This window comes from Lederbergia wuyishanensis (assembly GCF_022900255.1).
GTDB lineage: Bacteria > Bacillota > Bacilli > Bacillales > Bacillaceae_C > Lederbergia > Lederbergia wuyishanensis.
Map to the genome: position 1 here is coordinate 115343 of NZ_JALIRM010000002.1, position 57671 is coordinate 173013.

Annotated in this window: 61 protein-coding genes, 1 pseudogene and 1 riboswitch (1 of these 63 cut by a window edge); of the genes and pseudogenes, 12 read left to right on the forward strand and 50 right to left on the reverse strand. The window is 36.8% G+C overall.

Going from position 1 to position 57671, the window contains the following annotated elements:
* Positions 1 to 309: 309 nt before the first annotated feature.
* Both MT489_RS06675 and MT489_RS06680 read left to right on the forward strand, forming a co-directional pair.
* The gene (locus tag MT489_RS06675; RefSeq protein ID WP_244680761.1) at positions 310 to 897 is read left to right on the forward strand and encodes a TetR/AcrR family transcriptional regulator; all 588 of its coding nucleotides are present in this window, start codon (positions 310 to 312) and stop codon (positions 895 to 897) included.
* A gap of 22 nt (positions 898 to 919) precedes the next feature.
* Positions 920 to 1867, forward strand: a complete 948-nt coding sequence (locus MT489_RS06680; protein WP_244680762.1) for an SDR family NAD(P)-dependent oxidoreductase — start codon at positions 920 to 922, stop codon at positions 1865 to 1867.
* 110 nt (positions 1868 to 1977) lie between these two features.
* On the opposite strand, the gene MT489_RS06685 is transcribed toward MT489_RS06680, so the two are convergent.
* The 5 genes from MT489_RS06685 to MT489_RS06705 form a co-directional block, all read right to left on the reverse strand.
* The gene (locus MT489_RS06685; protein WP_244680763.1) at positions 1978 to 2610 is read right to left on the reverse strand and encodes an HAD family hydrolase; all 633 of its coding nucleotides are present in this window, start codon (positions 2608 to 2610) and stop codon (positions 1978 to 1980) included.
* Positions 2611 to 2678: 68 nt separating this feature from the next.
* Positions 2679 to 3512 carry a hypothetical protein gene (locus MT489_RS06690; RefSeq protein ID WP_244680764.1) on the reverse strand — a complete coding sequence of 278 codons (834 nt, stop codon included), beginning with the start codon at positions 3510 to 3512 and terminating at the stop codon, positions 2679 to 2681.
* Positions 3513 to 3642: 130 nt separating this feature from the next.
* Positions 3643 to 4746: a hypothetical protein gene (locus MT489_RS06695; protein WP_244680765.1), complete on the reverse strand. Its 1104-nt coding sequence runs from the start codon at positions 4744 to 4746 to the stop codon at positions 3643 to 3645.
* Between the two features lie 225 nt (positions 4747 to 4971).
* On the reverse strand, positions 4972 to 6477 hold the full coding sequence (locus MT489_RS06700) for a malate:quinone oxidoreductase (RefSeq protein WP_244680766.1): 1506 nt from the start codon (positions 6475 to 6477) through the stop codon (positions 4972 to 4974).
* Positions 6478 to 6881: 404 nt separating this feature from the next.
* Complete coding sequence (locus MT489_RS06705) at positions 6882 to 7301, reverse strand: hypothetical protein (protein ID WP_244680767.1); 420 nt, start codon at positions 7299 to 7301, stop codon at positions 6882 to 6884.
* A gap of 110 nt (positions 7302 to 7411) precedes the next feature.
* On the opposite strand from MT489_RS06705, the gene MT489_RS06710 reads away from it, so the two are divergent.
* Positions 7412 to 8167 (forward strand): DUF3888 domain-containing protein, encoded by a 756-nt coding sequence (locus MT489_RS06710; RefSeq protein WP_244680768.1) that lies wholly within the window; start codon positions 7412 to 7414, stop codon positions 8165 to 8167.
* A 79-nt stretch (positions 8168 to 8246) separates the two neighbouring features.
* On the opposite strand, the gene arsC is transcribed toward MT489_RS06710, so the two are convergent.
* The 8 genes from arsC to MT489_RS06750 all read right to left on the reverse strand — a co-directional run bounded on the left by arsC (position 8247) and on the right by MT489_RS06750 (position 14449).
* On the reverse strand, positions 8247 to 8666 hold the full coding sequence (gene arsC, locus MT489_RS06715; protein WP_244680769.1) for an arsenate reductase (thioredoxin): 420 nt from the start codon (positions 8664 to 8666) through the stop codon (positions 8247 to 8249).
* 24 nt (positions 8667 to 8690) lie between these two features.
* Positions 8691 to 9989: an arsenic transporter gene (locus MT489_RS06720; protein ID WP_280518534.1), complete on the reverse strand. Its 1299-nt coding sequence runs from the start codon at positions 9987 to 9989 to the stop codon at positions 8691 to 8693.
* Between the two features lie 16 nt (positions 9990 to 10005).
* Complete coding sequence (locus MT489_RS06725) at positions 10006 to 10350, reverse strand: ArsR/SmtB family transcription factor (protein ID WP_244680770.1); 345 nt, start codon at positions 10348 to 10350, stop codon at positions 10006 to 10008.
* A gap of 314 nt (positions 10351 to 10664) precedes the next feature.
* The gene (locus MT489_RS06730; RefSeq protein WP_244680771.1) at positions 10665 to 11279 is read right to left on the reverse strand and encodes a uridine kinase family protein; all 615 of its coding nucleotides are present in this window, start codon (positions 11277 to 11279) and stop codon (positions 10665 to 10667) included.
* 463 nt (positions 11280 to 11742) lie between these two features.
* Complete coding sequence (locus tag MT489_RS06735) at positions 11743 to 12240, reverse strand: arsinothricin resistance N-acetyltransferase ArsN1 family A (protein ID WP_244680772.1); 498 nt, start codon at positions 12238 to 12240, stop codon at positions 11743 to 11745.
* The gene (locus tag MT489_RS06740; protein ID WP_244680773.1) at positions 12241 to 12465 is read right to left on the reverse strand and encodes a hypothetical protein; all 225 of its coding nucleotides are present in this window, start codon (positions 12463 to 12465) and stop codon (positions 12241 to 12243) included.
* A 63-nt stretch (positions 12466 to 12528) separates the two neighbouring features.
* Positions 12529 to 13914: an FAD-dependent oxidoreductase gene (locus tag MT489_RS06745; RefSeq protein ID WP_244680774.1), complete on the reverse strand. Its 1386-nt coding sequence runs from the start codon at positions 13912 to 13914 to the stop codon at positions 12529 to 12531.
* A gap of 85 nt (positions 13915 to 13999) precedes the next feature.
* A complete protein-coding gene (locus MT489_RS06750; RefSeq protein ID WP_244680775.1) occupies positions 14000 to 14449 on the reverse strand; it encodes a MarR family winged helix-turn-helix transcriptional regulator in 450 nt (149 codons plus the stop codon).
* A gap of 499 nt (positions 14450 to 14948) precedes the next feature.
* Here MT489_RS06750 and MT489_RS06755 point away from each other — a divergent pair, with 499 nt between their 5' ends.
* Both MT489_RS06755 and MT489_RS06760 read left to right on the forward strand, forming a co-directional pair.
* Positions 14949 to 15890, forward strand: coding sequence for a phosphotransferase enzyme family protein (locus MT489_RS06755; protein ID WP_244680776.1), 942 nt, complete (start codon positions 14949 to 14951; stop codon positions 15888 to 15890).
* Between the two features lie 406 nt (positions 15891 to 16296).
* Positions 16297 to 17700, forward strand: coding sequence for a purine-cytosine permease family protein (locus MT489_RS06760; protein ID WP_370876374.1), 1404 nt, complete (start codon positions 16297 to 16299; stop codon positions 17698 to 17700).
* A gap of 172 nt (positions 17701 to 17872) precedes the next feature.
* Here MT489_RS06760 and MT489_RS06765 read toward each other — a convergent pair whose 3' ends face one another.
* From MT489_RS06765 to MT489_RS06800, 8 genes are all read right to left on the reverse strand, one after another.
* Positions 17873 to 19048: a sugar ABC transporter permease gene (locus MT489_RS06765; protein WP_244680777.1), complete on the reverse strand. Its 1176-nt coding sequence runs from the start codon at positions 19046 to 19048 to the stop codon at positions 17873 to 17875.
* A 12-nt stretch (positions 19049 to 19060) separates the two neighbouring features.
* Positions 19061 to 20581 carry a sugar ABC transporter ATP-binding protein gene (locus MT489_RS06770; protein ID WP_244680778.1) on the reverse strand — a complete coding sequence of 507 codons (1521 nt, stop codon included), beginning with the start codon at positions 20579 to 20581 and terminating at the stop codon, positions 19061 to 19063.
* A gap of 96 nt (positions 20582 to 20677) precedes the next feature.
* A complete protein-coding gene (locus tag MT489_RS06775; RefSeq protein ID WP_244680779.1) occupies positions 20678 to 21811 on the reverse strand; it encodes a sugar ABC transporter substrate-binding protein in 1134 nt (377 codons plus the stop codon).
* Positions 21812 to 21997: 186 nt separating this feature from the next.
* Entirely contained in the window at positions 21998 to 22144 is a 147-nt protein-coding gene (locus tag MT489_RS06780; RefSeq protein ID WP_244680780.1) for a hypothetical protein, read from the reverse strand.
* Positions 22145 to 22234: 90 nt separating this feature from the next.
* Positions 22235 to 23293 (reverse strand): sugar ABC transporter substrate-binding protein, encoded by a 1059-nt coding sequence (locus MT489_RS06785; protein WP_244681005.1) that lies wholly within the window; start codon positions 23291 to 23293, stop codon positions 22235 to 22237.
* 63 nt (positions 23294 to 23356) lie between these two features.
* Positions 23357 to 24898, reverse strand: coding sequence for a response regulator (locus tag MT489_RS06790; protein ID WP_244680781.1), 1542 nt, complete (start codon positions 24896 to 24898; stop codon positions 23357 to 23359).
* On the reverse strand, positions 24873 to 26339 hold the full coding sequence (locus tag MT489_RS06795) for a sensor histidine kinase (RefSeq protein WP_244680782.1): 1467 nt from the start codon (positions 26337 to 26339) through the stop codon (positions 24873 to 24875). The genes MT489_RS06790 and MT489_RS06795 overlap by 26 nt, the downstream gene beginning before the upstream one ends.
* The gene (locus MT489_RS06800; protein ID WP_244680783.1) at positions 26336 to 27313 is read right to left on the reverse strand and encodes a sugar ABC transporter substrate-binding protein; all 978 of its coding nucleotides are present in this window, start codon (positions 27311 to 27313) and stop codon (positions 26336 to 26338) included. Before MT489_RS06800 ends, MT489_RS06795 begins: the two co-directional genes overlap by 4 nt.
* A gap of 187 nt (positions 27314 to 27500) precedes the next feature.
* Between MT489_RS06800 and MT489_RS06805 the strand changes: the two genes are divergently transcribed.
* Positions 27501 to 27665, forward strand: coding sequence for a hypothetical protein (locus tag MT489_RS06805; RefSeq protein WP_244680784.1), 165 nt, complete (start codon positions 27501 to 27503; stop codon positions 27663 to 27665).
* A gap of 238 nt (positions 27666 to 27903) precedes the next feature.
* On the opposite strand, the gene MT489_RS06810 is transcribed toward MT489_RS06805, so the two are convergent.
* The 4 genes from MT489_RS06810 to MT489_RS06825 all read right to left on the reverse strand — a co-directional run bounded on the left by MT489_RS06810 (position 27904) and on the right by MT489_RS06825 (position 32282).
* On the reverse strand, positions 27904 to 29703 hold the full coding sequence (locus MT489_RS06810) for a sialidase family protein (RefSeq protein WP_244680785.1): 1800 nt from the start codon (positions 29701 to 29703) through the stop codon (positions 27904 to 27906).
* 99 nt (positions 29704 to 29802) lie between these two features.
* Positions 29803 to 30513, reverse strand: a complete 711-nt coding sequence (locus tag MT489_RS06815) for a DUF421 domain-containing protein (protein WP_244680786.1) — start codon at positions 30511 to 30513, stop codon at positions 29803 to 29805.
* Between the two features lie 67 nt (positions 30514 to 30580).
* The gene (locus MT489_RS06820) at positions 30581 to 31207 is read right to left on the reverse strand and encodes an NUDIX hydrolase (RefSeq protein WP_244680787.1); all 627 of its coding nucleotides are present in this window, start codon (positions 31205 to 31207) and stop codon (positions 30581 to 30583) included.
* A 187-nt stretch (positions 31208 to 31394) separates the two neighbouring features.
* Positions 31395 to 32282, reverse strand: a complete 888-nt coding sequence (locus MT489_RS06825; protein ID WP_244680788.1) for a VOC family protein — start codon at positions 32280 to 32282, stop codon at positions 31395 to 31397.
* Between the two features lie 725 nt (positions 32283 to 33007).
* Here MT489_RS06825 and brnQ point away from each other — a divergent pair.
* Positions 33008 to 34354: a branched-chain amino acid transport system II carrier protein gene (gene brnQ, locus MT489_RS06830; RefSeq protein WP_244681006.1), complete on the forward strand. Its 1347-nt coding sequence runs from the start codon at positions 33008 to 33010 to the stop codon at positions 34352 to 34354.
* 97 nt (positions 34355 to 34451) lie between these two features.
* On the opposite strand, the gene MT489_RS06835 is transcribed toward brnQ, so the two are convergent.
* Entirely contained in the window at positions 34452 to 34883 is a 432-nt protein-coding gene (locus MT489_RS06835) for a pentapeptide repeat-containing protein (RefSeq protein ID WP_244680789.1), read from the reverse strand.
* A 362-nt stretch (positions 34884 to 35245) separates the two neighbouring features.
* Here MT489_RS06835 and MT489_RS06840 point away from each other — a divergent pair, with 362 nt between their 5' ends.
* Positions 35246 to 35632 (forward strand): hypothetical protein, encoded by a 387-nt coding sequence (locus MT489_RS06840; RefSeq protein WP_244680790.1) that lies wholly within the window; start codon positions 35246 to 35248, stop codon positions 35630 to 35632.
* Positions 35633 to 35886: 254 nt separating this feature from the next.
* On the opposite strand, the gene MT489_RS06845 is transcribed toward MT489_RS06840, so the two are convergent.
* From MT489_RS06845 to MT489_RS06885, 9 genes are all read right to left on the reverse strand, one after another.
* A complete protein-coding gene (locus MT489_RS06845; protein WP_244680791.1) occupies positions 35887 to 36855 on the reverse strand; it encodes an NAD(P)-dependent alcohol dehydrogenase in 969 nt (322 codons plus the stop codon).
* A gap of 195 nt (positions 36856 to 37050) precedes the next feature.
* The gene (locus MT489_RS06850; protein WP_244680792.1) at positions 37051 to 37773 is read right to left on the reverse strand and encodes a DUF4386 domain-containing protein; all 723 of its coding nucleotides are present in this window, start codon (positions 37771 to 37773) and stop codon (positions 37051 to 37053) included.
* Between the two features lie 59 nt (positions 37774 to 37832).
* Positions 37833 to 38057, reverse strand: coding sequence for a helix-turn-helix transcriptional regulator (locus tag MT489_RS06855; protein ID WP_213111837.1), 225 nt, complete (start codon positions 38055 to 38057; stop codon positions 37833 to 37835).
* A gap of 2 nt (positions 38058 to 38059) precedes the next feature.
* Entirely contained in the window at positions 38060 to 38506 is a 447-nt protein-coding gene (locus tag MT489_RS06860) for a hypothetical protein (protein WP_244680793.1), read from the reverse strand.
* 252 nt (positions 38507 to 38758) lie between these two features.
* Positions 38759 to 38974 carry a hypothetical protein gene (locus MT489_RS06865; RefSeq protein ID WP_244680794.1) on the reverse strand — a complete coding sequence of 72 codons (216 nt, stop codon included), beginning with the start codon at positions 38972 to 38974 and terminating at the stop codon, positions 38759 to 38761.
* A gap of 67 nt (positions 38975 to 39041) precedes the next feature.
* Positions 39042 to 39944, reverse strand: a complete 903-nt coding sequence (locus tag MT489_RS06870; RefSeq protein WP_244680795.1) for an endonuclease/exonuclease/phosphatase family protein — start codon at positions 39942 to 39944, stop codon at positions 39042 to 39044.
* A gap of 304 nt (positions 39945 to 40248) precedes the next feature.
* Entirely contained in the window at positions 40249 to 40848 is a 600-nt protein-coding gene (locus MT489_RS06875) for a hypothetical protein (RefSeq protein WP_244681007.1), read from the reverse strand.
* Between the two features lie 43 nt (positions 40849 to 40891).
* Positions 40892 to 42064 (reverse strand): ParM/StbA family protein, encoded by a 1173-nt coding sequence (locus MT489_RS06880; RefSeq protein WP_244680796.1) that lies wholly within the window; start codon positions 42062 to 42064, stop codon positions 40892 to 40894.
* 529 nt (positions 42065 to 42593) lie between these two features.
* Positions 42594 to 43811, reverse strand: a complete 1218-nt coding sequence (locus tag MT489_RS06885; RefSeq protein WP_244680797.1) for a sensor histidine kinase — start codon at positions 43809 to 43811, stop codon at positions 42594 to 42596.
* A 372-nt stretch (positions 43812 to 44183) separates the two neighbouring features.
* Between MT489_RS06885 and MT489_RS06890 the strand changes: the two genes are divergently transcribed.
* Entirely contained in the window at positions 44184 to 44627 is a 444-nt protein-coding gene (locus MT489_RS06890; RefSeq protein ID WP_244680798.1) for an SRPBCC family protein, read from the forward strand.
* Positions 44624 to 44779, forward strand: coding sequence for a hypothetical protein (locus tag MT489_RS06895; RefSeq protein ID WP_244680799.1), 156 nt, complete (start codon positions 44624 to 44626; stop codon positions 44777 to 44779). Before MT489_RS06890 ends, MT489_RS06895 begins: the two co-directional genes overlap by 4 nt.
* A gap of 236 nt (positions 44780 to 45015) precedes the next feature.
* Here MT489_RS06895 and MT489_RS06900 read toward each other — a convergent pair whose 3' ends face one another.
* The 3 genes from MT489_RS06900 to MT489_RS06910 form a co-directional block, all read right to left on the reverse strand.
* Positions 45016 to 45621, reverse strand: a complete 606-nt coding sequence (locus MT489_RS06900; protein WP_244680800.1) for a lysozyme inhibitor LprI family protein — start codon at positions 45619 to 45621, stop codon at positions 45016 to 45018.
* Between the two features lie 598 nt (positions 45622 to 46219).
* Positions 46220 to 46390, reverse strand: coding sequence for a hypothetical protein (locus MT489_RS06905; RefSeq protein WP_244680801.1), 171 nt, complete (start codon positions 46388 to 46390; stop codon positions 46220 to 46222).
* A gap of 52 nt (positions 46391 to 46442) precedes the next feature.
* Positions 46443 to 48404, reverse strand: a complete 1962-nt coding sequence (locus tag MT489_RS06910) for an aconitate hydratase (RefSeq protein ID WP_244680802.1) — start codon at positions 48402 to 48404, stop codon at positions 46443 to 46445.
* Between the two features lie 209 nt (positions 48405 to 48613).
* Positions 48614 to 48695, forward strand: a riboswitch (ZMP/ZTP riboswitch).
* Positions 48696 to 48742: 47 nt separating this feature from the next.
* Between MT489_RS06910 and MT489_RS06915 the strand changes: the two genes are divergently transcribed.
* On the forward strand, positions 48743 to 49339 hold the full coding sequence (locus tag MT489_RS06915; protein WP_244680803.1) for a DJ-1/PfpI family protein: 597 nt from the start codon (positions 48743 to 48745) through the stop codon (positions 49337 to 49339).
* A 141-nt stretch (positions 49340 to 49480) separates the two neighbouring features.
* Here MT489_RS06915 and MT489_RS06920 read toward each other — a convergent pair whose 3' ends face one another.
* From MT489_RS06920 to MT489_RS06975, 12 genes and pseudogenes are all read right to left on the reverse strand, one after another.
* Positions 49481 to 49696, reverse strand: a complete 216-nt coding sequence (locus tag MT489_RS06920) for a GNAT family N-acetyltransferase (RefSeq protein WP_244680804.1) — start codon at positions 49694 to 49696, stop codon at positions 49481 to 49483.
* 212 nt (positions 49697 to 49908) lie between these two features.
* On the reverse strand, positions 49909 to 50418 hold the full coding sequence (locus MT489_RS06925) for a DinB family protein (protein ID WP_244680805.1): 510 nt from the start codon (positions 50416 to 50418) through the stop codon (positions 49909 to 49911).
* 319 nt (positions 50419 to 50737) lie between these two features.
* Complete coding sequence (locus tag MT489_RS06930; RefSeq protein ID WP_244680806.1) at positions 50738 to 50947, reverse strand: hypothetical protein; 210 nt, start codon at positions 50945 to 50947, stop codon at positions 50738 to 50740.
* A 347-nt stretch (positions 50948 to 51294) separates the two neighbouring features.
* Positions 51295 to 52248: an NAD(P)-dependent alcohol dehydrogenase gene (locus MT489_RS06935; RefSeq protein ID WP_244680807.1), complete on the reverse strand. Its 954-nt coding sequence runs from the start codon at positions 52246 to 52248 to the stop codon at positions 51295 to 51297.
* A gap of 359 nt (positions 52249 to 52607) precedes the next feature.
* Positions 52608 to 52832 (reverse strand): helix-turn-helix transcriptional regulator, encoded by a 225-nt coding sequence (locus MT489_RS06940; protein ID WP_244680808.1) that lies wholly within the window; start codon positions 52830 to 52832, stop codon positions 52608 to 52610.
* A 1-nt stretch (position 52833) separates the two neighbouring features.
* A complete protein-coding gene (locus MT489_RS06945; protein ID WP_244680809.1) occupies positions 52834 to 53280 on the reverse strand; it encodes a hypothetical protein in 447 nt (148 codons plus the stop codon).
* Positions 53281 to 54114: 834 nt separating this feature from the next.
* Positions 54115 to 54690 (reverse strand): dihydrofolate reductase family protein, encoded by a 576-nt coding sequence (locus tag MT489_RS06950; RefSeq protein ID WP_244680810.1) that lies wholly within the window; start codon positions 54688 to 54690, stop codon positions 54115 to 54117.
* A gap of 208 nt (positions 54691 to 54898) precedes the next feature.
* Positions 54899 to 55120: pseudogene (locus MT489_RS06955) on the reverse strand (NUDIX domain-containing protein).
* A 238-nt stretch (positions 55121 to 55358) separates the two neighbouring features.
* A complete protein-coding gene (locus tag MT489_RS06960) occupies positions 55359 to 55535 on the reverse strand; it encodes an acylphosphatase (protein ID WP_244680811.1) in 177 nt (58 codons plus the stop codon).
* 14 nt (positions 55536 to 55549) lie between these two features.
* Positions 55550 to 55717, reverse strand: coding sequence for an acylphosphatase (locus tag MT489_RS06965; protein WP_244680812.1), 168 nt, complete (start codon positions 55715 to 55717; stop codon positions 55550 to 55552).
* Positions 55718 to 55988: 271 nt separating this feature from the next.
* Positions 55989 to 56606 carry a GNAT family N-acetyltransferase gene (locus MT489_RS06970; protein WP_244680813.1) on the reverse strand — a complete coding sequence of 206 codons (618 nt, stop codon included), beginning with the start codon at positions 56604 to 56606 and terminating at the stop codon, positions 55989 to 55991.
* Between the two features lie 151 nt (positions 56607 to 56757).
* Positions 56758 to 57153: a VOC family protein gene (locus tag MT489_RS06975; RefSeq protein ID WP_244680814.1), complete on the reverse strand. Its 396-nt coding sequence runs from the start codon at positions 57151 to 57153 to the stop codon at positions 56758 to 56760.
* A 365-nt stretch (positions 57154 to 57518) separates the two neighbouring features.
* Between MT489_RS06975 and MT489_RS06980 the strand changes: the two genes are divergently transcribed.
* Positions 57519 to 57671, forward strand: partial view of a cytochrome P450 family protein gene (locus MT489_RS06980; protein ID WP_244680815.1) — the start only. It continues 1035 nt past the right edge of the window; the window shows 153 of its 1188 coding nt (coding positions 1-153); the start codon lies at positions 57519 to 57521; its stop codon lies off the right edge, out of view.

Sequence of the window (57671 nt, forward strand, 5' to 3'; positions counted from 1 at the left end):
GTGCACAATAAAGGTTAACACTCATCTAAATAACAAAGGTACTTAAATCGTTCAGTCATTAATTTCCTCCGACGAATAAAAAAGTGTTTTCTATTCCGGGAATCGACATTATTTACTTTCCATTCATGGTAATATTTTCACATTACTTATTACCTATCTATTATTCTCAGGTAGATATGAGCTTTTTACAGATAACTCAAAACAAATTTTATAAAAAATGGTTGCATAACAAAAATAGTTAAGATAATATAATCAATATATAACATACGATATATATCAAATGAATTACATTGGTGAAAGGAGTACAACATGGCACCTAAGACAAAGTTTAACAAGGATCAGATCATCGATGCCGCATTTGATATCGCAAAAACAGAAGGAATTGATAGTATTACAATTCGAAAGGTGGCGAATAAGCTAGGGAGTTCCATCGCTCCGATTTATGTGAATTTTAAAGAAGTAGATGAATTAATCGAAGAGGTTATTAAAAAGACTTACGCAATTAGCAAACAACTGTTGATTGAGCAAAATACAGGCAACCCATTTCGAGATATAGGAATCGCTAGTTTGCGGTTCGCTAAGGAATATAGCGTCCTATTTCGAGACCTTGTTATGAAAAATTATAATCACACGCATAATCAGGATGAGGATATGGGGATTCTTGTGGGAATGATGAAACAAGATCATCTCCTTAAAGGAATTCCTGAAGAAGAACTGATGAATATTTTATTAAAAATGAAAATTTTTCAAACAGGTCTTTGTATTATGGTGGCCAATGGATTACTACCAGAAGATTTTGACGAAGAAAAGATGATTCACATTTTAGATAGCACAGCTATGGATATCGTAACCGCTGCACAATTGCGAAACACAGAGAATGAGGAAAAATCAATATAAACAAAAAAACAGGGGGTTCGTGATGAAAAACAAGATTGTTATTATTACAGGAGCAAATTCTGGGATTGGTAAAGCTGCTGCCCTAAAATTTGCAACAGAAGGATATCGTGTGGTTATGGCTTGCCGCAATATGGATATTAGCGCAGCCGCACAAAAAGAGATTATTGAAATCACAAAAAATAAGAATGTAGACCTAATGAAGCTTGATGTATCATCTTTTGATTCGATTCGTACATTTTGCACAGCTTTTAAATCCAAATATCCACAGTTGGACATCCTGATACATAACGCTGCCTACTTAAATCACGGTTTAAAAGAATATCAACTAAGTTCCGAGAATATCGAATTGTCTTTCGCTACAAATACATTCGGTCCTTTTTTAATGACTCGCCTATTGGCAGATCATCTTGCAAAATCGTCAGACCCAAGAGTCCTTAATGCTTGTACGACAAACATTAAAAATTTCTTCGACCCGAAAAGGAAGATAGAGTTCGACAATTTGCGTGGTGAACTGAAGGGCACGCGACCTTATAGCACTTATAAGATGTATGGAGACTCAAAAATGGGGTTATTGATGCTAACCTTCAAAATGGCAGAAGAATTGAAAAGCAAGGGAATCAAAGTCAATGCTCTTATGATTAATCGAGTAAAACTATCAAAAGAAACAATCCATAAAATGAATTCCGTTTGGAAAGTATTTGCACGATTACAAAATCTTACGAATCCTTTGCCATCCGACATGGCTGATAACTATTTCCACATTTGCACATCGGATGAATTTAAAAATGTTACCGGCCAATTGATTAATCATAAACGAGAAATTGTTAATCCATCAATATCCGAAGTAGGATTTACCCAATTGAAGAACGTATTCGGATCTAGCAGCTATCCTAAATACGCAACAGATCCTGAGAATGTTGAACAAATATGGAATTTGAGCAACACGCTTATTGAAAACAAGATCTCATAGCATTTTACCGTTCTAGTTCCAGACTCAGTTATTAGGGAAGAAGATATTTTTTATATAAATCAACCTTCTTCTCTAAAAAACGGAATCATGTCGAGAACTCTCTAAAAAAATCATTTTAATGAATCAATAAACTCTGTAACACTTTTAAACAGGGCATTAGGTTCTATTGAAAATTGTTCAGATTGATAATCAGGAAGCCATTGAACACCTACAGTAAAGACTTTTGCCCCGACGCCCGCCTCTATGTCAGCATCACTATCTCCAATAAACATAGCTTCATTATTTTTAACATTTAAAAGGGAACGCGCCTTATGGACTCCTTCCGGATGAGGCTTTGGATTTACCACATCATCTCCTGTTATCAAAACATCAAATAAACCTTCCATTTGAAGAACTTTTAAGGAAATATCTAAACTCCTCCTTGCTTTCCCAGTCACAATTCCTAATTTGATCCCTTTGCCTTTTACATATTCTATTAATTCATGAATCTCTTTATTTTGTTCAACTAATTCATTATGTTGCTCAGTATATGTCTTATAGAATAATTCGATAGCCTGTTCTTTGTTTGAATGCATTAAGTTTTCTCTTATAATCCCTGTTTCAGAAGGTCCAAACATCGCTTTGATTTCCTTAGATGAAAGATCTTTATTATCAAACTCTTTAAACACCTTCTGAAAAGCATAGTAACAAATGGGTAGCGTATTTGCTAACGTTCCATCGAAATCAAAAATGATAGCTTTCATCACAAACCCTCCTTAAAATCAGTCAGATTGATTTTCTCCATCTTTCTAATATGTATGACCATCCGAACTTATTCCACATCAAAACGAATATAAGTCCGATCATCAAAAGACAGATTGCCTTTTTGCAGTCCTTTAGATGCGATGTATTCTCTGAAGCAGAGTGGATCCTTTTCTAGCAAGGTTTTTAGCTCTTTTTCGGATTCTTCAAGGGTAGGATAGAGCACCGGATAACCATCAGATGATAAGATAATTGTTTTTGCTTGATCAGGGACAGGAATGATTTGAATTTTTGATTCATCCACTGGAAAGCCATTGATCACTTCGTATCCAAATTGATTGTCGGGGGCATTTTGTAACTGATATTGCTGCTTAATCAGTGGTCTAATGAATTCCCAGCCGGTATCGTGTTCTAATAAATCATCTATCGTTTTCCCTTTTTTGATTTCAGCTTCTAAATATAAAGCACGTGCCTTCCCTGTAATATCATCAATGATTTTATCGTTTTTATAAAGTGTGCCGTCTATCATACATTGAGAATCGCCAATCTGCCAGATTTCACGATAAAAATGACTATAGCAAATCAGACAAGCCGAGGGTGCCATCCATGCATTCTCTTGAATTTCTGCCAAAAGATTGAGCCTCTCATAGACAACGAGTAGATTATGGTTAATTTTTTCTAATAATTGAGAGAGCGTAATATCCTCGTCTGCCTCCAGTAGGCTTGTTTGAATCACTTCTGCAGCCAATCTACCAGGTGTTTTTCCGTCCATAAGTTGACCTGTTACATTGGTTGCCCCATCAATAACTGCAACAAAATGTTTATTGGCGACGTATAAATCCTCACACAAATCGGGGGTTCCTCTTTTTCCTTCGTTCCATAACTCAATGATTGAAATGCTCATCCTTCTTCATCACCTACTCTTGATATTCACTTGCAACCATTATTTATTAGATGAGTAGTGCTTTTTTACAATCACAAAACACTTCTCTCCCTTGTTCATTCCTTTAACAAAACATCTCACAGCAAATAGGTTATCGAATTTTTCTTATTACCCGAAAGACGATAAAGATAATTCCATTGAAGAGTGCAAGTACGATTCCATCAACAATAATTGCATCCAACATACCAGTTGTTACAGGGCCAGATAAACTTAAAAAAATCCAACCAATGAGCTGTGCAAATAAGATAAGCCCAACATTTCTTAAAGAGCGATACCACTTCACCTTTGCTCGCCAGTAAGCTCCTACGATCAATAGAAGCATAAAATTTATGCTATTGACCATAAAAGAAGGAGAGTTTTCTCCGAACATGCCATCATCCACCTGCCAGGACGGCATCCATAAAATTGCAATCAAAAAATTACCTAGCAACATCGCTAGCAATAGAGGATTGAGCACCTTCTTATCGTGCCTCAATTCCTTATTTTGTTTTTTCTCTTTCATCTCTGAACTGCGCCATGTCTTTAAGTTTCTATACTGAATCGTTCCTATTCTTGGTGAACTTGTATCATTATCATAGGGCATCTTCGGCAACTCTTCATAAGCTGTCTGATAATCTTCTAGCTGTAAAGCACTAACATTGGAACCTGAGCTATAGACCGTAATATCATTTTCTTTGAACCTTTGAATCCATTCATCCAAATTATTTTGATTTTCCAAACCGAACAAGGAATAGTTTGGCTCACCATTCTCGTTCGTCCATTTCATGATGATTTTAACTCCAACAATATAATAACCGAGGGTATTCGCCCCTCTAGATTGGTAACGGGTTGTCCTGGCGATCAACACTTCCTGCATATGTTCAAAAGGAACGAATTGCTCCCATTCCTCTCCTGTTTTTTTGTTTTGGAGATATGAATAAAAGCCACCCTCCTGCAACTCACTTTTCACAACCATGTCCGTATACATCTTGTTGGACTTGTAAATGATTCGAAGCATCCAAGCAAAAAGTGCACTCATTGCAAAAAAGGCGATCACACCAAACCATGCTTGCCAAAAGATCATAAAGATTCCAAGGATAAATATGGCCAACCCAATTAAACATAAAAACAAAAATAAAATCTTATGAAACATTTTTGCCCAACCAGGAATATCATTTGAGTACTTTAAATGTTGGTTTTCACGCATTTCAATCAAAATGCATTCCTCCCATCTTGCCTTTAAATCAGGCGAATAAGTGGTGATTCATTTGACATCTTTTTTGTTTATTGAAAATAAAAATTGGTACCATTCTATACGTTCGAGCTTTTATAAAGTGTCGTTTTCTTTAATGAATCATCCTTTTTACCTATGAAGTGCTTAGAAATCAAAAAGCCCCACGCTTATACATGGGGCAATCAAAAATATTATTTACAATACGCCTTAGCCAACGACTTGTAATTCTCTTCCTTCACTTAAACCGAGAGCCTTTGCTGTTGACACATTAATTTCTTGGAATAGCTCGGGGTTTTCAGTCAGAGATACACCGTAGGAAGGAATCATTTCCTTAATTTTTGGTTCCCACTCACTCATATGTTGAGGGAAGCATTTTTCCAATACTTCGAGCATAACGTGAACGGCGGTTGAAGCACCTGGTGAAGCACCGAGTAACGCAGCGACTGAGCCATCGCCAGCCGTAACAACTTCCGTACCAAATTGAAGCGTTCCTTTGCCCGCATCTGTATCTTTGATTACTTGTACACGTTGGCCCGCTACGACGATATCCCACTCTTCACTTTTGGCGTTTGGAATAAACTCACGAAGCTCATCCATGCGTTTTTCATGCGATAACAACACTTGTTGAATTAAGTATTTTGTCAACGCCATTTCCTTTATGCCTGCCGCCAACATCGTAAGAATATTATATGGTTTTATGGAACCAATTAAATCAAAGTAAGAACCTGTTTTCAAGAACTTTGGCGTGAAGCCCGCAAAAGGTCCAAAGAGCAATGATTTTTGATTATTAATATATCTTGTATCAAGGTGCGGAACAGACATAGGAGGCGCGCCAACTTTTGCCTTTCCGTATACCTTTGCATGGTGCTGTTCTGCAATTTCTGGATTGTTACATACCAAAAACAAACCACTTACCGGGAAGCCACCAATATGTTTAGACTCAGGAATGCCTGTTTTTTGCAGTAAAGGCAGACTTCCGCCACCTGCGCCAATAAAGACGAATTTTGCGGTATGGTATTCGATTTGTCCGCTTTCGAGGTCTTGGACTTTCAATTCCCACAAGCCATCTTCGGTACGTTTAATATTTTTAATATTATGCTTATAATTGACCTCTACGTTTTGATTCTTTAAGTGCTTAATCAACATACGCGTTAAAGCACCAAAGTTAACATCCGTGCCAGAGTCAATCTTAGTCGCCGCAATCGGTTCATTTGACCCGCGACCTTCCATAATAAGCGGGATCCATTCTTTTAGCTTTTCCGGATTATCGGAATATTCCATTCCTTGAAACAGAGGATTGTTTGACAATGCATCAAAACGTTTTTTCAAAAACGATACATTCTCTTCCCCTTCAACTAGACTCATATGAGGGATTGGCATGATAAAGTCATGCGGATTGCTGATTAGGTTGCTGTTTACAAGATAAGACCAAAACTGTCTTGAAAGCTGGAATTGTTCGTTCACTTTAATTGCTTTGGTGATATCTATAGATCCGTCCGATTTTTGAGGTGTATAGTTAAGCTCGCAAAGTGCAGCGTGGCCTGTACCCGCATTGTTCCATTCGTTAGAGCTTTCTTCTCCTGGATTTTCGAGCTTTTCAAACACCTTGATGTCCCAGTCAGGTACTAACTCTTTTAAAAGTGTTCCCAACGTCGCACTCATAATCCCAGCACCAATTAAGATAACGTCAGTTTTTGTTTGTCTGCTACTCATTTTTATCTTCCTTACTAGCCTATTATTTTTTCAGAAAGGTTATTTCCTACCTTTTCTGTATGATTTATATTCTTATATTATTATAGTTTACCACTATTACTTATAGAATTAAATATTTCCATTATATAATAGTTAGAAAATCTATGGCGAAGTTGGTAAAAGGTGGGGAGTACGTCTATTAAGGTTTTATGAACATACTAAAAACAAGGTTATCGCTTGAATAACAAATATTATCTAATATTTATAAGGACATAAAACGATAACATGCTAAAAATATCAATGATTATCGAGGAGGATTTATATATTCTCACTATGACACCTGCTCATATATCACCTTACATTGCAAAATTTAGATAAAAACAAAAAAGAGGTAAAATACCTCTCCCTTTTGATTTGTTCAATTTTTAATGATATTGAAACCAAGAAAACCATTTATTATTTTTCTCTTTAACAATATACAACTCCCCAAGTGATGCACTCTGAGCTGGAAGTAATCTAGGGAACCTTAACCTAACAAACCAAGAATGGTCTGCTACTCTCTTTCCACAGAAGTTAATAGCCATTTTATAGTAATTCTCCTCAAACCCAGTTAGACGAGGCATGGGTTTTATCACCTCAATTCTCCATTCCTTATAATCAGGACTTGATCCATATACTTTCGGAATGATCTCATTCAAGGCTTTAACAAGCTCATCTTTGTCTTTCTCATTAGTTTTCAACAATATTTCAGTATTTGGACATTCTGAGCCATAAAGTTTTGCACCTAAGGATACCGTTGGAAAGATAAAGAGCAGTAATAAAATGGGCGTTAGGATTTTTCTCATGTTCTCACCTCAGGATAGTTTTACCCCATTTCATTTAAAAACTTTAGATAATTTGCTTTTATTGGCACAAGTTATATATGAAGAAATATTTTAGAGAGGCATAATACCCTATGAAAAAAATAGCTTATATTTTAATTGCTACAATAACGTTTTTGGTTATCCCAAATAATACTTATGTTCATAGTAAGAAACCCGATTACAAACTCCTTTATGATACATTAATTACTACACTTGAACCCTCTATTGAAAAGGAAATTATTAATTATTATGGCTATCATAAGCAATATGGTTTATATGATGCTAAGATTTTGAGAATTATCAGAGAGCATGAGGGTGGGTTTAGCTTTATTGCAAAAGTCCAAGTCAAAACATTTGAACATGCACATGACCCTCCTTATGGTAAGGAAACAATGACTTTTAACATTAGTCCTTTTGGAGTTAAAACAATTAGTTTTAAACATGTGGGAGATAAAGTAGAAAAAGAAATATATGAATTTTATAAAGCAACACTTTCAGATATAAAACAGTCTTTTAATTTAAATTTAGAGGCTTATTCTTCTTATACATACAATCAGTTGCAATACAAAGCAGAAATAAATAGTGAATTTAAATCCCTTTTTAATATTGCAGAAGAAATAGTAACCAACATTTTGCTTCCTGAGAGAAAGATACCCTACAAAAATGTTATAGACCCTGTAACCTTTTTAAAAGGAGACACAGGTTATATGCTCTTTAAAAAGTCTGATGGTACAAATGTAATTTATCAAGTACAAAAGCAAGATGGTAATTGGATAGTAACAGATAAAAATAGTAAACAAGGTAAGAAAATGAATTATAAATTACTATGGTATGCATGGGACCTATAGGTCTAGTGTCGCGAATAATAAAATGCTTTTATTTATGTAAAATGAAGAAAGCCAAGAGAGTTTTCTCTTGGCAATTAATTTACTTTCCAGTTTCAGCGAATGTCTTGATGCGTTCACCAATTTCATCACGCACACGCTGAAAGAACGCCCATTTTTCTTCTTCTGTTCCTTCTGCTTTGGCAGGGTCATCGAATCCCCAGTGAACACGTTTGATATGTGGAGGTGTTACCGGGCAATTATCCGCTGCATGACCACAAAGGGTTACGACCAATTCTGTATTATTTAATATTTCGGGATCTATCACATCAGATGTTTGATTTGAAATATCGATACCTGCCTCTTTCATTGCTTTCACTGCATTCGGATTTAATCCGTGTGCTTCAAGTCCAGCACTTTTCACTACCCACTCGTCACCTAAATATTTTTTTGCCCATCCTTCTGCCATCTGGCTGCGGCAAGAGTTACCTGTACATAGAAAGTAGATTGTTTTTTTAGACATGTTGAGATTCTCCTATTAAGTAATTTATGAAATGATAAGTAGCCAAATATATAGACCCACCAATGTAATGAACAAGGTTGGAATGGTTAAAACAATTCCCGTCTTGAAATACGTTCCCCAGGAGATTTTAACTCCTTTAAGAGACAATACATGCAGCCAAAGTAAAGTTGCAAGGGAACCAATCGGCGTAATCTTTGGCCCTAGATCAGAACCTATGACATTAGCATAAATTAGTCCTTCTCGAATAACGCCACTTGTATCCGTATCTGCAATAGCAAGCGCGTCAATCATAACAGTTGGCATATTGTTCATTACAGAAGAAAGGATTGCAGCGATGAATCCCATACCGATTGTTGCTGAAAATAGTCCCTGGTCTGCCGTCTGCTGGATTAAATCAGCTAAAACATTTGTAAGCCCTACGTTTCTTAGACCGTAAACTACTACGTACATTCCGATAGAAAAGAAAACGATTGCCCACGGTGCGCCTTTGATAACAGTACGCGTATAAACAGCTGAGCTTCTTTTTGCCATGAACAAGAAAAATATAGCGACTATCCCAGCTATGAAAGAAACAGGCACCCCAATAAATTCACTTGCAAAATAGCCTATCAATAATATTCCTAAAACAACCCATGATAGTGTAAACATTTTATTGTCACGAATCGCTTCAACTGGGGCTTTCAAATGCGATAAATTATAATTCTTTGGAATACTTTTTCCGAAATATAGATATAAGACAATAATACTAGCAGCCAAAGAAAAGAAATTCGGAATCATCATTCTTGAGGCAAACTCTACGAAACCTACTCCAAAAAAGTCAGCAGATACGATATTAACTAAGTTACTTACAACTAATGGCAGTGATGTTGTATCCGCAATAAATCCACTCGCAATGATAAAAGGAAAAACCATTTTTTCATTAAAATTAAGGTTTCTCACCATGGCAAGAACAATCGGTGTTAAGATCAGTGCTGCCCCATCATTCGCGAAAAATGCAGCGACTATCGCTCCCAGAATGGAAACATAGACGAACATTTTTACTCCATTACCCTTTGCCGCTCTTGCCATATGTAAGGCTGCCCATTCAAAAAATCCAATCTCATCTAAGATGAGAGAAATAATAATGATTGCTATGAAAGTCAAAGTGGCATTCCAAACGATCGATGTTACATCTATGACATCTTTAAAATCTACAACACCTACGATAAGAGCTAAAATTGCTCCACCACATGCAGACCATCCAATTGATAGTCCTTTTGGCTGCCATATAACAAGTGTAAGTGTGAGCAAAAAGATTACTGATGCCAAAACAATTGATGTCATTTTTTATATCCTCCATCTAGTCACACGAAATACGTAAACCCTGTTCTTCTAGTTCTTTTAGTTTATAATCTTGGCTTGGTAGATGGGCCAGCAGGTCTTGTACGATTGGATAATACTCACTGTCCTTATTTAAGGAATAAATAATCCATTGTCCTTTCCTGGTTTCACTTACCATACCCGAATCTTTTAATTTTCGAATATGCTGGCTTATTGCAGGCTGACTCATTTTAAAAATCGCCACAAACTCACACACACAACAATCATTTGTATATAACATTGCCACCATAGTTAATCGTGTTTTGTCGCCTAATAATTTTAAAATGGCTGCTGCTTTATCAATTTCGACTATGGATGTTTTCATCCTGCGTTCACCTCCGCCTCAACGAACATTAATATATAATAATATCCTTATATAAGTAAATACTTTTATCCTTATTTACAAAATCTTTATATATAGGATACTCATTTTAGAATTTCTAATTAATTAATGATGATAAATGACAATACGGTTATATAATTTTAACCTCAACCACGGAAAACCCCATGCTAACATCAGCATGGGGTTAAAATAAAATGGTTATTTTTGATATGGATTACTTTACTGCACTTAAAAATATAGTCGTTTAGATATAAAAGTTATTCTGTAATGGCGCCCGTTAACTGAATATTGTCATGTCATTCATTCACAACCACCAAATCAAATGAATCTGGAGAACGTAGAACAGAAAAATAATAGTCCTCTACTGGGTCCCATCGCAAATGCCATTCTCTATCTTCAGTTCCCTCCCTAAGATTATGCCTATTACGCCGAATATCAGGAGCTACATCTACTAAAATAGTAAGATTAGTCAAATCGGATAACCAATGTGAACTGTATATTCCATCTAAAATGATTACCTTTGAAGGTTCCAATACAACCACGTCAGATGATAAACCATTCATAGTTGAAAATGAAAAAGGATGATATTCTGCTTTTTCGCCCCCAAGTAAAGGTAGCAATGCTTCAGCACGTACCCTTTCCCAGTCAATACATAGACGACACTTCTTTTCAACTGAGTAAATATCCCATTCATAATCAGGTATTTCTACTGCGAAGAAATCATCGCAGTGAATAATTGTTGCTTCTACAGATGAAGCTACTTCAGATGCTAACGTCGATTTTCCTGAACCACTCCCACCATCGAAAGACACCACCAAAGGACTTTTACGATTTTTTAAGCCTTGGTTAATTGTAAGTACGATAGATTGAGCAGATTCCTTTAAGTTGTAAAATGAACGATTGTTTTTCAAATTAGCCCCTCCAAATGAAGGACGCATAAATAAGGTCCACAGGAGATATGATTGTTCCCTTCAAAAGAGAAAGACGCACAAAAAGCACCCATCCTCTAGCTAGGATTTTTGAGCCAAAAATGCAGTCCTTGAATGATTATAAATAGTCAAATAAACTCTCTTGAAGAGAGTAAAAAATAGCTTATTCAATTTCTAATCATTACAAGCTCTTCCACATCTCGAATCTTTATCCCCTTTCAATATCCCCAATCTATTTATTTTAACAAGGGAGGGGTATTTTTACAAAAAATTAACTTTTTAACTAGCTCGTTCCCCTTGTTCGATTAAAATGCCCGTTTGTTGAAAAGCAGAACGGGAATTTTTAATCACTTTATTGGAAATTAAACGACTGTATTTGTAATTAATCTTTATTGTCATTTTACAAAGGTGGCTAGATATTAGGAGTACTTTAATTAGAAATAAGTTATAGAACTTTCTCCATTGCCATGACATCAACAAATTCCCCGTCTAAAATACCCTGGTTTTCAAAAATGCCCACTTCACGAAAACCCATTTTTTTATATAGTCCTTGCCCTAAACGATTAAATGGAAAAGTAAATAAAACCAGCTTATAAAAGTTATTTTCTTTTGCTGTGATTTCGATAGTAGAAAGCAGTTTACCACCTACTCCTTTCCCTCTTGATTTCCTAGAAATATAAACTGAAATATCTGCCACCCCATCATAAGCACAACGGCTATTATATGGATTTAAAGAAGCCCATCCAATTATTTTATTTCCTTCTTCTGCAACCACTACACTATATCTGTTCTGATGCTGCTTGAACCATTCTGCCATATATGAAATATCTTTAGCCTCTGTTTCTAACGTGGCTATCCGATCTTCTATCCCTTGGTTATAAATTTCCATAATAGATTCTAAGTCTGTCTCTCTGGCTCCACGAACGATTGCTTCTCTTATCATTTAATTTCCTCCACAACAATAAGTATAATTGTTCTTTATTTCTTGATATGCCAGGAGAAACTGATTGTACGTTTGCTGACCCATTTCATTTTCCTGAAAACGAAACAGCCGTTCAAAGGTTTTATCTTTAGCTTCCTCAACTGTACAACCAAAAGCATTCATGATTAATTTCATATAAGAAATGAAATATTCCTTTTTGAGCGATCCACCATGATTAATAACCATTTTACACTCACCTTTTAATAAAAATTTTAAGGAAGCACGCGCTCCCCTTTTTTGGAAGGTGTTTTAATAATTGCAACAAGCAGATGCAGGTCCATCACATGAGCTTTTACTAGTTAAATTGACGCTACAGACACCCGTTTCTGGCAAGTCTAACTCTACTTTCTTAGCGGCATTCAAATCACCACTTAAATATGCAGCTACAGACCTAACCTGTTCATATCCTGTTGCCATTAAGAAGGTTGGGGCTCTGCCATAACTTTTGGCACCTACGATATAAAAATCCTTCTCTGGCTGTCTTATTTCCTTTTCACCGTGAGGACGAACAGTGCCGCAACTATGAATGTTAGGGTCAATCAATGGCGCTAACGCTTTTACACTTTCAGTAGCAGAATCAATAGAAGTACGAAGTTCACTTATTATTGAAAAATCGGGACGGCTTCCTGTATTTACAATCATTTCATCTATTCCATCCAGTCTAAATTGCTTGTCGTTTTGGTTGCCTATTAATTCAATACCCTCTTCTGATTTCCGAACTAATTGGATATGAAATGGCGTAATTACTTTAACTTGTCGGCTATCTACCATATGGTGAATTCTACTGCCGAGAAGGCCACGAGCTTCAAGCGCATCCTTTTCCTCCCCGCCATATGCATCTTCAACTCTCTGTCTTCTCATAATCCATAATATTTCAGTTTCAGGGTAGGACTCTTTCAATTTAGCCAAATCTAATAAGGTATTTATAGCTGAATGGCCGCCTCCAACAACAGCTATACGTTTGTTTGCATAACGTTGTTGTTCCTTCCCTAAAATATCGGGAATTCCATAGTATATTTTTTCTTGGAGGGATTTCTCATCAGCAAGCCAAACCCCACTTGAAATAGCAGGGTTAGGATTTCCCCATGTACCTGTAGCGTCTATTACTGCCCTAGCTTCAAATGATCTGTACTCTCCATTATTTTCAGAATGGATAACAAAAGGAACATTTTCTCTATTTGCAGTTTTCATTTTATCTAAGTCTTTTCTACCAATAGATAAAACTTTCGTATTAAGGTAAACGAAAGGTTGAATTTCTGCCACCTTAGAAAGTGGCTTCAAGTATTGTTCAACAAGCTCCTGCCCAGTCGGTAAATTTTCTAGTTCTGGCTGAACCCAACCACTGTCATTTAATAAGTTCATAGCAGCTTTATCTATATTGTATCGCCATGGCGAGAATAACCGAATATGTCCCCAACTTTTGATGTTGGCCCCTACTTCGATCCCTGCCTCCAATAAAATAAACGATTGCCCACTGCTTGCTAAGTGTGCAGCTGCTGCTAAACCAACCGGTCCAGCTCCAATAATAACTACAGGCAATTGCTTAGTAATTTCCTTATTCGGTACATTTTTGTTTTCTAAATCATTTTTTCTTGGGCTACAGCATCCTTGGATATTATCATTCAAAGCAGTCATATTCTCTCCTCATTTCTTTGAAATTAGTTTTTTATCTTTAATAAATCATTAATACTTGCAATATGCAAGTATTAATTCCGGGGAATCACCCCTGCAGTGGCTTGCAACATGCATTAGACTTTGCCATAGCATTATTTAATAATTGAATGGAACGGACAACGGTTTCTTTTTCAAAGTCATTCATATGAGAAAAAACCTCATTTAAAAATGCATTCATTTGTTGATCTACGGTTGTTGCAATATACTTACCTTCAGTAGTCAGAGACAGAATACTAATTCTTTTATCACTAGGATCTGGTGTTTTCTTAATTAAGTTCATTTTTACTAGCGATTGAACCTGCCTGCTAAAAGTAGTAATATCAGTTCCTAATGTTTCTGCTATCTGCTGCATGGATGGTTTATGTTGATTATCAATCTCATACAGGATGTGGCTTTGAATGAGGGAAAGATCGCATCCACCAACAGTACAGCAGTTTTTATTAAGTAAACCAAATCGGCGTGTCATTATTTGAAACATTCCACGGAGATTTTCCATTATTTTCACCTCATAATCACATTATATTTACTTTACTTGCAAAGTGCAACTAATGTTTTTCATTGCTACCAAGATTAGTAAAAAAAGTTTTTAAGATTTAACTTTTCATTTTAATTTTAAAGAGCTCAAGATTTCCTCATTAATCAAATGTTGAACTCCTTTCGTTTATTTACATATCGTATTTTTACGATATGTTTTCTTTTATCATAATCTACTCCATTTTTGATCTCAATGAAGTATTTTCTCTGATTATTGAGATCAAAAATTCCTATTAATTCCGTTTCCAACAATCTAAATCCGAACGTCATAATAACCGTCTTCAAATAAAAGAGTCTTCTCTCTAATAAGGATCTTATTGGATAATAAAGTTTTCAAACAAATCTGGATATTTATGTTATGATCGTAATTGAGTGAGTCCCAAAATATTGTCCAAAGTGAGTTAACAAAAATCTAGATTTCAAAATGATGAACTTATTATTTTTGTCGGGAGAATATCTATATGAATTACAAAATACTAGAATCATTAAATAAATTATATCCAGTGGATCTTATTAAAGTTGAACCAGTAACCAATGAAGTATATCGATGTATTGCAGAACAAGGTATCTTTTTCGCTAGAATAACGAACTATAAAACATATGATGAGCAGTTAGAAGAAGTTACTTATACAAACTTTTTATATAATGAAGGATTTGGTGTGTCACCAACAATCTTTTCTAAAAACGGTAATTTAGTAGAAAAGATAATGCTAGACAAGGAATTTTTGACTGTTTTATATAAAGGCGCTTCTGGGATACACTTACCGAAAAATCAATGGAATGCCAGTGTATTTAATGAATTGGGTCGACAAATTGGTAGATTACATCGTTTATCAAAGAAATTTGAAGAAATAGAGACGATTAAATATATCAACGATTGGTATGATAATGAGGAATATGCATTTCTTAAATATATCCCTAAAGAAGAGAGCAGTATTAGAGAAATTGCTAATGAGGTTTTATCTACTATAAAAAAGTTGCCAAAATGTCATTCAACCTATGGCTTGCTTCACGGTGATTTATGGTTAGAAAACATATTGGTTGATAGCGATTCGAAATTTACTATGATAGATTTCCAAGATTGTGAGAAACATTTTTATATTTTTGATTTAGCCGTTCCAATCTATAGTGCATTAGAATATTCGTTTGTTGGGAATGGCAATATCGTTGACTATGGGCGTTCTATCACAAAAGCAATAATCGACGGGTATCAGGAGGAAAATGAATTATCTCCAGATATGTTAGATAAGCTTCCTCTGTTTATTAAATTAAAGGAAATATTCGAATATAACTTAATGCATATGTACTGGAATAAAGAGAAGTTAACTGAAGAACAAATACGAATCATGAACCATTTTAGAATACGAATTGAACATAATCACTCCATTTTAAAAATTCAATAAACAAAATCAGACGAGTACAAAAACCATTCTTTATTGTGGATATCCCCGGTTTTAGGTAGTGCACCTAAACTTTAGGACAGTGAAATCACTATAAGAAAATGGGATTTTTGTGCTCGTCTGATCTTTATAATGTCCTAATTTAATAAATCTTTCGTTTTTATCATCATTTATTCTTTAATTTTCTAGATTTTAAAAAGGTTTCCCCTAGCATTTAAGAGGAATATTGCGATAGACGGAGCATATGGTGGGTCAGCTAGGTAATGCTAAGACTCATTCTACAACTTACAGAAAATTGGAATTTGAGTAACTTATAATATTTTGATAACATTAAAACGTTGCATTTTTTGTGAAGAGGCTGTTTAAGTCCACTATGTGAAGACATACACAAAAAAGGAGATGATTCATATTGGATTTGACTACAACTAAAGATTACAAAGAAGGCAACCAAAAGTTAGGGGATGACTATTCACTAGATCGTGTTCCCCGCCACAAGAGAAACATGGGGTGGATGAGTATTACCAATATTACATTTGGAATTGCCACTGCCATCTTCTATTTTCAAATGGGTAGTGTAATGGCGCTTAAATTTGGCGCAGTTAATGCTATCATTTCCGCGGTCTATGCCATTATTGTTGCAGGAATTCTCGGAACGTTCATTGCCCACTTATCCGCAAAATCGGGGATGAATGTTAACCTCCTATCAAGAGGCGGAGGATTTGGATATATTGGAGCATCCTTAACCTCATTTATTTACGCAACAAACTTTATTATGTATTGTGCATTGGAAGGACTAATATTAGTTACAGCTGTACACGAATTCTTCCCCTCAATCCCCAAATGGGCACTCATTCTTTTCTTCGGAACTATCGTTATTCCATTAAATTGGTTTGGAATAAAACAACTCGATAAATTACAAAAATGGTCCTTGCCTTTATTTTTTCTATTCTTACTGGCAGCTATCATCCTGGCCGCGATGAAGCCATCAAGCTTCGATGGGGTATTTTGGACTTATATGCCTGAAGGTGTCCACGTAGGAGGAACCGCCCTTTTACTTTGTATTGGAATGCAACACGGAATTATGGGACTTACTCCCCTTCTCGCATCTGATTATTCGCGTTTTTTAAAACCGAAAGATCATAAAATCGGCATCTTTGCGATTGGATTTATTCCACAAATTTTTTGCTTCGGAGTAATGGGAGGTCTTGGAATCTGGTTTGGTGTTCGTCTTGGTGAACCTAATCCTGGAGTCTATATCGTCCTTCTTCTAGGCATTTGGGGCGCCTTATTTACCGTGCTAACCCAGGTTAGAATTAACGTGACCAATATTTATAGTGGCTCCTTGTCGTTATCGAATTTCTTTGAAAACATTTTCAAATTTACTCCTGGCAGACGTTTTTGGGTCATTGTTACAGGGGTATCCGCGATTGTTTTAATGCTCATGAATATTGTCGATTACCTTGAAGCCGTCATGACGTTCCAAGGAGTTTTCCTATTAGCATGGGCGTCAATCTTAGTTACAGATGCAACGATCGTAAAAAAACTTTTGAAAATTGGTCCTGGATATTATGAAGCTCGGCAAGATAACTTGCATAAATGGAATCCAGTCGGAGTGTGGTCCCTCGTCATTTCTAGTGTACTAGGCACCATTGCTGCATCAGGCTTTATGGGGACATTCCTACAAAGTACCGCAGCCTTCTTTGCAGCAGTCCTTGCAGCTATACTAACTGTTATCATCGCCATCTTTACGAAAGGCAGATTCTATATTAAAAAAGAAGCCAAAGATATCGATAAACAAGAATATATCGCTTAACAAATTGCCCTCTACTTTAGAGGGTTTTTTGTGTTTTAATCTATTATATTTTTCAATGTTAGGTACTTTTCAATCCAGAATAAGATTCTACTACCAACCACTAACAAAATAAAAAGTAAAAAGCCAACTATTCAACATAGCTGGCCCATTTTCTCTCTTCAATTAGGTCTTATTACGCTCTCTGTTTCCGTGTCATTACGTCAAAAATAACTGCTAATGCTAGCACACCGCCACGGATGATGTATTGTGGGGCAATTCCGACGCCCATCAAGTTCATACCGTTTGTTAAAGTTGCCATTACAAGTGCACCGATAATAGCTCCAGTTACTTTACCAACTCCACCGGCTGCGGAAACACCACCTACAAATGCTGCTGCAATGGCATCAAGCTCGAATAATGTACCTGCCGTCGTTGTCGCCGATTGTAAACGAGAAGTGAACAATATTCCAGATAATGCAGAAAGCATACCCATTGATCCAAATACAAGGAATGTAATTTTACTTACATTGATTCCGCTAAGATGTGCTGCTTCCGGGTTACTCCCTACCGCATATATATGTCTTCCTACTACTGTCTTCGTTGTAATAAAATGATAGATCATCACAACTAACAGCATGATAATCACTGTCCAAGATAGCCCGTTATAACTTGCTAAAATCCATGTAATATACCCGATAATTGCTGATACAAAAATTAATTGCAGTATAAAAATCTCTTTAGATACTACTTCAAAATTATACTTTATTTTATTGCGTCGGTTCGCTACCGTACTGTAAATATAGAACACAATTGCCAATGCACCAAGAATTAAAGATAATAAATGCACTCCATTAATGACCGCGAGTGAGGGAATGTATCCATTTCCGATAGCATTAAATGCTTTGTCATTAACAATGATCGTTCCCGTCTTTTCTGTCGCTAAAAGAATAGCCCCTCTATAAATGAGCCATCCTGCAAGCGTCGCAACAAACGCTGGAATTCCAACTCTCGCTACTAAAAATCCAGTAATGGATCCAGCAAATATTCCAAGAACCAGAATGATCGGGATAACGATATAGACTGGCAGACCGACGTGCATAAGCAAAATCGCTGCAATCGCACCAAGAAATCCAGCTAAGAAACCGATCGACAAGTCAATATGTCTAATCACGATAACGAGCATGACACCTACAGCTAAAACTGCAATATACCCAGCAGAATCTAGTAAATTACTAATATTTCTTGAGGACATAAACAAACCATCCGTGAGAATGGAAAAGGTCACCATTATTACAATTAAGGCAATATACATCCCATAATCACGAATATTATCTTTTATTAAATGCTTCGCTTCATTCAATAGTTTCATAAAATTAACCTCCTATTGCGTAGCAAGTTGCATGATGTTTTCTTGATTCGCTTCCTCAGCCGACAACTCACCCTTGATTTCACCTTCGGCCATTACATAGATGCGGTCACTCATACCAAGCACCTCACCTAATTCTGAAGAAATCATAATAATACTCATGCCTTGATCTATAAGTTCATTCATCACTGAATAAATTTCAAATTTAGCACCAACATCAATTCCACGCGTCGGTTCATCTAAAATAAGTAATTTCGGACCTACAAATAGCCATTTTCCTAATGATACTTTTTGCTGGTTACCACCACTCAAATTACCAACTAACTGTTGTAACGATGACGTTTTAATGCCTAGTGAAGTTTTGTAATGATCTGCCACTTTGATTTCTTCATTTTCATTAATAATTCCATTCGAAGAAATCCCCTTCAAATTAGCAGCGGAAATATTGCTTTTTATATCCTGCAATAAGAATAACCCGTCTCCTTTACGATCTTCCGTAACGTAAGCAATCCCTGCTTTAATTGCCTCATCGGTATGTTTAAAATTGACAGGGCGTCCTTCTACAAATAAATCCCCCTGCAACTTATAAGACTTTGAATTACCAAAAATACTAAGAGCAAGCTCTGTTCGACCGGACCCCATCAATCCTGCAACTCCAACGATTTCACCTTTTCTAACATGTAAGTTAATACCATTTGAGACATTGCGTCCGAGTTGCGGATCATATGCTGTCCAGTTCGATAATTCGAGAATTTTATCACCAAAAGATTTCTTCTCTCTTTTCGGATAAATATCGTCAATTTCCCGTCCCACCATATTTTTTATAATCGCACTTTCATTGACTTCTCCCTTAGAAGCATCCAATGTGCAGATCGTTTCCCCGTCTCGGATCACGGTCGCCTTATCCGCGATAGAAATGACTTCCTTCAGCTTATGGGAGATCATAATGCACGTAATGCCTTGCTTTTTTAATTCGCGCAGTAAGTCCAACAGATTTTCACTATCGTCTTCATTGAGTGCCGCAGTTGGTTCATCCAAAATAAGCAGTTTTACATCCTTACTTAACGCTTTTGCAATTTCAATTAGCTGTTGTTTCCCTACTCCCAAGTCCTTAATCAATGTTTCAGGATTAACTTTTAGATTCACTTTATCCAGCAATTTTTTTGATTCAACGATCGTTTTGTTAAAATCGAGAACCCCTTTTTGATTCACTTCATTGCCGATAAAAATATTTTCATAAACAGGGAGGTCTGGAAAGAGAGCAAGCTCTTGATAGATAATGACGATTCCTGTTTCAACACTGTCATTGATTTTATTAAACTGCTGGACATTGCCATTAAAAACAATATCTCCCCCATATGTACCATAAGGGTATACACCGCTAAGTATTTTCATGAGTGTCGACTTACCGGCTCCATTTTCACCAACTAAACAGTGTATCTCACCTTTTTTCACTTTGAAATTAACGTTACTGAGCGCCTTGACTCCTGTAAATTCCTTAGTAATCTGTTTCATTTCAAGAATATATTCGCTCATGTCTTTCCTCCTCAACAAAACAACTAGTACAAGGGAAATAGTGATAGACGTACATCCATCACTATTTCAATAGCCTCGCTCTAGTTATTTACGTTTTTATAGTCCAGTGAAATCACTCTCTTCGTAGTAACCGGAGTCAATGAGTTCACTCTTCACATTCTCTTGCTCAACGACAATAACGTTTGTTTGTTTTGCTGGAACTTCGATGCTTCCGTTATCATAAGAACCAGTTGTTTCAGGTGTATTGCCATCAAGAATGTCAATAGCCATTCCCATTGCATCCGCCACAAGTGTACGAACGTCCTTAAATACTGTCATCGATTGTTTACCATCAATAATGTATTGGATTGAAGCTTTTTCAGCGTCTTGTCCAGTGATGACATAATTTGAAACGTCTGGATCAGATCCGAATACATCCGCAATCGAACGGGAAGTCCCGTCATTTGGAGCAAGGATGACAACATCACCTTTTAAATCTCCGCTCGCAGCAGTTAAGTGAGTTTGAGCTTTATTTTTCGCTTCATTCGGATCCCAGTTTGTTGTTACTTGCCCAAGAACCTTACTCAATTCATCACGTGAAAGATCTGCTTTGTCTTTTAATGCTTCTGCTTCACTTGAGTTCGCAATTATGAAAGTACCGTCCGCGATTTTTGGTTGCAATACTTTCCATGCACCTTCAAAAAATAGGAATGCATTATTATCAGATGCCGCTCCAGCGTAAAGATATAGCGGAATACCTTTGCCATCACCCGCATGGTCAATCAAAAATTGCCCTTGTGCTTCACCAACGGCAACGCTATCGAATGTCACATAGTAATCGACTGCGTCCGTATTTGTAATAAGACGGTCATACGAAATTACTTTTATGCCTTCTTTTTTAGCAGCTGCCACAGCCGCACCTGCTGCTGGTCCATCATGCGGAGCAATAATTAAAACCTCAATCCCTTTACTAATCAACGTTTCAACGTTTTCTTTTTCCTTTGCAGAGGAACCTTGGCTGAATAAAATTTCAGTTGAATAATCTGAGTCTTTCAACGCATCTTTGAAACGTGTTTCGTCTTGAACCCATCTCGGCTCATCCTTCGTAGGCAAAACAATACCAACGTTTATCTTTCCACTTTTTTTACCGCCTTTATCTCCTGTCCCTGCACTGTCCTTGCTGCAACCCACTGCCAAAAACGCAAGCAGCATAATCGAAAGCAAAGCAGGAATGAACTTAAACTTCTTCATATTGAAACCCCTTTCGCATCTATATAATTTGTTTACACTTAAAATAGTATCAACTCTACCAATCTGTAAAAACGCTTACTTATAGTAAAAAATTAGCATCGTCTGGCTTTTTTTAAGATTGGGAGTTCAAGGAAGAAATTGGGGATGTTGGACGAAGGAGTGAGGATCTTTGGGAGTCTGTCCATTTTAGAGTGGATGATGGAAAATGACACCATCTATTTTGGAATACTGTCCAACATAACGCACATATTGGACAAATGCGCTGAAGACAACGAATTTCGTCTTAAATTCTACTTTGATTTGCAATAAAACAAAAAATGCAATTTTGTTCACGATACACACCCTCCAACGAACTCAAAAACTTCCTCCCAAAAACGCAAAAAGCCACCAGCGCATTCACAAACGCTGGTGGCCATTCAGAACCTATTCCTTTCCATACACTTCTTCCCTAGTATGAAATTCATCCGCTATGATTGTCGCATCGATATTCCCTTGATCGACGGCTATCGGTGTAAGGAGCATGGAGGGGACCTCTGCTTTTCCGTTATTGATAATTCGTTCGACTCCTATTTCTTCCCCTTTAGCAAGTTTCACTGCTAGTTCTGCTGCTTGTACGGCAAGTTCTTTTAATGGCTTGTATACGGTCATTGTTTGGGTGCCTATTACGATACGCTGTGCGGCAGCTAGATCCGCGTCTTGACCGGCAACAGGTATGTTTCCTGCAAGTCCCTGTTCAGCAAGCGCTTGGATTACCTTGCCAGCCGTTGCGTCATTTGCGGAAATAACAGCATCCACGTTATTATCGTTTGCTTTTAAGGCCTCTTGCATACTTGAAAAAGCATATTCTGGGAACCAATCCTTTGTCCATTGGTCGTAGACAATCGTAATATCGCCTTTATCTATGAGTGGTTGGAGGATGTTGAAAACACCCTTTTTAAGTAGATGGGCATTGTAATCTGTCTCCGCACCGCCGATATACACATACTTGCCCTTTGGAACCAACTTCGTTATCGCCTTCGCTTGTAGCTCGCCAACCATTTCATTATCGTACGAAACATACAAATCAATTTCAGAATTTCGAACTAATCTGTCGTAGGATAGCACTTTAATCCCCGCCGCGTGTGCCTTTTTAACAATCATTGCAGTTGACTCTGCGTTATGCGGGACGATGACCAATATATCAATGCCTTCATTAATGAGCGTCTCTGCTTGTAGGATTTGTAAGGCATCGTCTCCTTTTGAAGCGAGAATTTTCACCTCGGCACCGAGTGCTTCCACCGCTTCTTTAAACAATTCCCGATCCCGCAACCATCTTTCCTCAGCCAACGTATCCATGGAAAAACCAATCGTGATTTTATCGTCATCTTCTGTATGGTTCTCACTCGGTTCCTCAACTACTGCCGCATCACCACTCACTTCCTGATCATCTGAATGGCCCTTTTTATATTCGCAGGCTCCAACCAAAATGATTAACGCAAGCATAGACAATAGTATGTATCCTTTTATAAAGGTATGTTTCATGCATTTCACCGCTTTTCCATCTCGTTATACCTTAACACCCAGCAATGATTTCCGATACTCTGTCGGCGATTCACCATACATTCTTTTAAAAACCTTGCTAAAATAATTTGGATCTTGATACCCGACATCGAACGTAATTTCCTTTAAGCTTTTTTCAGGGTCCATCATCAATTTCTTTGCTTTTTCCAATCGGCATTCCGTCAAGAACGTTATATAATTTACACCCAGCTGTTCTTTAAAAAGCTTAGAAATATAGATAGGACTTAGTTCAAATTTTTGCGCTATCCTGTCCAAAGATATTTCCTCGTGTGAGTGTTCAACGATATACTGTCGAATCTGTTTAATCGTATCATCCTGCACCTGGCTGAGGTACTCACTATAGGACTGCCACATCCGGTTGAGCAAATGATTCGTCTCTGTACGCAATTGCCTAAAGTCATTTATTTCAATGGAATACAAAGGAGTATCCGGCTCCACTCCGATTTGATTCAACACCCGAGAGGCAATCCATAGAAGCTCGAGGACGCGTTGTTGTGTTACAATGAGGCGGACACCCTTATTCTCAAACAGATCTATTAACTCTGAGACCTCTTTCATGATGTCTTGCCACTGCCCATTTCGAATCTGATCGAAAAATTTATTCTCTAGTTTGCGAGAATGATATCCATCTATTCTCGTATCATCTAATGATATATCTGAATAAAAACGATATTTTACAGGAATGGACGTATCCTTCGTCGCAATCAACGATTCTTGGTAAGATTGTCGGATTTTGTCCAAGGAATTGCAGACATTTCCAATTCCAATGAACCAGCCAGCCCGCTCTCCCCTATTCGGCACATATAAAATTTCCCTTGCAAGGGTGATCGCCTGCGAGCGAAATGAATGCTCCTCTTGCCTAAATACGATAATTGGAATTTGCCTTCCATATAACGCCCCAACCCAAGCACTTCCAACTTTTCGTACCCGATGTTTGATTTCTGCATATAAGCTCTCAGAGTCGTGCGGCAATAAAATGCTCATTACAAACTTTTCGCTCGTCGTTGGAGTCTCCAACATTTCAACCAGCTCGTCCAAATGGACTTCATGTACATGATCGAATAATAACTGTGTGACCACATCGGTTTCGACAATCGTTAGTACCTTTTCCAAAGCATTTCGCTGAAGAATTCGCTCCTCTCTGGACTTTTTTTCTTCGTCGATTTCCTCCATTACTTTCCTAACCGTATGTACGACCTCGCTTGCCTTACTTGGCTTCAATAAATAATCCTTCACACCGAGCTTCATTGCCGATTTAGCATACTCGAATTCCGCATACGCCGTTATCATGATGTACTTAGTGTTTGGGTATTTTTGATTCATGATCTCGATTGCTTCAAGTCCACTCATCCCCGGCATCTTAATATCCATTAAAACCAAATCTGGCCGAAATGACTCTGCCTTTTCCAACGCGATCTTTCCATTCTTGGCTTCCTCTATCTCCATGTCGGGAAAATTTTTAAATAAAATTGCTTGCAGCCCTTCCCTTACAATCTGTTCATCATCCACGATTAGGAGTCGTTTCATTTCCTTTTTCCCCCCTTGTTTTTGGTATTTTTAAAATAACCTTCGTTCCGCTCCCTTGCTTACTTTCAATATCAAATACATCATTTGAGTCATAAAATAAACTTAATCTCTTCACAACATTACTAATTCCAATTCCCGTAAAATGACCTTTCGTTTCTTTTACATTCACCCGAAGGATTTGTTTTACCTTCTCCTCTGTCATTCCGGGACCACTATCCTCTAACTCTATCCTCACCCAATCGCCCTCATCTTTGGCGCGGAAAGTGATACTTCCACCGTCCTCTTCTGGCTCAATCGCATAGATGACGGCGTTTTCAACAATAGGCTGCAATGTTAGCCGAGGAATTTCGATTCCCAAACACGAATCATCAATGTCCATGTTAAACTGCAGACGATCGATAAATCGGGCTTTTTGAATGTCTATGTATTGCTTCAGAACATGTACTTCCTCAAACAGGGTAGCCGAATCTTCTAGATTGTTAAGGTTATAGCGTAGCAGCCCTGCAACGCTGACCAATAAATCACTCGTTTCTTCAGACCCTTCTAAATAGGCCTTTTTAGACAAGATGTCCAGTGTATTATAAAGAAAATGAGGATTAATCTGGCTTTGCAGACTGCGAAGCTGACTTTCCTGTAAAAGAAGCTTACTTTGCTGCAGCTCATTTTCAAGCTGTGCCTTCTGTTTTATTTCAGATAAATAATTATTTATATTAATCCGCATCTTATCAAATGTTTTAGCAAGAAAGGAGATTTCATCATTCGAATCCACTTCAATTTTTAAATCAAATCGCCCCATTGATAACTCATGTGCCGCTTCTGTCAGCTTATTGACCGGCCTTGTGATTCTTTTCGAAAACCAATGAGTCGATATCAATAAAAACAGAGTAATCAAAAGCAAAAGCCACATCCCAAGTATTCTCAATTCTTCCGAACGATCGATCATGTTCCGGTAGAAAAGGTCATATGTTTTGAGCTCCGTGTCAATTAACGTCAGGGTCATTTCGGAAATATATTTTGAAATCCGACTCGCTTCAGAAAAGGCACTCAAGTAATCTTCCGTTTGCTGCCCCGTACGATTTAAGACGGACTGACTAGTCGTTTCTACAAGACTGTCGATAAGATTCTCATAGTTTGTCAGAGCAAAGTCATTATCACTATTCCTAAACTTTGAAACCTTATCTTTAGTCTTTTCAATCTTCGTTTTACTTATGTTCAGCACTTTCAAGTTGACTTCCGTTGGTTCAATTAAGTAGTTATTAAGGGCCGCAACCATTTGCTGACTTTCACTCGTCACTTCGTTCATAATCAAATAACGCTCCAAAATATCATTGTACTGGTTTTGCATTTTTTGATTGTAGTAGGTCAGTGAAATCCAAATGGCCGCCATTATAAACAGAACCGCAATGACAAGCACTAATATTTTTTTCTGAATACTGTTCATCTTACATCCATCGCCTTTACAACCCGAATATCGGTTTGATACCCATTTAAATCAAGGGGGACCTTCTCATTATTAAGCCATTCTAAAAGCAGCTTCACACTCATCGTCCCCATCTCTTCCGGCGACTGCTCTATGAATCCATCAATCTTCCCCTGTTTAAGCAACGAGGTAGATTCGTAATTATCATCACAAGAATAAATAAAATACGGCTCAATCTGTGACCTAGTCTCAATCTCTTGGATCATCGCACCAAGTATCTCTGCATTAATCGCAATAAAAGCATCTAGATTCGGATTCTTGTTCAATACGTCTTTTGTGTTTGTTATAATTTGTTCCCTCGTATCATGTGTCTCGACCTCGATGGTTTGGATGCTTGGATAATTCTTCAGCACATCCTTGATTCCTTTCAGTCGCTGTTCTTGGAAATATTGATGCTGGATGTCAATCATTATCGCAACTTCCCCTTTAGTCCCCATATCTGCTATTAACTGATCGCCAATCATTCTTCCAGCTAAATATTGGTCGGAACCTACATACGACTTTCTTAGACTTTCTTCCATCGGAACATCATTTGCGACTGTAATTATCGGAATCCCATATGAAGCCGCTTTTATTTTCGTCAAGGCTTTAAACTCATCAGTATCTAGACCCTGCACGATTATACCATCCACTTGTGAATAGATAGCGATTTCAATTTTTTTCAAAAAGTCTTCTTGGTTATTCCCGTAACTTTCCCAAACTTCAAGGCTAGCAGATTCATTCTTCGCCTGCTCCAACGCACCTTTTGCGACCTTATCCCAAAAAGGGGTCTCTAGCTCCTGTGTAATCAATACGAGACGATGCTTCGTCTTCACTTGTTCGGTCGTTCCCGTTGATTCCCAATCCGTTTTAAAAACCTTACTTCCCGATACAATCGTAAAATAGAAAAGGACGACACAAACGAACCCAAGTATCAAAATCACTAATCTACGCAAGATATGTATCACCCTTTCCTTAGAAACACTCATATTAGTATATCTCAAATATTTTAATTTCATAGATTACGATGAAGAACTTTTGCTTTTGAAAAAGGTCATGTTATAGGACAGTTTTATTTGAAGAAGGATAATGATATTAGAAAGAGAATTTATATTTATATTAATTCTCTTAGGAGGACAGAGTATGTTTGATGCGGTTGGTGCTATGATTAATATTATATTTTTTGTACTTGTTATTTATTTAATATCGAGAGTGGCTCACTTTTTTAACTATACAAAAAATAGGTTAAACGAGATAGATAAGAAGATAGATGAGATAAAAGAGTATATTTCCAATAAAGATAATTAGCACAATCATAAAGTTCTTTAATTAACTCACACGTTTAACAAGAGTGATACTACTACCAAACAATAACTAAATAAAATGCAAAAAGCCAACTATTTTACATAGCTGGCCCATTTTGTCCTATCTATGTTTATACTACACTCTCTGTTACCGTTTACCACTGATATCAATACCCCAACACGGGAAGTCACTTTAAATTTTTTTCAATTGGGATATTGAGGATTATCTTACTCCTCCGAACTTATTCCACATGAGCAGAAGCCCTTTCCACGAACAAGCCGGGATCAGGTTTATCCGAGATAGAGATGATATGTAGGTAGCTAGCACCATTCGGACTTTCGTTGTTAAGAGGCAGTATGCCTATTGGCTTTTCATTGAGCAGTAATTCTGCGCTTGATCCTTTGGTCACGCCATTCCAACAAATGCTAAGATTGTACCATGTATCAGCACGTAAGGTTTCCGAGCCGAGTTTTTCTCTAATCTCCAATTTGACAGTGTACAGCGCATACGGAGTTATATCAGAATCGCAAGCGTTAAAGAGCCGATCGGCAAGACTAACCCTTGCGCCACCTGATCCTTCCGGTAATTGAAAACGAAGATTAACACGTCCCTTTTCGCCATTAGGAAAATTCCATGTGGCGCCCCCTCGACGGTAATCTGCACCGGATTTCTCGTTCACCAAGTCAAAATCGTCCAGAAACGAGATCTTCATAACTTTCGCTTCGGGATTTTCAGGGTGAGCCACCAGCAATGCAGAGGGCTTACGGTTGTACGAAGCATGTCCTTTAATTACTGGGATGTATGTATGATGCGTCCAGTCATCTAAACCATTGGAAAACGTGCTAACTCGCGTCTTTTCATATAGCCAACGGGTGTCCAAAATCATCATACGGCGGTGATTCTTATGCTGGCCAATTGATACAAGCACACGGTTTTCATCGAGTTGTACGAACTCACTTTGTTGCATCCCGCGATCTTCCGGTCCTCCGTACGTGGCGTAATCGGAACGATTTCGATGGTCATCAAGGATCAGCTCACGGAAGCCTATCCAAGTCTGGCCGTTATCAGATGAAATTGCAGCATGGTGCGAATCGCGGTTAGTGAACACATCCTCCCACATGTCATCCACTGCGGTCTTGAGCTCTGGCAACGCATGCGTGTTTGTCCACAACACGAGCAGGCGGCCGTCCTTAAGCTTTCCTATCGTAATCATGGTGAGTGTTCCGAAAAAACGTGATGGTTCAGCTTTGCTCCACGTTTCTCCCTTGTCAGTCGAGAACGATTGATAATGCTGATCCTGTGAAGTGCGCAGCAACATCCAAAGCTTGCCATCTTTGAGTTCAACAATGGATGCTTCCACCCCTGCATTATACCAGCGTACTCCCTTATGCTCCGCGCCTATCTGATGTGGCGGAACGTTCACCACACTTTTTGACTTATGCCATGTCATACCTCCATCATCAGAGATATGAACAACAGTGCCTTTGCGCATGTCATGAGATGGCACGAGCAATCGCTTGCCATTATCAATGAAAAGAGGGTTACGAAGGATGCCACTGAACGAGAGCAAGTCATCACGCTCTTTCTCCCAATCAGATGACAATTTACCATCTGTCGTCACAGCGGACCATGATCCATCGAGCCCGTTCTTGCTCACGAATATATAATCTGCAGCAGGTTGGATGCGCATAAACTCGTTTGTATCAGGATTGCGTGTAAAAGCCGGCGATTCCTTCGCTACACCTCCGAAATTGGGCGGATAATGTTCCGACGCTTCCTCATCGTTCCATGTCAGCCCGTTGTCGCGGCTGACGATATAGTGTAGCGGTTTTTTATCACCTGAGTAATGGCGAATCTCACAATCGCTGACTCGAATTAAACCACGCCCACTATCAGATGGGGGATTAGCGACAATAAGTGGAGGCTGCACAGGGGATTGTGAAGAAACAGATGCAGCAGCATACAAGGTTGAGCCTTGAATTTCCTGCTCCATATCTCCTACTTTTGAAATCATGCATGTTGTTTTATTTTCTTTGGTCATTTTTTCCCCTCCCGCAAAAATTATTTATTAATCTGCTTAAAAAAAGGTAAACCCAATTTTATTGGGTTGCAAGGCGATATACTCATGTATCAATTACAATTATTCCTTATCAATTGGAGATTTTATATTATCCTTATACGTATCAACATACATATTACCATTAACAGCCAATACGGCATAAACAACATCATGTGTTGTTAAATGACGCTTTTCTAACTCTGATTCTAACCATGAAAGAGTTAAATTATTTTGCTTTAAATTTTCTTTAATGATATCGCCGTCCATAATCAGTTCGATTGGCAATCTCTGCTCGGGCGTTACGGCAATCATCAAATCCTGTCTTGTTACATTTCTAAACTCAGGTTTTTTTTGAACGGTTAACGTCCCATTCGTTTCAACCATAGCAAAGAGAACCTCGTCAATATTAAATACATCTTTTTCCCTTAGTTGCTGATTTAAATAATCTAACGTATATCTCATCTTCTTCATATTCTGTTCTAACACTTTACCATTCTGTATCACGATTGTCGGATCACCAGCAAGCAGCTTTCTTCCTTTCCTATTTTTCAATGAAATAATGGCTATCAGAAAGAGAATGGCTACATATATAGTGAAAGCAATAATGATATGGTGAACCTTAACAGAAGTATTAAACGCCAAATTACCTGAAATGGCTCCTAATGAGATTGCTGCAACAAAATCAAACATGGTCATTTGTGCGATCGTTTGCTTACCTAAGATTCTGGCTCCAACTAGTAATAGACTAAAAGAAATAATGGATCTCAAAATGACTTCAATATGGTCAGGCATTTTCACACCTCGATTTAACAATTGATAGTCATATCATAGCCTTGATTTAAATAATTTATAGTTCTATTCAAACATCACTTTTTATCATTTCGATAAAATGTTTTAAAATCCTCGCGGTTATCCCCCAAATCGTATACTTCCCATAATCAAAAAACCATTCTTCCAATGAACGAGCTCTCCATTGATACTCTGTACCTTTCATAATTTTTTCAAAAGGAAAGTCTTCTGACGGTGTTGGTTGAACGGATACTAAATGCATATAGGGCTCATGATCCAATAGCCATTTGACTGGTACCGTAAATACCTCCTCAACTTCCACTAAGTTGTAAGAATGAATGATTTGATCATAATCAACGATTCCTACAAATGGGTAGATAACAAATGAAGGAGAAGCAATATAAGGACTTAATTGCCCTAAAACAGTAACTGTTTCTGGATCGACACCTAATTCTTCATTTGTTTCACGTAAGGCTGCGGCCAATGGGGACGGATCAGTTGAGTCGATTCTACCTCCAGGGAAACAAATATCACCTGGCTGTTTTCTCATAGTGGCTGAACGTACTTCAAAAAGGACATGCCATTCTTGGTCCACTTGAACTAATGGAATTAAAACGGCTGAGCGAAAAGCAGTTTCCTCTCCTATAAATAGGGTTTGGTTATGATTTATCCGTTCTTTCAGTTTATCCACGAACATACAATATCCCTCTTCTTCCAGCGTTATATTATTAATCGTATCATGAATAACTTAAAATTTTTATACCCTTTGAAATAATAACACCCATTAAAATAACAGCCTGATTTTACTTTATCAGACTGTTTCGTTGTTACATCACATATTTTGTTTTTAATGCTTCATATCCTAAATACCTTCTTAATCCCATTTACTGTTTTTCAAGTCGAGCATTTTCCAACTTTTTTAAATCAATTTTTTTCATTTTAAAGAGTACCTCTGCAACTCTGCGGTTTTCATCTCTTGAGCCATTAAACAAGACATCATCAATGTTATCCGGAATGATTTGCCACGATACGCCAAATTTATCCTTTACCCATCCGCATTGTTCTGCCTCAGGTACGTAAGAAAGACTGTCCCAAAAGTAATCAATTTCTTCTTGATCTTTACAATTGACAATAAATGAAAATGCTTCATTAAAATGATAATCCACATTATAAGCGTTATCCATTGCTGAAAAATGAATATCTTCAAGTTTGTATGAACAATAATTCACCTTTGCTTTTGATGACTCCGCCTCACCCGGATTATATTTACTAATCATTTCCATCCATGAATTTTCAAACTTCTCCACATAGAAATTTACTGCTTCCTCAGCTCTTCCACAGACATCATTGGAGAATAGGAGGTTAGGCGATATTTTTTGACCACTCTGCCCCTTATCTACAAGCATCAATTGCCAAGACAAACCAAATCTATCCTGTACCCAAGCGTATCTTTTACTAAAGGGATATTCGCCTAGTGGCATCAATTCTGTCCCACCCTCTATTAAAGACTCCCATTTAGTATTTACTTCTTCGATTGTCTCACATGCTACCATCAAAGATATGGAAGGATTAAATTTGAAGTAGGGACCTGCACTTATTGCTTGAAATCGTTGCCCTGCTAACTCAAAGCTTACCAATTCTGAATCACCGGAAGGAGTATCCTCAATCACTGTCACATTTAATAGTTTTGAACCGTCAAATAAACTAATATAAAACATTGCAGCTTCCTTAGCTTCTTTGTCATACCATAAATGCGGGACTATTTTTTGCATAATGTCCTCCCTCATAACGATTTAATTTTGTTATTCCAATTAATACAAGATTACTATTTGATACAAGTCTACCTTCTAGTTACTAGTATTATACCAAGATTAGGAATTTCAAACAGATCTTAACCCCCACATTCATTTACACTTTACTAGCCGCAACAACCTACTACACCTATGCTACCTTTCATACTCGAAGAAATTTCTTCCAAAATCTACCTACTTCGAATAATATCTCAACAAAAAAGGAATTGCCATTGGCGGAAATTGATGAAGCGCTTGGCGATAAAACACTATGATCTGGTGAAAGTTCCCGGCATTTCAATGGTTTTTGCTTTTAATATAGAACGTCTCAATATGGATATATTGATTTGGTTGAATATCGAAACCCTTATTGAGAAAAATTTTTAACAAAACAGAAAAAGATAACAGAATACATACGAAAGTTTCTGGTAAAATACCCAGAATTTACTAGAAATAAAAAAACACAATGAGTTATTCAATGTGTTCAGAGATTAGTTAATCTAATAAGGTTAATGACTAGCCACTAAACCTCTCCCTTTGTTTTTTGTTATTTTAAACAATTGTCTCATGTGTAATAAATACTTATTACTATTATCTAAAAATTTTCCATATGTTGAATTTTAGATCATTAGGTAGTAACATAAATTTTATTATTATTTTTAAGAGATTATTAAATGTTTAAGGCATCAAAGAAAGGAACAGATATGATGAACGAAAAACTACCATTTTCAAAATATACTGCAATTGGAGTTATGTTGTTTGCTTTATTCTTCGGTGCAGGGAACTTAATTTTTCCAGCACTACTGGGACAAAATGCTGGCACAAATCTCTGGCCTGCTGTAGCTGGATTTTTGATTACGGGCGTTGGTTTACCATTATTAGGGATTTTGGCAATGGGCTTTTCCGGAAGTCGTAACTTGCAAGAGCTTGCTAGTAGAGTAAACCCAATATATGCAATCTTTTTCACGAGTCTCCTCTATTTGACCATTGGTCCATTTTTTGCATTGCCACGTACAGGCACCGTTGCATACGAAGTGGGTATCACGCCTTTTGTAAGTGAAGGATTTCATCAAGGTGGATTACTCATTTTTACATTACTATTTTTCATCATTACCCTTTGGTTTTCATTAAACCCGGCAAAAATAGTTGATAACGTAGGTAAAATTTTGGCACCCGGACTTGTAATTCTCCTCGTTATTCTATTGGTTACGGTCGTCATTCGTCCCATGGGTACCATTCAGGCTCCAGTAGGGAATTATACAAACGGGGCTTTCGTAAAAGGATTTTTAGACGGATATAATACGATGGATGCGATCGCCTCACTCGTATTTGGTATTATTGTTATCAATTCCGTTCGCTCATTCGGAATTACAACAAAAGGCGGGATCATCAGGGCAACAACAATATCTGGTTTAATTGCCATCTCGTTACTGGCCGCTATTTACATTGGGATTGCCTATATGGGGGCAACAAGCACAGAAGCCTTTGGACTATCTGAAAATGGCGGGCCAGTATTAAGTAATGCGGCATCGTACTATTTTGGAACGTTCGGCTTGATTTTACTTGCGCTGCTTATCACACTTGCCTGTTTAACGACAGCAATTGGACTAGTAACAGCATGTGCAGAATATTTTCAAACACTTTTCCCAAGATTCAGTTACAAGTCATTAGTATTCTTTTTTGTTACCATATCATTCATCTTCGCTAACTTTGGATTAACGAACATTATTACATTCTCAGTTCCTGTTCTCATGTTCCTGTATCCACTTGCGATTGTATTAATGTTATTGACCTTTTTATCACCATTATTTAATCACAAACGGATTGTATATATCTTAACGATTGCCGCCACCTTTTTGATTAGTATCTTTGATGGATTGAAATCGCTATGTCAATCACTCGAAATTGATTATTTTGGTTGGATGATGCCGATTGTTTCCTTCTATGAAAAAACATTACCGCTTTATAACGAAGGGCTTGGGTGGCTGCTGCCTGCGTTGGTTGTTATAATCATCACAGCTGTGGTAAGTCGATTATTAAGAGCATCTAAATAAACGCAAGTAAGGGGCTAATTTACTAAAAATTAGCCCCTTACTCATTAATATTGAAAGACTGAAAAAACAGGTACGTTTTCTTAAGATAAAAAACTAATTAAATATCTTTAGAGGTATGATAATGTTTAAGTAGATCCTCAATGGAAATTCCATTTATTTTCATACCTGTTATGTCACATTCATCAATCTCTACATTGGATAAATTACAGTTTGTTATTGTACTATTATTGAAATCGCAATTCTCAAACTTTACTGGTTTTTGTTTCATATTTTTAGGATCATACAAAGGATGACCTTCACGTGGCATACCTATATTCCTTATAGATGCACCTCCGATTTGCGCTCCATCAATTTCCAAGTTACTAAGGTTAGCATCATTTATTTTGGTACCACTTAAATCAACATTTTCGAAATATAGATTTCTACACATATTTTCAATAAAAGACGAACCTGAAATATCTGCATAACGTACATTTAATTCTCTAACATCATCAATGAAGTCGATTTTTTTATTATTTTCACTACTCATTGGCCAAATACCTACTTTCTAAAATTTGTTCGGTAGATATCCATTCTTTATTTTTTATAAAAATACCTGTTTTCTACTCTAGAAATTGTTCGACAAATACTAATCTTTTATAACCTATCTCCTTATTCATAATCCTTTTAAAATATACTTTTACTTAGATCAGTTAAAAAAACATCAATACAAAATAGGAGATACATTTCCTACTTTCGATAATGTTCATATTCTGGTCTGATGTTCACTTCCTGTAAACCTTCTTCACCCCAACTCAAATTAGAAGACATTTACAATAGGCACATGTCTATTCCTCTTTGCTCTTAGACACATACACTATTTTTGAAGGAATTAAGGGGAGAGGATATAAAGTGGAAAGACAAATGTATGGAGGTTACCCTAGCCAAGGCATGGGGATGGGCGGTTACCCCGGCCAAGGTATGGGGATGGGTGGTTATCCTGGCCAAGGTATGGGGATGAGTGGTTATCCTAGCCAAGGCATGGGGATGATGGGCGGTCATCCTGGCCAAGGTATGGGGATGATGGGCGGTTATCCTGGCCAAGGTATGGGGATGATGGGCGGTTATCCTGGCCAAGGTATGGGGATGATGGGCGGTCATCCTGGCCAAGGTATGGGGATGATGGGCGGTCATCCTGGCCAAGGTATGGGGATGATGGGCGGTTATCCTGGCCAAGGTATGGGGATGATGGGCGGTTATCCTGGCCAAGGTATGGGATATGGCAGTTACCCGAGATAGTTCATGTCTGATTTAGTTAAACTAAGAGGCTGCATAATTGCTTCTTCAAAAGAAGTAAACGTAGATTAATAAAAAAAGTGTAATAAACTGCATAAATATCTAAAATAGAAAAGAGCCAAATCCTTAATATTACTGGTTTTGGCTCTTTCTTCATTTTTAAATATGCATAGGGTAGTAACAAAATAATTGAAAAAAGCGATACCTATAAAGTATCGCTTAATCTTCAAGTATTCGTTTTTTATTCTTAAAGATTTTTAAATAGTTATGACAACTTTTCCTTGAGCGTGCCCTTGTTCGAAATACTTGAAAGCTTTTACAATTTCATTCATTTTAAAAGTTTTATCAATGACTGGTTTTATCTTTCTGGCTTCTAGGAGTTCTTTCACATAAATTAAATCATTTTGGTTTTGCCTCTGTAATAAACTAGACATTTTTTTACTTCCAGAGAGTGAGAACCAAGGTCCTAAGGTCATTGTTTGAAACAATTGGGCACCCGATCCTCCAACATGAATAAAAGTTCCTTTATCATTTAGTGATCGCTCATAAGCTGTAATCGGATGGTGTCCATTAACAGCAAGAATCAAATCATACTTCTGTACTTTTTCGGTAAAATCCTCTTTCGTATAATCAATAACATGATCTGCACCAATGGATCGAAGGATTTCTAAATTTCTCGTACTGCAAACACCTGTTACCTCTGCGCCAAAAGATTTGGCAATCTGTACCGCAAAACTCCCAACACCACCTGAGGCACCATTAATCAATACCTTCTGCCTCGCCTGAATCTTTCCTTTATTCCTTAGACCTTGTAAGGCTGTAACTGCAGCCATAGGTACCGCAGCTGCTTCCTCAAATGTGAGGTTTTCTGGTTTTAATGCTAAAGCTTTCTCAGGAACAGATACATATTCAGCAAATCCACCCCAGCCAGAAGTAGAAAGGTCTCCAAATACTTCTTGACCCGGCTGAAACTGTGTAACATCTTTACCAACTGCTTCGACCCTACCCGCAATGTCACCTCCGGGTATGGTGTATTTTGGTTTTAGAAGACCGAAGGCAAAGCGTGCTAAGAAAGGATCTCCTTTCAGGAGAACTAGATTGCCATAGTTCAAGGATGATGCATTAATCTTAACCAGTACCTCATTATTCTTAGGAATAGGTTTATCTATTTCTGTTAATTTAAGAACTTCGGGTGAACCATATTTGCTATAAACGATGGCCTTCATTAATTTTCCTCCGTTTCCCTTTGAAACCATCTAATATCCCCACTGATAAACTTATTCTTTTTTATAAGATCTAACACATTGGCAAGTATTCTTTGAAAATATTTTAATGATTTGTTCCAATAAAAGCTCATGCCGACCTATTTAGATGGCATTGTAAAGTCCTCAAATTATTAAGTCTGTTTGGAACCCATTATCTCAAGCGGAGCTTCCAAATGTTTTCTTTTTTGTAGATATGGTAGCAAGTGCAGATTCATTGAAACCTTTAAAGATCAGCCACACTGCTAAAATCATTTCATTAGCTGCTACTGGGAGAGCCAGTATAGCACCCCAAACTGAAATTTGTTGAATGACTCCAAACATTTCTAACAATGCCGCCAAAAAAATAAGGGTTGCTCCTGTCATACCTAAGATAGGTATAAATCTCGGTACGAGCTTTGATTTAAAAAATATATAACTATACATCATCGTATTAATGCCCAGCATGAAATTGGGACCTAACAAAAATGTCCATTCATGCACCGCTTTTAACAAAATACCTGAAGCTTGAAACGATGCAATATCCGGAGCACCCGCTTCTACATATTCTCGACTTAACGTTAATAGGGATAACACGCTAATTACACCAATCGTAATGATAATCGCTTCAAGAAACCTGAAACAGACATGCCAAAGAGCAATTGTTTCATTGTACTTTCTTAAAAATGGAAACATTACTGTTGCTGTACCAATCGCTGAAACTACTAGAATTAACTCCATTAACGCTCCCGTTATCACCTGATTGGCGTGTTCCGAACCTTTAATTAGGTAATCAGGACCATTTAGGATAGGATTGTAAAATAATAGACCCATTACCGCTGTAACCGCTGCAAGTATAAATAATGATCCCACAATTTTTGCTGCTTTTTTATTTGAATTCATTTTTTATCCCCTTCTCTTAATAAATTCAAAAACGGTAAAGCAAAAAACCATCATAGTTCCTACTTCTTTGTGTTGTCCCCATAGAAAAATACTTCTTCTAACGGTAAGTTAAAAGCCAGAGCAATTCGAAAAGCAAGTTCTAGCGATGGGGAATAATTTCCCTTTTCGAGAGCTACGATTGTTTGTCTTGTTACCCCTACCTTGTCAGCCAGTTGCTGTTGGGTCATTTCATTATGGTCGAATCGTAATCTTCTGATATGATTGCCGACAAGATTTTTTCCCATTATTAGACTCCTTTCCTATAATGATAAAGTTTCGTAACGGATCCAGTCACATCAGAAATGAATCCTGAAATAATCAGGATAATGAACATTATCTGTGACGGCTGATAGATAACCAGTGATCCCATTGCAAGTAGAAAGCCGATGATAAATACAAAAAAAGAATTTCGGTGCGCTTTCAATTCAATTAACTTATCCAGTTCATCAGCAAATGTCGGTTCCTTTTCTCCAGTCGTGATTCTAAATATGATGTTAAAAACAATGCTGATAATGATGTGTGCCACTACTGAAAACAAAGTCAGCATGAGGACGAATGAGCCCCAATAGCGAAAGGTTTCCAGCGACTCCAGTCCACCACCTGGGTGTTGCGGGTACATGTATAAGGAATAAGTTCCGAAAATAAGTATTGCACTAATCAGCGATACGATGCTTTTCTTTTCTTGATAGGTCATGGTTTCCCCCCTGTATTTTTTAATTAACACTTAGTAAACTTTGTTATACATAATGTAATATATATTTTACGCGATGTAAAGCTTATTTTACAAAAGAGAAAAAATAAATAAATTTGCATATCTCCTAGTAGGCAATGTACCAGATTGCTGTTTACGTAACAGATTCAGAGAAATATGAAATGATGAAGAAAAGACCGTCATAAAAAGACGGTCTAGTTCACTTGATGCGCTCTTTATTTGAACAAAAGAACATTAAGTATCAGTACTATCGGTTGGATATTTATCAATTGGCCATATACCTTGTAATTTTCTAATTAATATCATTTGTCCAGCGTGGTGAGCATCATGTCGGATTACCCCATTAATATGTTTCCATAGCAGAAGTTTAGATGTATCATTTTCAAAATCAAAAAAAGTGACCTTTTGCAAAAAATCGTACCAATATTCTTTACAAGTTCTATTTCCCAATACCCAGTACTTCAAATAAACAAAACACTCTTCATCTATGTCAGCAGTCTTGGCTCATTTAATTTTCTTATTTGCTGTAAGTTAAGGAGATGTCAGCAACAACTGGGAAATGATCACTTGGAAATTGGCCATTCTTCTGATAGTTAACGATTTTAATTTTTTTAGCTGTAAGGTTTCCTTTTCCAAGAATCCAGTCGATACGCTTGTCAGGTCCTTCACCAGTAGGATCTTCAAATCCATTAAATGTTCCTAAGTCATCATTGATTCTTGTCTCAGCTGTTTCCCATAAATCATCAAATTCTCTATCACTTGTTAAAATTTGATGTGGAGCACTATCTGGTCCAGCATTAAAGTCGCCTGTTAAAATAACAGGTAACTTTGGATCAAATTCTTTTGTTACTTTTAGAATTAATTCTGAACTTTTTTCTCTTGCATTGGCGGATCGATGATCAAAGTGTGTATTGACAAAATAGAACGGTTTCTTGGTTTTTTTATCAAGAAACTTTGCCCAAATAACCATTCTTGGAATATGGTTTCCCCATGTTTTTGAACCAATTACTTCTGGAGTGTCCGATAACCACAAACTGTCATACTCTAGTACGCTGTAATCTTTTTCTTTATAAAATATAGCAGAGTATTCTCCTCGATTTCCGCCAATCCAATTATAATGAGGCAAAATATTTTTTAAATCTTTTAGTTGCGTATATAACACTTCCTGTGCCCCAATAACATCTGGATTCTCCATGTTAATTAGTTTTTTAATGGTAGGAATTCTTTCATTCCAGGTATGTGGTGAGGAATCATTGTTATTTTTGTGTCTTAGATTAAAAGTCATCGCATTTACATCTACCGAAGTCAATTGATCTTTGTTTGTTGCTGCAAACCCAGTCGAAGATCCCGGAAACAAACCACTTAGGATAACTAGTAGACCTGCTACCACTGACAATAGGGCTTTCAAAACCTTCTTCAATCTAATTCCTCCTCCATAGATTATGTGATTGGAACAAAGTGGATCCTTATCAATTGAGTAATTAGTCAGGAATAACGAATATACTGAATGATAAAACCTTTCTTTTATCCACTATTAGACTTCCCAGACGTTACAATTTGTCATTTATTATCCCTTTTGTTCAGAAGTCTTATTCTATGACTTCCAAATGTGCATAGACAGCATAGCAGTTGAATTGTAGTACCTGCTATACAATCCTAAAAGCTTTTCTTACCCATAACAAAAAGGCTGACCATTATTATCTTGGTCAGCCTTTCATATATTCTTATTTATTCATGCTAGCTAGAAAATCCCCCAGAAGATCATCCAAGTTATTTTCTTTTTTCTCATTCTCTTCTTCCTCAATCTCCGGCTGGATTTGTTTTGCGGATTCCCAATTAAAAGTACTTAAATCGTCATCTAAAATTTCAATATCGGATGATTCTCCAGTCGTTTCCGTGAAGTCATCACTTTCCGACAAATCAACCTTACTTTCATTCGTTGGTTCTTCTTGCAGATATAATGCCTGATTTATATCTAATGAAGCACTATTCATGGAAGCAAGTAATGACGTAGAGCGAACCGGGTCAGATAACAAATGATAAATGATACTTCCGAGTAATGCCTCTGAATGTTCATGCTTCAACCAATCTCGTTGTGATTTGCTTAATTTTTTCGGCAGGGGAATTGTGATACTTTCCCTTTCCCTTGAATACGCATTTCCCACTCCTTGCAGCACAAACTCCGCTATTTTACTTGAAAAATTTCTTCTTTCAGTTTCCTTTAATTTTTGCAATTGCTTTAGCAAATGGTCGGGTGTATCAGATGGAACGCGAAAAGAAATGGCTTGGCCCCTCTTAATCTCACTTGAAGCGGATTTTTTCATATTAAGTATCATTCCTTGCATTTTTTAAAACGATCACCTTAAATTAACTTTTTACTGGCTCTTTAACCGCCTTTTGCTTCTCTGTTTTCATTACAAAATCAGTGATTAGCTTGTAGTAGGCGTTTGCCATCATCCAAATACTCTCTTTTTCATCCTCAAAGAATTCTATATTATATCCGTCTAGACCATTATTTAATGTTTTAATATACTCTTTCAATACGTTAGACCCACCGCCGACAAAGTAGCAAATTTCAGTTTGTGAGTTTTTCTGCCATACATTGCGTAATAGGCGGTATTGCTTTTTCGCTAATTCTAGAAGAATCCGATCGGTAATATCGTGAACGCTTGTCCGGCTTCCTTTCACCATAATATGATTCCGGTCATTTTTCCTCGTAATAATCTCGACCACATCGCGGCGGCTGTCTAATTCTACTCCATGCTTTGACCTAATTTCTTCCCTAATAGACTCAAGTGATTCTGATACGCCGAGGTTAAACCCTTGGGCCTTATCATCATCAACATTTCGATTTTTAATAACCGCGATATCTGTTGATAGACCCCCGATATCTTGAATGAGGATTCTTTTATCGATTAAATCTTTATTAATGATTTTTAAATTATTATCCATAACAAGATTAATATAAGCAGCAAAGCCTTCCGGGTAGACCTTTACTTCGTTAAATTTAATATTTACTTTTAAGCCTTGGTACTTAGGTGTGACGAGAAATTCTACTTGATGAACAGATCCCACCAATTTGGAGCGGTACCCAACATCTTTGCCTTCTTTTACCTCACGGAGGGGGAGACCGGTTCCTAATGTATAGTTGGCATCAACAACATTTTTCGCACGAGGGAAAATATTTGCATTCTCCTCTCTAACAGCATCTAACGCCAAAGTGGTAAACAGCATCACCAAAGTTTGATCTTCTTCTGATTTACTGCTGCCAGGGTCTAATTCCGTGGCATTGCTACTTTTAGTTGCTAAATGACCGACACGGTAAACGGCATTATTCTCTTTCAAAGCAGGGGAATGCACTTTTATATGAATACCATCTAAAGGATTTTTATCATTCAATTCCTCTACCCCAATAACTGGACGGTCTTCCGTATCCCTCGCCACGATATTAGGAATATTTAATTCGTGCTCTAATTCTCCAAAAATAGCCTTAATTGAGTCATTTCCAACATCGACAGCTGCGATTCTCGTTTTAGTCATAAAATCATCCCTTACATTTTATAGATTTATTTCTAACTAGATAAAGCTATGTATTAACATGTCTCTTATTTAAGGGTAAAGATGTTTAGTGTATTCTTCAATGACCTCAGCCAAAAAGAAACACAACCGTAAACCTGTAAACATCTTGTAAACTTGTCACTTTTGTAAACATATTTTGTAAACATCTATAACAAATGCGTATACATCTTGCTGTTAATGGATGTATACGCATTTGTATACAAGTAAACAAGATTGTTTACAATTGTTTACGTTTTGTATACTTGTAATCACCTTTGTAAACAAGGGGAATTTCTTAATTTAAAACGTGTTTAAGAAGATGTTTCCATACTTAGGGGACGCACTTAACAGAACATGACAAAATAAAAACCACCCGTTATGTGTGACGAGTGGTTTGCGTTACAGATTAAGGGTTTAGGTACTGCTCATTATCACGGTTACAGTGAACCTGGTGCAATTGCAAATAGAGGGCTAATTATCAATAAAATTAGCACCTCAATCGTATACACCTTTACAAATTATTCTCTGACGGGAAGCGAATCGTAACCGTAGTCCCCTCACCTTTCGTACTTTGGACATCAATGGTGCCTTTATATTTCTTTGCAATATTATAACAAATCATCATACCTAATCCGGTCCCTTTACTTTTTAAAGAGTAAAAAGGGGTACCCAAAGACTCAACTTCTACTTCTGACATTCCTTGTCCATAATCGATTACTTTAATCTCAACTAAATCATTCTTCATCTCAGCCGTTATCTTAACTGAATCACCAATTTCAGATGCCTCAATCGCGTTTTTAATAATGTTGATTAATAACTGTTTAATTTCTATTGTGTTAGCGGCGATAAAACACTCTTCTGCCATATTTAATTCAATTTTATTTTCATGTAAAAGTCCATATGAATGAAGTAAATCCGTTGCACTCTGAAGAACATCATTTACATTCACTGTTTCAATGTCTAAATCATTATTTGGCTTTGCAACTGATAACAATTGAGAAATGACGTGTTCTGCAGTATTCAATTCACTAATCATCAAACGATAATGCCTCTTTATGTCATTACTAACTGCAGGATCTTTTTCGTACAGCTCTAAAAATCCTTTTACAACCGTCAAAGGATTTCGTATTTCATGAGCAACAGCTGCTGCTAGTTGACCAGTTATCTTCAAACGCTCTGTCTGCTTTAATTGTTCATAATATTGCTGCTGTTTTTTTATTCGTCCATACGTTAAATAGAAAATAAAATAGATAATCACTTGGCTTCCTATGAAGTTTATAATATTTCCTATTAAATCCTGTTTAATAAAGTAGAATTGGTATCCTTGACCAAATAGCACAATATAACTGTAAGTAAATATTATCGATACACTGTTTAATGCTAAAGAAAAGTAAAAGAGCTTGGCATCAAAAAACAAGATAGAGATTGTCGGAATAAAACATAGAAAGATAAAGGTAGACCCAGTATCTGGATATAGAAAGAAAATTGTATAAAAATAAACCGACGCCACAATCATTAAAATCATTCTAAAAACACGGTTTACATATCTAGGGTAAAGCAATAAACAGCCAGATAGAATTACAACAAGTGAAACATGCCAGATAAAACCGACCCCATGATCACCCATATGTGGATTATCAACAAATAACCCCATTATCATCATGGCTATTGGAACCAACATTGAAAAATAATATATTTTATTTTTTAAATCAAGATAGTTTTCCCTCATACGTACCTCTTATTTTAATGCTTTATTAGAATTTTCCCTTGTGTATAACTTTGTATACAATTCATCTTACTATGAAAGCAGGATAAAAGCCCTCTATTCTAAATAAAATTTTTTGATATCTAGTTCTATAGTAATTAGTGTCTCCTCCTTCAAATATTCTGATTACATTCATAATATTTTATCTACACCAGATATATTCTCTTCCAAAATCTAATGTATTAATTTGGTTTACGTGATACCACTTTCTTAATCGACCGTCATTATAAAATTGATTGCGATAAGCGCTAGTTTAACTGGGACAAATCTCCTTTTAATGGAACGAACATATACATACATAAAGTCATTATATTGAAACGGAAAGAAGGAAAAGGTATGCCAAGTGGAATGCATCAAGCTGAGGTGGATTTACCAATTCATAAGGTTTGGGATTTTGTTAAGGACATGGATAACTGGGCCCCACTTATTCCGGGATATATTCATCATCGGAAATTTACGAACCGTCAATCGATCTGGGAATTTTACAGTGACATTGGGCTTATAAAGAAAAAGATTAGCCTTATGGTCACGATAATAGAATGGATGGAACCTACAAAGGTTACCTTCTCTTTAAAAGGGGAAAAGGGCAAACTTTCAGGAAGTGGATATTACCTCGCAGAAGCAATTGATAAAAATAGAACGAGGATAACCGGCTTTCTTGACATCACTGCAAGTGGCACATTAGGAGCAATGGTAAATGAAATTTTAAAATCTTACCTTCCAAAAACAACGAAAGAAATGGTTATCGCAATCACCAGAAAATTGGAGGAGCTTAATTGAAAATAATGTCGGGTCTAAAGGTAATCAAAAAGATGGCCTTTTCTTTTACTTTAAAATCGCGAAGAATTCATCGATTAATCGTGAAGGATGATGATGTACGTAATCTCATTGACGTGTATATCCCGGCGACTACATATAAGCATAAGTATTAGTGCAAAACGCACTTAACTACCGCTAATGGAGGGGGGTAAATGGGTGTCATCCGAGTATAATTAACTGTCCCATCGTTACAAACCACTATATTTCGTAAGGTCATTCACATGATTTCTGGAAAGGATAACAACGTATAATTCTCATTAAAAGGGCTTAGAAATTAATTCTCTAAGCCCTTTCTCTTCAACTGATACTTTTGTTGTATAGTACAATAATTCGTTATTGTTTAAAATAACTACATATAACTTTCAACTAATTCATAGCATCTTTCCTCTGTGAGATTTGCTAGCACAGTCACGTATTCTAAATGTTCCGCAGTACCACCTTTATACTTTTTTGATGCCTCTAGCGCAGTATCGTCTCTATATTTTATCCAATTCCTTTGTTCTTCTCTCAATTGGTCCATCTCTTCTTTAGCAAGTTGTTCCTTTAGGACTCCATACACCTCATTCAATAATTCATCCCAAGCATCATATCTATCTCCCTCTACTTTTTTCATAGCATATGTTGCTGTATCGTTTGAATTACTTAGCAATTCATCCATTTCTTTTTTAGTATCATTTAATTTTTCTATATATTCTTCCTTTTTACTTTCAGTAGTACCAGTATTATTGGTCTTTAGTGATTCCCCATCATTAGTATTTGTAGACGATATATCTCTTTGGTCATTTAACTCACTTTTGTCAGTATCTTCTAAAGAGTGCTCTGTTTTATTTTCATCATTATTTGATGACTGGTTGTTCGGTTCGGCATTTGACTTATCAGATGAATTCCCACAAGCAGTCAATATAACTAATACCACTGTTAAAATTACCATTAAAAATTTCCGATTATTTTTCATTTTTTTAAACTCCTTAGTCCTATAAAAATCCTTATATAATTTTTTTCCAGCCAAGTATAATGGTAACATAAAAAAAAATATTCATTTGCTAAATTACCTTTTTAAAATAGTTAGATTATTTCAATCATAGTACATAAATCGTATTTGACTAGGTTAATTAAAGGGGTAGATCGTTTAAAAACAAAGCTGTATTAATTAATATAAAGATTGTTCAGAGAGGTTTCGAAAAGCTTGATATTATTCAAGAAAAGAGGAATGTAAATTTAATAAGAAAAGCTATATGACTATAAGAATTATTCTTAAGTATATAGATTTCTCATATGTTGAGGTTAGATAAAAGGGGAATAAAAATACTCCCCTTGTAAAAGCCAGACGTTTTTCTGGCTACTTAGAGGGGAGCATATTATTCACACAGGCGGTTTTAATTATTGCATTTATTTCTTCCAAAGGGGGAAAAGAGTGTTACCATCAGGGCGGTGTTCCATTGAACGAATTACAATAAATGTCGATATAGCAAATAACACATAAGGAATCAAAAAGCTTAGGCAGCTTCTTCAGTTAACTGGCATGAAATGTCTTTTGTCAAAAAGGCTATTATTCAATCTAGCAGCCGATTGTTTTCATCCACTTCCATGATTCTTGCGCTTGAAGTTTCTTCGTTAATAAATCCTGCTCCACTGCAAACACTGCATTTATACTGCCATCCTTCATCATCAGCCAGCATTCCTGTTCCGTGGCAAGCTTTGCAATGATTATCTCGGAAATCCATTATAGTATCCTCCTTAATTTACGGGGGTCTGCCCCCTTGAAATGCTTATTTTTCATATTGACGAAACTTTCTTCAGGCGCTCTTTCACCAAGTTAATCAAACCGCCATGAAGTATCACTTCGACCTGTCTCTCAGACAATGAATGAGTAGCTTGTATAGATATATTCTTCCCTTTTACATTAATTGTAAATTTATTTCCCTGTTGTATTTTATTCCGAAGATCATTCAGTTGAAGGATATCTCCCTGTTCTATTTGGTCATAATCCTCTTCATTTACAAACGTTAAAGGGAGAACGCCGAAATTCACAAGGTTTTGCCAATGGATACGTGCAAAGTCTTTAACCAAAGCAACGCGTAGCCCAAGGAACCTCGGGGCCAAAGCCGCATGCTCTCGGCTGGATCCCTGACCGTAGTTGAATCCTCCAATGATAGCATGTCCTCCTGTAACAACACTGGCCATTCCCCTTGTATAATACGTCTTATCAATGATTTCAAAAGCAAATTTGCTTATTTCCGGGAGATTGCTTCTGTACGGTAGCACCCGTGCACCCCCTGCCAGTATTTCATCGGTTGAAATATTATCTCCCATTTTCAATAAAATCGGCAGATCCAATTCGTCAGGCAATGCATCCATAGGCGGGATGGAAGCGATATTTGGACCTTTATACAGCTCGACTTTCTTTGCTTCTTCATACGGTAGCGGTTCATCCAGCAAAGTAGTATCAATTGTTGGGTTTTCTGGTTCTTTGATCTTTGGATACGGCATATTAAGAGTTCGCGGATCCGTGATTTGCCCTGTTAATGCAGAAGCCGCCGCAGTTTCCGGACTACATAGATACACACTGTCTTCCTGTGTTCCGGAGCGTCCGGGAAAATTCCGAGGGGTAGTCCTTAAGCTGTTCCTGCCAGTAGCTGGTGCTTGCCCCATTCCGATACAGCCGTTGCATCCCGCCTGATGAAGCCTTGCACCTGCTTGAAGAAGACTTGCGATATGGCTTTCCTTAACAAGGTCAGTTAACATCTGTCTGGATGTTGGATTGATATCGAATGAAATGCCCTTAGCGACCGTCTTTCCTTTGACGATTTCTGCCGCTACTGCAAAATCCCTGTAACCCGGGTTTGCAGAAGAACCAACATAGGATTGATAAATGGGAGTGCCTGCTACTTCAGAAACAGGTACGACATTTCCAGGGCTCGAAGGTTTAGCAATCAGCGGTACCAATTCGGAAAGATTAATCTCTTCTTCAATGTCGTATGTAGCGCCAGTATCTGCGGTCAATTCAATCCAATCTTCCTCCCGTCCTTGCTCCTTTAAAAATCTCCTGATTTCTTCATCTGATGGAAATACTGTTCCCGTTGCCCCAAGTTCTGCTCCCATGTTCGCAATGACATGACGGTCCATCGCGCTCAACTGTTCCAATCCTGGACCGTAATATTCAATCACTTTACCGACGCCACCCTTGACATCATGCCTGCGAAGCAGTTCAAATATAATATCCTTGGCACTGACCCAGTCAGGGAGCTTTCCCGTAAGCTTGATCCCCCACACTTTTGGCATTTTTATATACATAGGCTCACCTGCTATGGCCAACGCTACATCCATGCCCCCAGCGCCCATAGCGAGCATGCCCATACAGCCGTTTGCACAGGTATGACTGTCTGAACCAAGGAGAGTTTTACCCGGCTTTGCCAAACGCTGCATATGCACAGGGTGACTTACTCCGTTCCCTGGACGGCTGTAATACAGGCCGAATCTGCGTGTGGCGCTTTGTAAGAACAGGTGGTCATCTGCATTTTTATTGTCGACCTGTATTATATTATGATCTACGTATTGCGCAGAAGCTTCCGTCTGAGCTCGCTCCACCCCCATGGCTTCCAATTCCAGCATAACCATCGTACCGGTTGCATCCTGTGTAAGAGTTTGGTCTATTTTCAATCCAATTTCTTTCCCTGAAACCATCTCTCCCGCAACAAGATGGGACTTGATCAGCTTTTCTGTAATATTAAGCAGCATCCTTCTTCCTCCTGTTAAAAACTTTGTTGAACATTATGATTTAGGATTGTTATTCGAGGAGTGAAATATTCATAGATGCCTTTTATTCAATTCCACGGAACAATTCCATCATCATCTGTGAGATGTTCTGATGGAATTCGTGGTATTAATGATTTCAAACGATGTGTTGAAATTTTCAAATAAATTTGATATAAAGGGATTAGGAATTTACTGGTATGTGTTACTGGCGTAAAAGTGGGGTACCACGAGGGAGCACATATTTTTCATTAGCCGTACGCCTGGGCAAAGTATTTGGTCTCAAAACCAGATACTTTTTATTATTTTGGGGAGATGATGGTATGGATAAAGTACGGCAACCAAGAAATGTAGCAATCTTAATTTTCGACAATGTAGAGGTTTTAGATTTTACAGGACCGTTTGAAGTATTTATTACCGGAAGCAATCGGGGGACAGACTTCAATGTCTACACGGTAGCTGAACACGACCGCCCTATAATTGCATTAGGAAATCTTAGCATCAACCCCGCGTATACCATATATGACTGTCCAAAGCCTGATATATTAATAATACCCGGAGGATGGGGCTCTAGAAAAGAAATGCATAATGAAATTATCACGAAATGGATTCGCGAAGTATCAAATGACGTTGAACTTCTCCTATCTGTTTGTACTGGAGCCTTAATTCTAGCCAAGGCAAATTTGCTTGACGGATTGCAACTTACGACAAATCGCCTTGCCATTAACGAATTAAAGGAAATTGCTCCCGAAACAGCCGAAATATTAGAGAACGCTCGTTATATTGACAATGGAAAAATCATACTCTCTGCGGGTGTATCCGCTGGAATTGATATGTCTCTGTACGTGGTGAGTAAGTTACTTGGGGAAGAGCGAGCGAAAAATACAGCTAAACTGATGGAGTATGATTGGAGGGTTTGAGTGTTTTGGGAATCAACTCTAAATCTTTATTATGTATAAATCCGTCTACTTCTTTTAAGTATTGAATTCCTCCATTTTTATATAGATCGTTATTGAGCCGGTGTGTGACAATCTAATTCTCACTTGAGAATGAAAGACGATTCAACCAACAACTTCATCGTTTATTTCGGCTACAATTAAGGTTGCTTTCTCGTTTTCCAATTTGGATTTTATCCATTCTCTTTGTTTTTGTAATGTTGTTTCTTCTAATACTTCGGATATTGCAATGAAATATTCCCCTTCTGAAACAACAAAATTTTCTATATCTAAGATTCCTTTTGCATCTTCAATTTTTCCAGTCCGAATTATACAGTTCATTTTATTGTTTAATTTTGAAAATCAAATCTCCCTAAGTTTTTGTTTATAAATAATTCTGCATTGATTAATTATTCCCTTCTTGAGCAAACCTGCCCCGTTACAGTAGCGTCAGTAAAATGCGGATTTACAACGTTAAGGAAGTTTCAATATTAAAAAACCTAGTTTCTCAGCATTAAATGAGGAATTAGGTTTTTTAATCAATAGAAAAAGACTTATAAGTATTTTTCACTAATCACTTTCAAATGATGTAACTCATGCCCGGCAATGCCATATGCAATGGTACCTATCGAAACTGGGCTGTTCATTACAGTTCCATTACGATCCCATGCTGCATCATCAATGGTTGAAATAAGACTTAACGTGTTGGAGCGTACCGTGTCTAAACCAGCTATTAGCTGCTCCCAAGATAATTTGTTGAAGTTTGCCGCAGAAACGTATTGATCCTGATCCATTGCTGGGAGTGGTGCGCTTTCATTTCGTGCAATGGCAAGTATTCGATACGACATCACACGTTCCGAGTCAGCCATATGCCCAACCACTTCTTTTAAAGTCCATTTCCCTGGTGCGTACGCCTTCGTTGCTGACTCCTCTGATATGCTGCTCAAGAGGTTAATGGTCTTAGTTCGTTGCTTACTAAGTATTTCTTCAATATCTCCATCTGGCACAAGACTAACATATCTAGCATGCTCTGGATTTTCAATAGATAATGGTCGTGAACGCACAAGAATCCTCCTCATCGGAATAGTTAATTATGGTTCTAGACTATTATTCGACAGTCAAGAAGATATTTCCTTTATTAGATATTTAATTTCATTACCGCAAATTAATTGCAAATTAAACAACTTTATTACCTCTGTACAACTGATTTTTGCAGTAAACATAATACGAAAAAGGACCGGCAAGTAGCTCAATGATTCTTCAAGTAAAACACCCGTTACTTTAAGAACATATTTTCACAATCTTATTAGGAGAATGCTGAGACGTTGTTTAATGGGTTGAAAAAATGTAATAACCCCAATAAGAAAGGAAATTCCTTTGATTTCATTTGTTTTTTTTATTAGAATTCAGTAATTCTGCCTCTATTTCTTCGTCTGACACAAATTCTTCTTCGTCACTTTGGTTTTTACTATCGGGAATTAACAATAAAATGCCCAAGATTAAAACAATTAAAATTAGCCAAGCAACCTCCAATACAATTGAGGCTGTAAGCAATGATAAACTAATTATTAAAAGTCCAAATAACCTTTTCATAACATCCCCCTTTTAATTCCTAATTCATAAAGGTTTTAATATTTATTCTTGGAAATTATTATATTACCTTCTTCAACTAAACTGCCATTTAGTACATAACTTCAACAAAAATAAGCAATAATCCTTCTAGGACTATCGTACCCGTTGGTTTAAGTGTAATTCTTCACAATCATATTGTGTAACTCACTTCAAATATTACAGGAATGCTGCTCCTTTAGAACAAAGACAAAAAAGCTGAAACTCAAAGAATCTTCAGCTTTTGCACCTGTTCTTAAATTGACTTTATATAATTTATACTTTTTATTTATAAGAATGTTTATGAATAAATAATCCAGATTGGAAATATATTACTCGATTTTAAGAACAACCTTCCCCTTTGTCCGTCCACTTTCAACGTGCCTATGAGCCTCTACAATTTCATTTAAAGGAAAGCACTTTTCAATTACAGGTCTTAATTTTTCTTTTTCCATAAGCACCCGTAATAGGTCCAAATCACTGTCATTTGGTTTTGCAAGATGAATCTTAGCCTTCTTACTACCTATGATAGAGCCTATCATCAATTGAATTGGATGATACTTGGGATAGATTGGATGTTCTGTTATATAAATACCGTTTTCGGTTAGAGAACGTAAACAACTGAAAAAGGTCCTCTTTCCGACAGCATCCAGTATTACATCATATTTTTTTCCGTTGTGAGCGAAATCTTCTTGGGTATAATCAATTACATGATGAGCACCTAGATTTTTAACCCACTCAATATTCGAGGTACTACAAACTGCGGTTACTTCAGCTCCTAGATATACAGCAAGCTGAACAGCAAAGTGCCCCACTCCACCCGATGCACCATAGATTAATACCTTATCGCCTGGTTTTATCTTTCCTACATCTCGCAATGCTTGTAGGGCTGTCTGTGCAGCACATGGTATTGCAGCTGCCTCTTCAAAAGTTGTGTTATTTGGCATAAGGGTTAGTACATTTTGTCTTGGGCAGACATATTCAGCATGGGATCCGACACAACTTCCAAAAACATGATCGCCAATCTTAAATTTTTTCACATTTTTTCCTACGGCTTCAACCGTACCCGCAACGTCTATTCCCAAAATTTGCGTTTTTGGCTTTGTAAGACCATTCTCTAATCTGGTAGGTAAATAACCTTTTCTAAACAGATTGTCATATTGATTTACTGAGGCGGAGACCACTTTAATTAATACCCTATCTTCATCTTTGATGAAAGGTCTATCAACATCCCTAATCTCCATTACTTCAGGGGAACCATAGGATTTAAAAATTGCTGCTTTCAACTGCTTAACCTCCTAGTGATTATCGAATTGATACATATCTTTAAACCTTGACAATAAAATTGAACCTGCCTTATAAGGTGTTTACTTGATATCTTATTGATAACTTCTTCTAGAAATGGAGGTAAATGCAGATTCTTTGAAAACCTTACACGAAGAACCATAGTCGTACTGTTCAAAATAATTTTCATCTTGTTTAACTGCTACGTGGTAGCTTTACGTTTTAACACATTTTTTCTAAACAGCTACGATCAATACAGGTTCGAGACAATATCGCTACTCTTTTGGAGTAATCTATTTTTTCTCACCCCTTGATAGAATTATCACTTATATATAAATTCAATCTACAAACTGTCTAGTTCCTACTGCTCTAAGTTGTCTCCATAAAAAAATACTTCATCCAAAGGTAAGTCAAAGGTGTGTGCAATGCGAAAAGCCAGTTCTAAAGATGGGGAATAGTTACCCTTCTCTAAAGCGACAATAGTTTGTCTTGTTACTCCCACCTTGTCAGCTAATTGCTTCTGGGTCATTTCATCATGGTTAAATCGTAATTTTCTAATGTGGTTGCCGACAAGATTTTTCCTCATATTAGACTCCTTTTCTATAATGATAAAGTCTCGTAACCGAGCCAGTCACATCGGACATAAATCCGGAAGTGATTAGAATAATGAACATCAATTGTGACGGCTGAAAGATGATGAGAGATCCCATTGCAAGAAGAAACCCTAGGATAAAAACAAAAAATGAATTTCTTGTTGCTCTCAAATTAATGATCTTATCCAGTTCATCCTCAAATGTTGGTTCCTTTTCTTCTGTAGTAATTCTATACACGATGTTAAAAATGATATTGATTATAATGTGGGCAATTATTGAAACCAAAATCAAGATAAAGACAAAATATCCCCAGAAACGAAAGGTTTCAAGTGATTCCAGTCCATTTCTGGGAAACTGCGGGTACATGTACAAACAAAAAGATCCAAAAATAACTATTACACTAACCAAAGACACAATGCTTTTTTTCTCTTGATAAGTCATAGGCTCCCCCTTGTACCATTTAAGTAAAATAATATATACATAATGTAATGTATTGTATACATCATGTCAAGTTTTTTTTACTTATTTTTTCATACTAGTTTACTGTTTCTATCTGAATGTCTTATTTCACTAAACTGCCTGTTACTTAATAAGCAAAAAAACCGCTTTGATAAGCGGTTTTTGGTTTTAATTTCAAAGAATAAAACCATTACTGATTTGCAGCTTTCTTATTATTCTCCAATTTTATTAAGGTTCTTTTCGTTCAAGTCTCCTTTGAATAAAAAGGGTACTGTTTTCCATCGGCTAATGTTACCACCAATTGGTTTTCGAAATGTTCTATATGAAACACATCGAAATCGATTTTCATCCTCATATTATTTGAATCTTTAGAAATAGGCATTGTATATATATCTGAACCGCCTGGCCATATAATCTTATCAGACATCAACCCAACAATGCGAAAACTCTCATCCTTCTCATCCTTTAAATAAATTGATTGTCCTCTTTATTATTAATTTGTATCTCATCACCAGTGTCATTAGAAATTAAGTTATTCCAGAATCATAAAAAGACGCCTCTCATTAAAGAAAAGCGCCCTTATATGGAAGACTTGATTTCAAGATAATACAATTTCCATTGTTCCCCTTTTACCTAAAAATAAGAAAAAGAGGGTGCTGTTGGTTTAAAATAAAGTTTGTCGATCACCCGACAAACTGAATTAGACTGACTAGTAAAAAAAGCAGTGATGGAACTAGGAACTCGAATACCTAGACTCCGGCTGCTTTTATTGTGCTAACGTAATCCGGTTAGCGAAATCTACTTTAGGTGACAAGGTCATCTAACCTTCTGGTAAACGAGACCTATGGCTCCAGAATCAAATGTCTTGTTTTCGATAAGTTTAAGATTGATCTTCTCCTTGAGACCTTGGAATAACGGCAACCCGCTACCGACTAGGACGGGAGAAACCGTAATTTTATACTCATCAATTAAATCAAGCTGCATAAGGTAGTGTGCGAATCTAGGACTGCCTAGGATGACCATATCCTTGCCTGGCTGCTGTTTGAGGTTCTTGATCTCTTCCTCAACATCTTCTTTCACCAGTCTGGAATTGTTCCATTCGACTTTCTCCAGCTTCGTGGAAAAAACGATTTTGGTTGTCTTTTCGATCCACTCGGCATGATTCCGTTCATGCTGCGAAGCTGATGGGTTCGAAGGCACAGATGGCCAGTAACTGTGCATCATCTGATAAGTCCGACGTCCCCAAATGACAGTGTCGGCAGTACTTAGAATTTCTTTCGCGTGTTTCTCCAAATCAGAATCGTAGGAAACCCAGCCAATATCCATTTCACCGTTTGGCCCTTCTACAAAACCGTCAAGCGATGCGTGCAGAAATAGAACAAGTTTTCTCATTTTCAGTTTCTCCTTTATTCACATTGATAAAATTATTATCGTTATTGGCAGAGTCAAGTTTAGCACACATAACAATGAAACATTTCTTCTCGATTGCTAAGTTTCTTTATTCAACAATCTGGCCCGATTGTTGAATACTAGTTAAAAACCTCTCTTGAACTAAACTGCTTCGTTAGTTCAATAACAGTATAGCCCTCTTCGATGTAAGTTAATGGAAGCCGTTTGGATAAATATGATGTTGTTGTTCACCTGAATATATCTTAAAAAAATTCATCTCATGAATGGTTAAGTTTGTTTCCTCCAAAACTTCTCTTTTTGCAGCTTCTTCCACTGTTTCCCCTTATTCCATGACTCCTCCAGGAATACACCAGCTGTTATCGTCACTTCTTCTCATAAGTAATATCTTATTATGATTATCTACAATAATTATTCCTACAGCACATCATATTAGAGGAATATATCCTACCTTTTTACGTAATTCTATATCTTCTTGTGTTAACCTGCCCATTAACTTCAACAAAAAGCATTCATCCTTCTTATAGATTAATGCACCCGTCAGCCTTCCATAAATCAGAAATTCACCACAGAGAATGAAAGATCATTATGTTCTTTCATGGTAGTTTAATGAGGACAGAGCCCAAGGAATTCTTTATCCTCTATATACTTATTTATCTAGTATCTGCTATTGTAAAATCCTCCCTACTCCTATTAATAGAAATGATTATGACATCACATTTCTTTACAGATGCACGTTTCAAAGACTTCATGGATTTTATTAGAAAATCTACTTTTAATTCTTCCCCCTGCAGTTCTGCTTCTACACTTCCGTCATCTAAATTTTTCACCAATCCCGTTAATTTTAATCTTTGAGCAAGGGTAAATAGTTCAAACGGAATCCTACTTTTTGAACTCTCCCAGAAAAGGTAACTTTTTTTCTTACTAAAGTACTTGAATCAAATTCTGGAAAATTAATATTATTGGCATGCCAAATAACGTAATCATCTCTTAATTTTTTTAATGCTTTCATTCTCTTATCTCCTTATAGTAAATTTCTTTCTTCGACTAACCTGCCATGTTAGCTTAATAACTTCAACAAAAAAAGCGTTAATCCTTCTTGGATTACGCCCCCTTTACTTTAAGTACAATACTTGAAAATCTTTTTTACAACTCAATTAACTCAAATCCCTTAAATGATATTATTTCTAGTAGCAGTTCTCATTGCCTCATATGTCTCTTTAGTTCTAGGCAGGAATTCTCCCTCCCGTTTTGCTTTTTCCATTATCTTAAAGAAATATAGGTTACTTTTTTACGTATTTCAGTGACAAAAAATTATTAATTCCAATTTTCTTAGCCCTAATTTCTGGAAGGGGCTTTCTTTTGTACTCTTCAAATCCCAATTTGTTATATAAATTCATTGCCGAAGTATTCGTATCGGCAACCTCTTCAATGACATAATCAATGTACGGAGTGTTTTCAATGATATGCTTTATGATTTGAGATGCTACACCCTGTCCTCTAAATTCTGAAGCTGTTCCAACAAACTCAATCGACCCTGTATTGGGAGGGAATTCTTCAAAGGGAGCTTCAAATTCCTTCTTTAGAAAGAGCCCTGCCATGCTTCCCTTGAAAAGTCCTAGATGCTTCCTTAATTCCTTTTTATTTAATCGAACTGATCTATCAGCACCATCCGTGCATGCTGTCATTCCAGCAATTTTATTATTATTAGCTATAGCTACATAAAATTGATTCAAAACAAACATATGAGCAAAAGCTTTTGCAATTTTATTTTTATCCTTTGAAAAAAAAACGAGCCATTGAGAGAAACCTTCCGAAAAAATCTCAGACATTTGTTTCCTCACATCAAAATCCACTGTATCTGCATTCACAATAGTAAATTTATAATTCTCAGATTGCATATATTACATCACTCCTTTCTAATGAAAATATGTTCATTATCATATAACGGAAGACTACGGTTTCATTCCTATGCCACAATCTGGTTCGATTTTAGAACATATGATAAACATCGATTTTCAACCAAGTTGCCCGTTAGTAAAAACAAATTAATTAACAACTACAAATCATTAGGCGATTTCCATCGATATCTTTGAAAATAAACCATTTAAAATCATTTTCCCAAGTAATAATCCCTGTAACCAACTCTCCACCGATTTCCTTAATATGATTGTATGCTCCCTCTACATCTTCAGAAACAAAATTCCATAATGGTTGGTTATTTGGTTGGAATATGTAATCCGGGTCGAAACTATGGTCATCTAGTGTAATATTCGGTCCATCTTGTATTTCAATCCAATGGTGGGGAGAATTAACAGTATCCGGGTCATAATTAATCCCTAATAGCTTACTATAAAATTCCATAGATTTACTTACATTTTTTACATGCAGAAAAACAACATCCATTTTGTTTTTTATAGGACTTGGTTTTAAGGTATTCTCACCCATTTTTTTCACCTCAAGTTTAGAATTAATTATATGAATTCAATTTACTTTGAAAAAAATCCTCTTATAATTTTGATAAACATTTACAATCCTACAACATTAAACTTCTTTTTTTATACATAAGGCTCCTGTGTAAGAATAGTATGTTCACTCATATAAAATATCCCTTCATTGTTACTCTTGTCAGACGAAGCAAGCAACGATGTATGTGAGCGTTTGTATTCAGTCTGAGATATTCTCAGATTCCTAGGAATTAGTTTTTAAACGAGGAATACAATTAACATTAGTATTTCTGCAATGATTGCAGGAGAAGGATGTATAAACGCGAATATATGATAAAAGACTTAGTTTAGAAAGGGGGAACACGCATGGATATTAAATCGCTTGATTTGTTTTCTCAGGAATTTCACCAGAATCCATATGATTATTACAGTAAAATCCGACCACACCAACCTTTTGCAAAAGTGAAAATGTTTAATGAAGGAGAACAACATTCATGGATGGCTTTTACGTATGAAGCA

Coding starts and splice junctions, on each gene's coding strand:
- MT489_RS06675 (WP_244680761.1), top strand. CDS start 310: ATGGCACCTAAGACAAAGTTTAACAAGGATCAGATCATCGATGCCGCA.
- MT489_RS06680 (WP_244680762.1), top strand. CDS start 920: ATGAAAAACAAGATTGTTATTATTACAGGAGCAAATTCTGGGATTGGT.
- MT489_RS06685 (WP_244680763.1), bottom strand. CDS start 2,610: ATGAAAGCTATCATTTTTGATTTCGATGGAACGTTAGCAAATACGCTA.
- MT489_RS06690 (WP_244680764.1), bottom strand. CDS start 3,512: ATGAGCATTTCAATCATTGAGTTATGGAACGAAGGAAAAAGAGGAACC.
- MT489_RS06700 (WP_244680766.1), bottom strand. CDS start 6,477: ATGAGTAGCAGACAAACAAAAACTGACGTTATCTTAATTGGTGCTGGG.
- MT489_RS06705 (WP_244680767.1), bottom strand. CDS start 7,301: ATGAGAAAAATCCTAACGCCCATTTTATTACTGCTCTTTATCTTTCCA.
- MT489_RS06710 (WP_244680768.1), top strand. CDS start 7,412: ATGAAAAAAATAGCTTATATTTTAATTGCTACAATAACGTTTTTGGTT.
- arsC (WP_244680769.1), bottom strand. CDS start 8,666: ATGTCTAAAAAAACAATCTACTTTCTATGTACAGGTAACTCTTGCCGC.
- MT489_RS06720 (WP_280518534.1), bottom strand. CDS start 9,989: ATGACATCAATTGTTTTGGCATCAGTAATCTTTTTGCTCACACTTACA.
- MT489_RS06725 (WP_244680770.1), bottom strand. CDS start 10,350: ATGAAAACATCCATAGTCGAAATTGATAAAGCAGCAGCCATTTTAAAA.
- MT489_RS06735 (WP_244680772.1), bottom strand. CDS start 12,240: ATGATAAGAGAAGCAATCGTTCGTGGAGCCAGAGAGACAGACTTAGAA.
- MT489_RS06740 (WP_244680773.1), bottom strand. CDS start 12,465: ATGGTTATTAATCATGGTGGATCGCTCAAAAAGGAATATTTCATTTCT.
- MT489_RS06745 (WP_244680774.1), bottom strand. CDS start 13,914: ATGACTGCTTTGAATGATAATATCCAAGGATGCTGTAGCCCAAGAAAA.
- MT489_RS06750 (WP_244680775.1), bottom strand. CDS start 14,449: ATGGAAAATCTCCGTGGAATGTTTCAAATAATGACACGCCGATTTGGT.
- MT489_RS06755 (WP_244680776.1), top strand. CDS start 14,949: ATGAATTACAAAATACTAGAATCATTAAATAAATTATATCCAGTGGAT.
- MT489_RS06765 (WP_244680777.1), bottom strand. CDS start 19,048: ATGAAACTATTGAATGAAGCGAAGCATTTAATAAAAGATAATATTCGT.
- MT489_RS06770 (WP_244680778.1), bottom strand. CDS start 20,581: ATGAGCGAATATATTCTTGAAATGAAACAGATTACTAAGGAATTTACA.
- MT489_RS06775 (WP_244680779.1), bottom strand. CDS start 21,811: ATGAAGAAGTTTAAGTTCATTCCTGCTTTGCTTTCGATTATGCTGCTT.
- MT489_RS06785 (WP_244681005.1), bottom strand. CDS start 23,293: ATGCTTGCGTTAATCATTTTGGTTGGAGCCTGCGAATATAAAAAGGGC.
- MT489_RS06790 (WP_244680781.1), bottom strand. CDS start 24,898: ATGAAACGACTCCTAATCGTGGATGATGAACAGATTGTAAGGGAAGGG.
- MT489_RS06795 (WP_244680782.1), bottom strand. CDS start 26,339: ATGAACAGTATTCAGAAAAAAATATTAGTGCTTGTCATTGCGGTTCTG.
- MT489_RS06805 (WP_244680784.1), top strand. CDS start 27,501: ATGTTTGATGCGGTTGGTGCTATGATTAATATTATATTTTTTGTACTT.
- MT489_RS06810 (WP_244680785.1), bottom strand. CDS start 29,703: ATGACCAAAGAAAATAAAACAACATGCATGATTTCAAAAGTAGGAGAT.
- MT489_RS06815 (WP_244680786.1), bottom strand. CDS start 30,513: ATGCCTGACCATATTGAAGTCATTTTGAGATCCATTATTTCTTTTAGT.
- MT489_RS06820 (WP_244680787.1), bottom strand. CDS start 31,207: ATGTTCGTGGATAAACTGAAAGAACGGATAAATCATAACCAAACCCTA.
- MT489_RS06825 (WP_244680788.1), bottom strand. CDS start 32,282: ATGCAAAAAATAGTCCCGCATTTATGGTATGACAAAGAAGCTAAGGAA.
- brnQ (WP_244681006.1), top strand. CDS start 33,008: ATGAACGAAAAACTACCATTTTCAAAATATACTGCAATTGGAGTTATG.
- MT489_RS06835 (WP_244680789.1), bottom strand. CDS start 34,883: ATGAGTAGTGAAAATAATAAAAAAATCGACTTCATTGATGATGTTAGA.
- MT489_RS06845 (WP_244680791.1), bottom strand. CDS start 36,855: ATGAAGGCCATCGTTTATAGCAAATATGGTTCACCCGAAGTTCTTAAA.
- MT489_RS06850 (WP_244680792.1), bottom strand. CDS start 37,773: ATGAATTCAAATAAAAAAGCAGCAAAAATTGTGGGATCATTATTTATA.
- MT489_RS06855 (WP_213111837.1), bottom strand. CDS start 38,057: ATGGGAAAAAATCTTGTCGGCAATCATATCAGAAGATTACGATTCGAC.
- MT489_RS06860 (WP_244680793.1), bottom strand. CDS start 38,506: ATGACCTATCAAGAAAAGAAAAGCATCGTATCGCTGATTAGTGCAATA.
- MT489_RS06875 (WP_244681007.1), bottom strand. CDS start 40,848: ATGAAAAAATCCGCTTCAAGTGAGATTAAGAGGGGCCAAGCCATTTCT.
- MT489_RS06880 (WP_244680796.1), bottom strand. CDS start 42,064: ATGACTAAAACGAGAATCGCAGCTGTCGATGTTGGAAATGACTCAATT.
- MT489_RS06885 (WP_244680797.1), bottom strand. CDS start 43,811: ATGAGGGAAAACTATCTTGATTTAAAAAATAAAATATATTATTTTTCA.
- MT489_RS06890 (WP_244680798.1), top strand. CDS start 44,184: ATGCCAAGTGGAATGCATCAAGCTGAGGTGGATTTACCAATTCATAAG.
- MT489_RS06900 (WP_244680800.1), bottom strand. CDS start 45,621: ATGAAAAATAATCGGAAATTTTTAATGGTAATTTTAACAGTGGTATTA.
- MT489_RS06905 (WP_244680801.1), bottom strand. CDS start 46,390: ATGGATTTCCGAGATAATCATTGCAAAGCTTGCCACGGAACAGGAATG.
- MT489_RS06910 (WP_244680802.1), bottom strand. CDS start 48,404: ATGCTGCTTAATATTACAGAAAAGCTGATCAAGTCCCATCTTGTTGCG.
- MT489_RS06915 (WP_244680803.1), top strand. CDS start 48,743: ATGGATAAAGTACGGCAACCAAGAAATGTAGCAATCTTAATTTTCGAC.
- MT489_RS06920 (WP_244680804.1), bottom strand. CDS start 49,696: ATGAACTGTATAATTCGGACTGGAAAAATTGAAGATGCAAAAGGAATC.
- MT489_RS06930 (WP_244680806.1), bottom strand. CDS start 50,947: ATGAAAAGGTTATTTGGACTTTTAATAATTAGTTTATCATTGCTTACA.
- MT489_RS06940 (WP_244680808.1), bottom strand. CDS start 52,832: ATGAGGAAAAATCTTGTCGGCAACCACATTAGAAAATTACGATTTAAC.
- MT489_RS06945 (WP_244680809.1), bottom strand. CDS start 53,280: ATGACTTATCAAGAGAAAAAAAGCATTGTGTCTTTGGTTAGTGTAATA.
- MT489_RS06950 (WP_244680810.1), bottom strand. CDS start 54,690: ATGAGAAAACTTGTTCTATTTCTGCACGCATCGCTTGACGGTTTTGTA.
- MT489_RS06965 (WP_244680812.1), bottom strand. CDS start 55,717: ATGAAAGCATTAAAAAAATTAAGAGATGATTACGTTATTTGGCATGCC.
- MT489_RS06970 (WP_244680813.1), bottom strand. CDS start 56,606: ATGCAATCTGAGAATTATAAATTTACTATTGTGAATGCAGATACAGTG.
- MT489_RS06975 (WP_244680814.1), bottom strand. CDS start 57,153: ATGGGTGAGAATACCTTAAAACCAAGTCCTATAAAAAACAAAATGGAT.